General features: G+C 52.3%; 42 protein-coding genes, 1 tRNA gene, 1 pseudogene and 1 riboswitch. Of the genes and pseudogenes, 8 read left to right on the top strand and 36 right to left on the bottom strand.

Translation table 11 applies throughout. From position 1 onward, the window contains the following. Positions 1–315: 315 nt before the first annotated feature. Positions 316–443, bottom strand: a riboswitch (cobalamin riboswitch). A gap of 74 nt (positions 444–517) precedes the next feature. Both OCV63_RS08655 and OCV63_RS08650 read right to left on the bottom strand, forming a co-directional pair. Beyond that, a complete protein-coding gene (locus OCV63_RS08655; protein ID WP_158363438.1) occupies positions 518–1,402 on the bottom strand; it encodes a 4Fe-4S dicluster domain-containing protein in 885 nt (294 codons plus the stop codon). Between the two features lie 110 nt (positions 1,403–1,512). Beyond that, a complete protein-coding gene (locus tag OCV63_RS08650; RefSeq protein ID WP_158363437.1) occupies positions 1,513–2,049 on the bottom strand; it encodes a hypothetical protein in 537 nt (178 codons plus the stop codon). Positions 2,050–2,407: 358 nt separating this feature from the next. Between OCV63_RS08650 and OCV63_RS08645 the strand changes: the two genes are divergently transcribed. Continuing rightward, a tRNA-Trp gene (locus OCV63_RS08645) sits at positions 2,408–2,478 on the top strand. A 101-nt stretch (positions 2,479–2,579) separates the two neighbouring features. On the opposite strand, the gene OCV63_RS08640 is transcribed toward OCV63_RS08645, so the two are convergent. The 3 genes from OCV63_RS08640 to OCV63_RS08630 form a co-directional block, all read right to left on the bottom strand. After that, complete coding sequence (locus OCV63_RS08640; protein ID WP_317245825.1) at positions 2,580–3,314, bottom strand: translation initiation factor 2; 735 nt, start codon at positions 3,312–3,314, stop codon at positions 2,580–2,582. A 254-nt stretch (positions 3,315–3,568) separates the two neighbouring features. Beyond that, a complete protein-coding gene (locus tag OCV63_RS08635) occupies positions 3,569–4,006 on the bottom strand; it encodes a DUF4869 domain-containing protein (protein WP_158363445.1) in 438 nt (145 codons plus the stop codon). 181 nt (positions 4,007–4,187) lie between these two features. Then, complete coding sequence (locus OCV63_RS08630) at positions 4,188–4,442, bottom strand: ADP-ribosylglycohydrolase family protein (RefSeq protein WP_158363444.1); 255 nt, start codon at positions 4,440–4,442, stop codon at positions 4,188–4,190. Between the two features lie 400 nt (positions 4,443–4,842). Here OCV63_RS08630 and OCV63_RS08625 point away from each other — a divergent pair, with 400 nt between their 5' ends. After that, positions 4,843–5,376, top strand: coding sequence for a WYL domain-containing protein (locus tag OCV63_RS08625; RefSeq protein WP_470365367.1), 534 nt, complete (start codon positions 4,843–4,845; stop codon positions 5,374–5,376). Positions 5,377–5,450: 74 nt separating this feature from the next. Here OCV63_RS08625 and OCV63_RS08620 read toward each other — a convergent pair whose 3' ends face one another. The 19 genes from OCV63_RS08620 to OCV63_RS08530 all read right to left on the bottom strand — a co-directional run bounded on the left by OCV63_RS08620 (position 5,451) and on the right by OCV63_RS08530 (position 25,223). Beyond that, positions 5,451–6,065 (bottom strand): DUF4230 domain-containing protein, encoded by a 615-nt coding sequence (locus tag OCV63_RS08620; RefSeq protein WP_158363434.1) that lies wholly within the window; start codon positions 6,063–6,065, stop codon positions 5,451–5,453. A gap of 93 nt (positions 6,066–6,158) precedes the next feature. Beyond that, the gene (locus tag OCV63_RS08615) at positions 6,159–9,515 is read right to left on the bottom strand and encodes an ATP-binding protein (protein ID WP_158363433.1); all 3,357 of its coding nucleotides are present in this window, start codon (positions 9,513–9,515) and stop codon (positions 6,159–6,161) included. Then, positions 9,490–10,119, bottom strand: coding sequence for a DUF4194 domain-containing protein (locus tag OCV63_RS08610; RefSeq protein WP_158363432.1), 630 nt, complete (start codon positions 10,117–10,119; stop codon positions 9,490–9,492). The genes OCV63_RS08615 and OCV63_RS08610 overlap by 26 nt, the downstream gene beginning before the upstream one ends. Positions 10,120–10,158: 39 nt before the next feature. Next, the gene (locus OCV63_RS08605) at positions 10,159–11,496 is read right to left on the bottom strand and encodes a Wadjet anti-phage system protein JetA family protein (RefSeq protein WP_158363431.1); all 1,338 of its coding nucleotides are present in this window, start codon (positions 11,494–11,496) and stop codon (positions 10,159–10,161) included. A gap of 31 nt (positions 11,497–11,527) precedes the next feature. Next, the gene (locus tag OCV63_RS08600) at positions 11,528–12,067 is read right to left on the bottom strand and encodes a TetR/AcrR family transcriptional regulator (protein ID WP_158363430.1); all 540 of its coding nucleotides are present in this window, start codon (positions 12,065–12,067) and stop codon (positions 11,528–11,530) included. Positions 12,068–12,197: 130 nt separating this feature from the next. After that, the gene (locus OCV63_RS08595; protein ID WP_158363429.1) at positions 12,198–13,253 is read right to left on the bottom strand and encodes an NAD(P)H-dependent flavin oxidoreductase; all 1,056 of its coding nucleotides are present in this window, start codon (positions 13,251–13,253) and stop codon (positions 12,198–12,200) included. A gap of 12 nt (positions 13,254–13,265) precedes the next feature. Continuing rightward, positions 13,266–14,984 carry an acetyl-CoA carboxylase, carboxyltransferase subunit beta gene (gene accD / locus OCV63_RS08590; protein WP_158363428.1) on the bottom strand — a complete coding sequence of 573 codons (1,719 nt, stop codon included), beginning with the start codon at positions 14,982–14,984 and terminating at the stop codon, positions 13,266–13,268. 57 nt (positions 14,985–15,041) lie between these two features. Beyond that, positions 15,042–16,388, bottom strand: coding sequence for an acetyl-CoA carboxylase biotin carboxylase subunit (locus OCV63_RS08585; protein ID WP_158363427.1), 1,347 nt, complete (start codon positions 16,386–16,388; stop codon positions 15,042–15,044). A gap of 13 nt (positions 16,389–16,401) precedes the next feature. After that, positions 16,402–16,830 carry a 3-hydroxyacyl-ACP dehydratase FabZ gene (fabZ, locus tag OCV63_RS08580; RefSeq protein ID WP_158363426.1) on the bottom strand — a complete coding sequence of 143 codons (429 nt, stop codon included), beginning with the start codon at positions 16,828–16,830 and terminating at the stop codon, positions 16,402–16,404. A gap of 1 nt (position 16,831) precedes the next feature. Continuing rightward, a complete protein-coding gene (gene accB, locus OCV63_RS08575; protein ID WP_158363425.1) occupies positions 16,832–17,281 on the bottom strand; it encodes an acetyl-CoA carboxylase biotin carboxyl carrier protein in 450 nt (149 codons plus the stop codon). Between the two features lie 14 nt (positions 17,282–17,295). Next, positions 17,296–18,534: a beta-ketoacyl-ACP synthase II gene (fabF, locus tag OCV63_RS08570; protein WP_158363424.1), complete on the bottom strand. Its 1,239-nt coding sequence runs from the start codon at positions 18,532–18,534 to the stop codon at positions 17,296–17,298. A 30-nt stretch (positions 18,535–18,564) separates the two neighbouring features. Then, positions 18,565–19,308, bottom strand: a complete 744-nt coding sequence (fabG, locus tag OCV63_RS08565) for a 3-oxoacyl-[acyl-carrier-protein] reductase (protein WP_158363423.1) — start codon at positions 19,306–19,308, stop codon at positions 18,565–18,567. 47 nt (positions 19,309–19,355) lie between these two features. Further along, entirely contained in the window at positions 19,356–20,267 is a 912-nt protein-coding gene (gene fabD / locus OCV63_RS08560; protein ID WP_158363422.1) for an ACP S-malonyltransferase, read from the bottom strand. Further along, on the bottom strand, positions 20,260–21,198 hold the full coding sequence (fabK, locus tag OCV63_RS08555; RefSeq protein WP_158363421.1) for an enoyl-[acyl-carrier-protein] reductase FabK: 939 nt from the start codon (positions 21,196–21,198) through the stop codon (positions 20,260–20,262). Before fabK ends, fabD begins: the two co-directional genes overlap by 8 nt. Positions 21,199–21,230: 32 nt before the next feature. Next, positions 21,231–21,455, bottom strand: coding sequence for an acyl carrier protein (gene acpP / locus OCV63_RS08550; protein ID WP_158363420.1), 225 nt, complete (start codon positions 21,453–21,455; stop codon positions 21,231–21,233). Between the two features lie 37 nt (positions 21,456–21,492). Beyond that, the gene (locus tag OCV63_RS08545; RefSeq protein WP_158363419.1) at positions 21,493–22,479 is read right to left on the bottom strand and encodes a beta-ketoacyl-ACP synthase III; all 987 of its coding nucleotides are present in this window, start codon (positions 22,477–22,479) and stop codon (positions 21,493–21,495) included. Between the two features lie 182 nt (positions 22,480–22,661). After that, positions 22,662–24,485 (bottom strand): diguanylate cyclase, encoded by a 1,824-nt coding sequence (locus OCV63_RS08540; RefSeq protein WP_262670734.1) that lies wholly within the window; start codon positions 24,483–24,485, stop codon positions 22,662–22,664. A 235-nt stretch (positions 24,486–24,720) separates the two neighbouring features. Further along, a complete protein-coding gene (locus OCV63_RS08535; protein WP_158363418.1) occupies positions 24,721–24,921 on the bottom strand; it encodes a hypothetical protein in 201 nt (66 codons plus the stop codon). An 83-nt stretch (positions 24,922–25,004) separates the two neighbouring features. Further along, positions 25,005–25,223: a hypothetical protein gene (locus OCV63_RS08530; RefSeq protein ID WP_158363417.1), complete on the bottom strand. Its 219-nt coding sequence runs from the start codon at positions 25,221–25,223 to the stop codon at positions 25,005–25,007. Between the two features lie 214 nt (positions 25,224–25,437). Between OCV63_RS08530 and OCV63_RS08525 the strand changes: the two are divergent. Together OCV63_RS08525 and OCV63_RS08520 are read left to right on the top strand one after the other, a co-directional pair. Then, positions 25,438–25,830, top strand: a pseudogene (locus OCV63_RS08525) (ATPase, T2SS/T4P/T4SS family); the annotation flags it as partial. 81 nt (positions 25,831–25,911) lie between these two features. Beyond that, positions 25,912–26,262 (top strand): Hpt domain-containing protein, encoded by a 351-nt coding sequence (locus OCV63_RS08520; protein WP_158363416.1) that lies wholly within the window; start codon positions 25,912–25,914, stop codon positions 26,260–26,262. Positions 26,263–26,448: 186 nt separating this feature from the next. Here the strand turns inward: OCV63_RS08520 and OCV63_RS08515 are convergent, their stop codons facing one another. The 5 genes from OCV63_RS08515 to OCV63_RS08495 all read right to left on the bottom strand — a co-directional run bounded on the left by OCV63_RS08515 (position 26,449) and on the right by OCV63_RS08495 (position 32,760). Continuing rightward, a complete protein-coding gene (locus OCV63_RS08515; protein WP_158363415.1) occupies positions 26,449–27,438 on the bottom strand; it encodes a nucleotidyltransferase family protein in 990 nt (329 codons plus the stop codon). Positions 27,439–27,769: 331 nt separating this feature from the next. Further along, positions 27,770–28,762 (bottom strand): ABC transporter permease, encoded by a 993-nt coding sequence (locus tag OCV63_RS08510; protein WP_158363413.1) that lies wholly within the window; start codon positions 28,760–28,762, stop codon positions 27,770–27,772. A 2-nt stretch (positions 28,763–28,764) separates the two neighbouring features. Continuing rightward, entirely contained in the window at positions 28,765–29,862 is a 1,098-nt protein-coding gene (locus OCV63_RS08505; protein WP_158363412.1) for an ABC transporter permease, read from the bottom strand. Further along, on the bottom strand, positions 29,855–31,387 hold the full coding sequence (locus OCV63_RS08500) for an ABC transporter ATP-binding protein (RefSeq protein WP_158363411.1): 1,533 nt from the start codon (positions 31,385–31,387) through the stop codon (positions 29,855–29,857). Before OCV63_RS08500 ends, OCV63_RS08505 begins: the two co-directional genes overlap by 8 nt. Before the next feature lie 119 nt (positions 31,388–31,506). Further along, on the bottom strand, positions 31,507–32,760 hold the full coding sequence (locus tag OCV63_RS08495; protein ID WP_158363410.1) for a BMP family ABC transporter substrate-binding protein: 1,254 nt from the start codon (positions 32,758–32,760) through the stop codon (positions 31,507–31,509). A 270-nt stretch (positions 32,761–33,030) separates the two neighbouring features. Here OCV63_RS08495 and OCV63_RS08490 point away from each other — a divergent pair, with 270 nt between their 5' ends. Beyond that, on the top strand, positions 33,031–34,002 hold the full coding sequence (locus OCV63_RS08490) for a calcium/sodium antiporter (protein WP_158363409.1): 972 nt from the start codon (positions 33,031–33,033) through the stop codon (positions 34,000–34,002). Between the two features lie 117 nt (positions 34,003–34,119). Here OCV63_RS08490 and OCV63_RS08485 read toward each other — a convergent pair whose 3' ends face one another. Together OCV63_RS08485 and OCV63_RS08480 are read right to left on the bottom strand one after the other, a co-directional pair. Continuing rightward, a complete protein-coding gene (locus tag OCV63_RS08485; protein WP_158363408.1) occupies positions 34,120–35,148 on the bottom strand; it encodes a hypothetical protein in 1,029 nt (342 codons plus the stop codon). Positions 35,149–35,366: 218 nt separating this feature from the next. Continuing rightward, entirely contained in the window at positions 35,367–35,957 is a 591-nt protein-coding gene (locus OCV63_RS08480; protein ID WP_158363407.1) for a hypothetical protein, read from the bottom strand. Between the two features lie 191 nt (positions 35,958–36,148). Between OCV63_RS08480 and OCV63_RS08475 the strand changes: the two genes are divergently transcribed. Continuing rightward, positions 36,149–37,417: a sensor histidine kinase gene (locus OCV63_RS08475; protein ID WP_158363406.1), complete on the top strand. Its 1,269-nt coding sequence runs from the start codon at positions 36,149–36,151 to the stop codon at positions 37,415–37,417. A 12-nt stretch (positions 37,418–37,429) separates the two neighbouring features. Then, positions 37,430–38,146: a LytR/AlgR family response regulator transcription factor gene (locus OCV63_RS08470; RefSeq protein ID WP_158363405.1), complete on the top strand. Its 717-nt coding sequence runs from the start codon at positions 37,430–37,432 to the stop codon at positions 38,144–38,146. Here OCV63_RS08470 and OCV63_RS08465 read toward each other — a convergent pair. The 4 genes from OCV63_RS08465 to OCV63_RS08450 form a co-directional block, all read right to left on the bottom strand. Next, positions 38,143–39,582: a glycoside hydrolase family 1 protein gene (locus OCV63_RS08465; protein ID WP_158363404.1), complete on the bottom strand. Its 1,440-nt coding sequence runs from the start codon at positions 39,580–39,582 to the stop codon at positions 38,143–38,145. The genes OCV63_RS08470 and OCV63_RS08465 overlap by 4 nt on opposite strands. A gap of 12 nt (positions 39,583–39,594) precedes the next feature. After that, positions 39,595–40,494, bottom strand: a complete 900-nt coding sequence (locus tag OCV63_RS08460) for a MurR/RpiR family transcriptional regulator (protein WP_262670732.1) — start codon at positions 40,492–40,494, stop codon at positions 39,595–39,597. Positions 40,495–40,579: 85 nt separating this feature from the next. Beyond that, positions 40,580–41,965: a PTS transporter subunit EIIC gene (locus OCV63_RS08455; protein ID WP_158363402.1), complete on the bottom strand. Its 1,386-nt coding sequence runs from the start codon at positions 41,963–41,965 to the stop codon at positions 40,580–40,582. Between the two features lie 30 nt (positions 41,966–41,995). Further along, the gene (locus OCV63_RS08450; protein ID WP_262670730.1) at positions 41,996–43,885 is read right to left on the bottom strand and encodes an oxidoreductase; all 1,890 of its coding nucleotides are present in this window, start codon (positions 43,883–43,885) and stop codon (positions 41,996–41,998) included. A gap of 383 nt (positions 43,886–44,268) precedes the next feature. Here OCV63_RS08450 and OCV63_RS08445 point away from each other — a divergent pair, with 383 nt between their 5' ends. Further along, positions 44,269–44,592 carry a GHKL domain-containing protein gene (locus OCV63_RS08445; protein ID WP_158363401.1) on the top strand — a complete coding sequence of 108 codons (324 nt, stop codon included), beginning with the start codon at positions 44,269–44,271 and terminating at the stop codon, positions 44,590–44,592. Here OCV63_RS08445 and OCV63_RS08440 read toward each other — a convergent pair. Beyond that, positions 44,570–44,758: a hypothetical protein gene (locus OCV63_RS08440; RefSeq protein ID WP_158363400.1), complete on the bottom strand. Its 189-nt coding sequence runs from the start codon at positions 44,756–44,758 to the stop codon at positions 44,570–44,572. The two genes, OCV63_RS08445 and OCV63_RS08440, sit on opposite strands and share 23 nt — an antisense overlap. Between the last annotated feature and the right edge of the window lie 98 nt (positions 44,759–44,856).

The raw sequence follows: 44,856 nt of genomic DNA, 5'->3' as shown, positions 1-44,856 counted from the left end.
TCTAATTTCACAACCGTCCCGTTTTCATGCCCGCCTCCGCGCGGGCCTTTTTCGTTCAAGAGAGCGCCGGAGGCGGTCTTTCCTATAAAGCAAGAATAGAATCCTGCAACGCAGGATTCTCCGCCTGCGGCGGGTCGCGTAAGCGACATACTGCCCCTCCGCCGCAGTACGATCCCCCGGAGCACTTTTTTTGTGTCATAGGACGAAGTTCCCTATGACACAAAAAAAGATCTGCTTTGACAGATCTCTCCCTTGTTCGTTACCTGATATCAACTGTGTGTCATATCTATCCGGAACCGCTTTCCACGGAAGCCTGTCCATGTTCCACAGAGACCAGGTATCCTGGCTTACAGCTACGCTGCTTACAGTGACCGGATCGCTCAGGCATCTCACCTGATTCCCCTGTTTTATGCGGATCGCATACTCTCTGCTTTATACCTTTGTCAGTGTAGCATACAGACGGGCTTTCGTCAATAAAATATACCCTATGGGGTTTCCCTTTTTATAAATAGGGAGCTTATCCCAGCAATGCTTTTTCCACGTTCTCGAAGCCCAGGCGCTCGATGGTCTCGGCGAAGCGCTCGCCGGGCAGACCATTATCCCTGAAGAACAGGATGGCGCGCTCGATGACGTCCATGGCTTCCTCTTTGGATGTGAACACTTTACCGAGTGCCCGGCCATGAGAAATCTTCTTTCCCCAGCGGCCTCCGATATAGATCTTGAAGCCATAGGTGCTTTCCTTCATGGCGTCAAAATGGCATTTGCCGCGGCAGCGGCCGCAGTGAATGCAGACCTCCGGGTCGATGTGGAGCTTCTTATCCACGACCTTAGCCGCGCCCATGGGACAGACAGCCTCGATGGCGCATTTTTTACAGCCCTTGCAGACAGACTCATCGAAATTCGGGACGCTCTGGCCGATGATACCCAGATCGTTCAGGTTCGGCTTTACACAGTTGTTCGGACAACCGCCCACCGCGATCTTGAACTTATGGGGCAGCTTCACATCGTGATAGCCCTTGTAGAACCGCTCATGAATCTCCTCGGAAATGGCGAAGGAATCCAGAAGGCCGTACTGGCAGGTGGTTCCCTTGCAGGATACCACCGGGCGCACCTTCGGGCCGGTTCCGCCGGTCTCCAGTCCTTCCTTTGCGATATAAGCCCGGAACGCCTCAATCTTCTCATAGGGGATGCCCTGTACCTCTACAGTCTGTCGGGTAGTAAAGGTCAGATTCCCGTTGCCGAACTGCTCCGCCGCCTCCGCCAGGCACCGCTGCTGGGCCGCAGTCACCTTGCCGTTCACTGTGAGAACCCGGGCGGAAAAGTTATCCGTGCCCTTATTATTCAGGAAGCCCTGGCCTTTCAGGCGTTTTTCCTCGTCTGCGCTGATGGTTAATGCTGACATCGTTTTTCTCCTTTGTGTTCGTAATTTTTCTCAATCACATTTACTATAGCACTTATTTTGCGATTTGAAAAATGATATGATTTTATAGAATTAACAGGCTTTACCTGTCACTATTCCCTGATAAGCATATCCGACAATTCTTCTGCCGTCTTATCCGGGTATTTCACTACCAAATCGTACAGCGGCCGGATGCTTTCTACGTCTTCTTCCACTTCGTCCGCTATCTGAGCGAGAGCTTTTCCCTTGGCATATTTCTTTTTGAGCTGGGATAACAATTTCTGAGCAGCCCCTTCTGCCAGGCCTTCTGCACGGCCTTCTGCTCGGCCTTCTGCTCTCTGATATTCCCGTTCTTCCTGTTCGTCATACTCTGTCAGTATCATCCTGCACACCTCCATTCCATGTTTTGTCAGGATATCTGCCAATATTCCCCTGTCAATGCACCGCTTGATGCTAATCTCCGTTGCCTCTTCCAGGGACCAGCCTTCATCCATCTTCCAGCGAATCTGCGCGATGAACTCCGCATAATCTGATAATCTACGGCATTTCCGCATCATGTCATTATTCCGGCCTGCATTGATATTCAATACGGTCGCTTTACACTCCAGACAAGGTTCTCCTTCTTCCCGATCCGGTTCTCTCCTTTTCATTATACGTTTTCCTTCTCCTTCCTGCAAGGGAATAGAATAGCTTTTTTCTGTTACATTTTTGCATACTTCGCCCTTCGGGCGTACTTTGGGTGTGTTGATTTCGAACTGAAATCCAGACCTTTATCTTTCGTGAACAGCCGCGGAAGACACCGCGCTGCATATCGTGTAAAAAACAAACCATGCCGACAGAACACCCGTCATTCCGACTTTACATATTCTTTATCGACATTGCTATTTTACCAATTTATAATAATTTTGACAAGAGCTTCCTTTATTTTTTTCAAATTTCATTTATTTCAAAAATAACACTTGACATTCCACCCCTTTTCATGGTATAAATATTAAGCACATTTGATACAGGGGATTGGTCAAATGGCATGACAGGGGTCTCCAAAACCCTTAGTGGGAGTTCGATTCTCTCATCCCCTGCTAAGAAGCCTGAAAGCGGAATGCTTTCGGGCTTTTCTTTTTTACCTACCCTGATATACCAAAAGGACCTATAAGGCCTGATACCTTATAAGTCCTCTCCCTTAGTCTAACTCTATCCGTTCTATTACGTCCAAAATTCTTTCCCTTATTTTTTCATTCAAATACGATGAATTCAATTCTTTTTTTGCGTAACGCAGATAGCTGTCTCTTGTCTTCTGTATCAAAAATGCAGTAAAAAATCTCTCCCAGCTAAAATACTTTTCACTTTCAATATAATCTTCCGGTGCATTCAGAACCAATGAAATTTCCTTATCTTCTATCAGATTTGCTTTCAAAATCAGCCATTCAAAGGATTCCGGCAGATACAGTACAATCTCCTGGTGCCCTCGAATCAAATTTGTAATCTTCTCCATTTCTGAGCCAAATGCAGCTCCGTCGGCAATAATCACCAATGATTGTGCTTGCTCCTGTTTCATATATTCCGATGCTACCGCAAATATATTAGACTTTCCCTCTGCACTCTTACATTCTATTCCTTTTCTGCCTGAAACTGTCTTAAAAAACTGATAGCCTGAATTCGAATCCTCCGTAAGAATCTGGTATGGTTTTATGTTTTTACGATAATCTTCCACATTATACAGGTGATAAAACTCCTGATATGTCTGCTTCAGTTCCCCATATTTACCCGAATTACGTATTCCGTAAATCTCATTCACACTGTAAGGAAGCGAAGGAATTCCCTCCCGGGTCGCTATCACATAGTAATTGTCGGTTTTCTGAATACAGGCTGCAAACTCATTTGTAAAAATGAATTCGTTTCCCTCGTCTATGAACACGATACTGTTGCGTATCTCCTGTAATTCTATTTCCCATCTTTTTCCGGACAGAGTTGTACAGGCTTTGTCACATTGCAAAGTGACGCCACTGGCTTCCCCGTTTTCATCAAATTCCCGCACCATATCGATCAGAGTGGTTTTCCCCGTCGCGCTGTCCCCACGGATAACGGTGAGATTTCTCTTAAGTACAAAATCATATTGTATACGCTTATTTCGTATTACAATTCTGTGCTGTCCTTTCATCTCTTCTCCTCTCAGACATATAAACCCGCAATCGGCACCAGTTCCTTCATGCTGCGAACCACCTGGTTGGTATTTAAAATCCGAATAGTAAAAGCTCCATCGCCAAAATTCATCAAATGACGCAGATTAATGGTAAGCTCCTGCTTCTCCGCCATTTTCAAAATCCATTTGGCACAATTATCGCCGCAGGTAGACGCATTAAATATTTTATCCGGCTCGTTCTTAAGCAGGAGCAAGGTTTTTACACCACCAGACAAGCTGACAGGCGCTATTTTCCCGAGAACCGGGCTGTCTATCACGCCTCCTCCCAACACCTCAGATTTATCCACATCCCTTATCATCTCTTTTGCGAAGGGATCTGTAATCCAACTATCCTCATACCTGTTTTTAAAATAAATCGCCGTATTGAAAATAGCTTCCTTCATTGGGCCGTAGTAAACATTCAGCATTGGGCATCTCTCCTTTTGATACATAGGAATTCTGGAATTATCTTAGCATACTTTGCAGGAAACGTCATCCTCTTTATTCTGAATTTAATCCGCTCCAAAGTTTCACAGACCCACATTCTTTGTTTTTCAGTCATTTGAAATTCCTTCCATTTTTTATTTCATACTTTTATTTTCATTTCTATTAATTCCAATTCAATATATTTTCTATCATATCTTTTCTCTGCAATTTTTCCATCCATTCAGCAGGAATACCATCATATCCATATAAAATTCCTGCCAATCCGCCTGCAACCGCCGCTGTAGTATCAGTATTCCTCCCCAGATTAACGGCCTTTAACACACACGCTTTATAATTATCTGTCTTCACCAGACACCAGAGAGCCGCCTGCAATGTTTCCATTACATATCCACCGGAACTAGCTACTTCTTTTATCAATACCGTATTTTCCAATTATAAAACCCAGGCTTGTGCCTCTATTTCAAATTATTTACAAAAACGAAAACTGGAATTAGAACAACTTTTTTCTGGCTCTGAATTAGATGACAAAAATAAGCAAATAGCTATAGAACAGATTCTCTCTTCTGAGGAGAAAAGATTAATTGAAAAAAACACCTTTTATCTCTCTTTAAAAGGCCAAAGCAAGCTCTACCATTTTTCCAAATCTAATATCGAATATCTGCTAGATGACTGTAATGAAGAAAAATACTATAGCCGCCCCGGTCACTATATCCGTTCTGTGATAGAGGAATACTGTTCTCTGCCTTTTATTGAACGGGAACGAATTTATAAACAAGAGCTATATAACAAAATAGAAAATGCATGTCTACGAAAACAGGTGTTAAAAATCAAAGTTACTTTAGGCGATAAGCAATTATCTGACCAGGAACAGCTCTTTTATGTTTATCCTTATCGGATTCTCTCCGATCCGCTTCATACTCGTTCCTATCTGGTTTGTTATTCCAGAAAAGCCGGACAGAATGACAGTGACAAAATCATTGCTTCTTTTTCTATGGCAAGATTAAACCATCTGACAGTACTTGAGCAAACCTTTTACTTAAATAAAAAAGAAATCTCTCATATTGAAAAACAGATTACAAAGTATTCTGCCGCCTATCTTATCGGTAAGCCGGAACAAATCACGGTAAAACTGACAGATGAGGGAAAAAGAATTTATCGTTCAAAATTATCTTCCCGTCCCGAAAAAATAGAAGCTCTTTCTACCGATGATGTCTATGTATTTGACTGCTCTCTGCGTCAAGCATTCAACTATTTCTTCTCTTTCGGAGCGGACGCTGAGATTCTCAGCCCTGATGAGTTAAGGAATGAATTTATCGAGAACTATTCTTCTGCACTGACGATATATCGTTAATTTACATTTTCATACAAAAAGGTTGACACGTATGAACCTTTCGCTCTGTCCATAAGTGTCAACCCTTTTTGCGTCTACTCCGAAAACCTCACCACCAGCTCCCGCTCCCCGATAGCGCCTGCAAAGAGCCCTGTAAGCAGCTGCCTGGTCTGAGTCTTCGCTTCGGCTTTCAGGCTGTCAAAGTCGGCTTTTTCTTCTACATCTTTCTGGGCCGCGGTCATGCCGTCCAGGACGTCGGTTTTCTTGCCCCAGTTCAGGAGGGCGGCTTTCTCATCGTAGAACTGGATGGAATCAGAATCCACCACGGTGTCCAGAATCTGGACTGCCGGGAGGGTCAGCCGAACCTCCTTGTCGGTGATTTTGATGTCCGCCTGGGACAGGTCCACGCCGGCCCTCACTTCGGCCCGGTAGGTCATGGTGAAGGACTTCTGGGTCAACAGCGGTATGCTGCCGTCAGAGTAGTAGACCAGCCCGTTGTAAGTTAGCTTGGCCGTGGTCAGCTCGCTGACCATATCCAGCTTGTCGCTGATGAAGCTGCTGGTGATCTGCGTCTCGTTCTTCGGCGCAAAGCGGTTCGCCACGAACACGACGGCTGCCGCTATCACTACAATCTCGATAAAATGCAGAATTGTCTTAAAGCCTACCCGTCTCCTGGGCCGCTCTTCCCGTTCTCTCTTCTCTCTCCTCATACCTTCCCCTTTCCTTCCGGATACCCCGGCATTTGTATTCCCATATTTTCCATCGTACAGCAGGGGCTCGATTCTCCTGTCGCAGCCTGTCTCTTATTCCTCCGTCACCAGCTCGCCAAAATCCTTCTTTTCAAACTCCTGAATGGAAATGTTCTTCTTATTCAGGTTCGCGTACACGAAGGTCTTGTCCACATTTTCGATGTAGTTCTGGATCTTGTCGTTGGTGGCGCTGATGATGGCCTGGAAGCCCAGACTCCGAATCAGATCGATACAGCTTGCCACCTTCTCGGCGTCCATCTTGGAAAAGGCCTCGTCCAGCACTACCAGACGAATCGTGGGCCGTCTGGACGCCCGGGCAGACAGGTTGATGCGGTAGGCCTGGGCGAAGCTGGCCAGAAGCGCAATGTACAGCGGGTTCTGACCCTCGCCTCCGGAATTCTTCTTGATCATTTTGCTGAGGCCGATGACCAGACGCTGCTCGTCGCCCTCCACGATCTGTTCCATCTCGAAGGACAGATAAGTCCGGTAATCCGCATATTTCTCCATGTTCTTCCGGGCCTCCTCCAGCTCTGCAGCCGTAGCGTTCTCCGGTGGAATGAAGAGATCCAGAAGCTCGCTGATCATGTGTCCGTACTTATTTTCATGGCTCATGGAAAACAGGTTCATCTGATGATCTACGGACACGGACAGAGTGGACGGATCGATATCCAGATCTTCATCCATGAACATATCGTAAAATTCGCCGTCCCGGCCTTTGCTGCGGCCAATGCGGAACTGGTAGCGGTCCTTGCCGAAATCCAGATTCCGGATGATGCGGTTCAGCTCGTCCCGGCGCACATAAGCCTCCCGGATGGCGCTTCGAATCTTGTAGATAAAGTCTTCTTTAAAATGCTCCACCGCGGATTTCGCCTGGGCTCCGGCCTTTTTCTTATAGTCTTCCAGCTCGCCGCACTGAAGCTGTGAAAGCAGCTTCTGATAATCGCTGTTGTCCTCGGCAGACGCGGAGAAATCCCGCTGGGGATGATTTTTCAGGTAGGCGGTCCGCACCTCTACCAGGGCGCTCTTCTGCTTCCCACATTCCTCCGCTGCCTGCTCGATGGCCGCGGCGGTCTCCTCCAGGAGACGCGCGTAACGGGGATTCTTATATTCTCCGATGTAAATCTCAAAGGCCTCTTCGTCCTTCCGGGAACCGCGAAGGGCCCGCTCCGCCTCCACCAGCTCCTCATTTTTACCGGTGAGGCCGGCGCTTCCATTTTCGAGGGAACGTTCCTTATCCCAGATCTGGCGCTTCACCCGATCGAGCTCCTCCTTTACGGCGTTCTGCTTCTCCGTAATCTCGGTTCTCTTCGTCTTCAGCTCCTCCACGATGCCGGAGTTCAGCTCTTCCATCCGGTTCTTCAGATCCGCAAGCTCCTTCTCCTTCTGCTGCTTCTCTTTCACATCCTCCAGGAGTCTCTGGTACTCCTCCGTGGCGTCGGACAGATACTCATGGGCCAGAATCTCAGACGCCACATTTTCTGCTTTCTTGAACTTCTCGATTTTCTCATTCAGCTTTTCAAGCTGGGCGGACAGCTCCTTCTGGCGCTGCTGCTTACTCTTCTCACCGATGTAGGCAAATTTCGTATAATTATCGGGATTCAGGCGGCGCAGCTGATAATTCTGGTACAGGCGGCAATCCGCGGTCACACCGATGCGGCACTGTCTGAGTTCCTCTGTATTCTCGCATTTCTGCACATTTCCCAGCAGAAAATCCACATAAGCCTTCACGTAAGCCTCTCCCGCCTTCACCTCTTCGGCCAATGCGCCCGGCTTCACATGCTGCTCTTCCTTCATCAGGCGCTCCGTGTCTACCACGGAAACCCGCCAGTATTTTTTCGGATCCAGGGTCTCGTATACAGCCATGGCGTCCTTCACGTACTTCGGCTCCACGATCAGGGCCAGCTTGTTCCATGCCAGGAAGCCCTCGATGGCGTTGCGCCATTTTTCATCGCGAATCTCCAAAAGATCCGCCAGAATCCGCACCTGCACCCGTTTTCCGAGACTTTCGTACAGCTGGCGTTCGATTTCCGCCCGGGCATAGGTCAGCTCCTTCGGATAGGAGGTCTTACCGGAACGCAACTCCGCAAGCTCGCTCTCGATAAGCCTCGTCTCCTTCTTCAGGGTCCGCATCTCGGAAGCCGCCTCGCGCTGCTCGCCGTCGGCCTCCCCGTGTACCCCGGCCAGAGATTTTTTCAGTCTTGCAATCTCCTCCGCTGTGATTTTTCCGGTCTGAAATTTCTCGATATCATTCAAAGCCTGGTTGGACACGCTTTCCACATGCTCCCAGGACTCCAGCCTCGCGCCCAGGGCGTTCCATTTCTCCTCGCTTCGGCCCAGACGGGCATAAGCCTCCTCCAGGTTCCGCAGCTTCTCCTCCAGAAGGGCATAGCCGGTATCGGTGAGCTGGATGTTGATCTCATGGTACTGACGCTCCAGGTCATCTGACTCGCCCCCGATCTCCTGCTCCTTCTCCTTCAGAAGGGCCAGATCCGCCTGCCACAGCCCCAGCTGCTCCTGGGTTTTGCGGATCTCTTCCCGAAGCTGCAGCACTTTAAGCTTCTCCTGCCGGTAACCGAGCGCGGCCTGCTTCTCCTGCTCCGCGGCAAAGGCCTGATACTGCTCCCCGATCCGGGCCAGCTCCTGGATTTCCCGCATGGCGGCCTCGATTTTCCGGCACATGCGGCCATAGAGCTGCACGCTCTCCTGCATATCCTCGATGTGGATGTCCTGCTCCATGCAGATGTATTCTTTTACAAAATCTTCCAGCCTAATATTCATGCGGAAGGGAATCGCCCGTTTGAACAGACGCGGGAATTTCTCCATATCCAGGCCGCCCAGGTAGACGTCGTAGAGGTTCCGGCGGAAGCGCTCGTTATTGGATGTATAAAAGTACTCCTCTTTGGGAAAATGCTTCTGCAGATATTCCCGCACCTCGCCGGTGGTCATGGTGCGCTCCCCGGTCCGGTAATCCCCCGGAATCATGCCGCCCTTATGCCAGAAGAACAGACGGCCAATTTGATTGTTGGAGGTGTCCACGTCAAAGACCACGCCAACGCACTCCTTCTCCTTCGTGGCGCTCTGCTCCATTTCCAGCACGATGGTAGAGGAAAAGTTCCGATTTCTCCGATAGGAAATCTGGTTATTTTCACCGATGTTGATCATACCCCGCAGGTACTCGATCAGGCTTCGGTCGGAGTCATCCGCCGCCGCCTTGTTAAAGAAACCCCGGCCATCGGTATTGGCGTACAGGACGATCTGCATGGCGTCGATGACCGTAGACTTGCCGCTGCCGGAATGTCCGGTGAAAAAGTTGATGCTCTCGTTGAGGCTTAAGACCTTCCGGTCGATGTAGTGCCAGTTGTTGAGCCCGATTTTCGTAAATATTTTATAAGCCTGTGTCTGCTGTTCCATCTTCCGACTCCTCTTCTGTCTCCTCAAATGTGTGTACCAGCTCTGCCGCGTCCTCCCTCAGAAGCGCCAGATTCACGCTGGGGTAAATCAGGATTCTGCAGGCCTCGCCCATCTCCTCCAGGCCGTCCAGCAGATCCACCATCTGATATTTTTTCAGGGCCGCAAAGGCGCGCTTCTGCTCGGTAATCGAGGGCAGCCCCCGCACCAAGCGGAATTCGCCCAGCTTCCCGTTCAGCTCGCCCACCGTGGTAAAGGCTTGGGTGCTGCCTGACACCGCCGCCATTTTTTCATCGTAAATCAGCTTCAGGAGCAGCAGATACAGGGTCGTCAGCTTGGTCAACCGCTCGCCCTGCTTCTCCGCGCCTTGAATGTAAATAATTCCCAGCTCGTAATTCTGGTGAATGGTGATTCCGGCCACGGCAAAGTATTCCGTTAAAAATGCCATATGGTCGGCGCAGAATTCATACTCCCGATCGGAGGCCATCCGGCCGCTCTTTTTATCGTATTTCCGGTCCAGCAGAAAGGTCTGGGATAAAAGCCTCCGGATGACCTCCTGCATGGTTTCCTGTTCTATCGTGTTCCATTCCTGGTATTGCTCCAACATATCGTGTTCCTAATCCTCTTTCTCTGCTTTTTCCTGCTGTCATTCGGTTTTTTGCATAAAAAATGCCATCTTCGGGTACCGGTAGCCTCCGTCTTCCAGCTGCTCCTCCTGCACCACCACCCGGTAGGGGCTCTTGCGCCGCACGGACAGGTCGTAGGCCAGAATCAGCTTTTCGAAATCCTCGTCATTTTTAAGACTGATGTGGTCGGTCTCCAGCACTCCGTCCTCCATATGGGCCCCGATAAAGTCCTCGATTTCCTTTCTGGTAAATCGGTGGCGGATCTGGTTCATCTCCAGAATTTCTTCCCGGGACAGCTCCTTCGGTTTCTCCTCCACGGTCAGGTCGTCCTCAAACCGCTTCTTACGCCGCTGCCGGTACAGGGGCTGTTCGTTCAGCACCGAGATGCCGGTAAGCTGCATACGCTCCGCCACCTGTGTGATCTTTTCCAGCTGCTCCTCCGGCTCCTGATCGGCTCCCAGATGATTTAAAAGCTGCACCAGCAGGCCGTGGCGCTCGGTTTCGTCACTTAAGAGATAATTCAGGCGGCTCACCGTGGCCCGGATGTATTTGCTGTGCTCCCGGTCCATATTGGCGATGCGGTGCTCGATGTCGTCGAAGCCGCGCTCGATCTGATCCACCAGTTCCAGCATCTCTCCCTCCTGCTCCGGGGCCACATCCGGATCCTCCCGAAGTTCCCGGAGACACCGCTTGATATCCGTCTTGTAAATGTAGAAATTGTCGCTGGTCTTCAGGATATGGTACTTCTGCTGTACCGCCGTCTCCACGTAGCCGTCCAGATGCTCTTTCAACAGATTCTTATAATCCTTTTGCTCCAGCAGGCGTTCAAAAAATGTATCCATGTTGTGAAGCATGTCCTGCAGAGCCTTGTTCAGCTTCTTCGTGTTGACCAGGGCCGTCTTCAGCATGGACAGGCTTTTCCGCCGGTCATTTTTATAGGAAAAGAGGGTGGCGTACACATTCTGGATGTAAATTTGCGTCTCCTCCATCTGTTCGTTGACCAGGCGGTCGAAGGCGTCGATCAGTACCGCCGCATAATCGGGGATTACGATATTGACCGTCATGGTCGTGTAATCCTCCACCCGCCGCAGCCATTTGTGGCGCAGCAGCCAGCTTAAAATCCGGCCCGGCAATGCGCTCTTCTCCTCTTCCTCGGTCTCGTCCTCCTCCCGCTCGAAATTCCAGGAGGCTTCCCGGCACATTTCCGTCAGGATCTGGGCGCAGGCCTCTTTACTCAGGAAATAATTGTTGTATTGGTATTCGTCATTGATGGCCAGCAGAGCCTCGATGTATACATCCCGGTTGCCCGAGCGGAACAGGCTCCAGAATTCTGCCGGTATCTCATATAAAAACTGCACTTCATTCTCCTTCTATAGTCGGTTTTAATTGTTATTGTGAACGCAGTGAACAATAACTCGTAATCTGATCCGCGATCATTTCCGCCGGCTCCCGCTTTCCGTTTTTCTCCCACTGAATAAACACATTCAGCAATGCTCCGCCATAGAAATAGAGTTCGTAGACCGGGATTTTATAATGGGGCATGATGCGCTTCATCATGTAATCGTTCATGGCGTCCTGGATGATGTAGTGGAGCTTCGCGTCCACCAGCTTCAGGATAAACACCGAATAGCGATCGAAATATTTAAGCGCAAAAATGATGCTGCTCCGGTCATGGAAACGTCCCACCTGCTCCTCCCTGCATTCGCGGATATAGCCCGCCACGATCTCGTGAAAGAAATCAGTCAGCGCGTCCTCCTTTGTCTCATAATAATGATAAAAGGTCACCCGGGACACGCCGGCCCGCTTTACGATGTCCGACACCTTGATTTTCTCATATTCCTTTTTATCCATCAGGGCAAAAACCGCCTCGCCGATACACATACGGGTGAAGCGGGTTCTTTTATTGTGATTTTTGGAAAATAAATTCAAAGTAATTTCTCCTTACAGATACTTCGCAACGAAAATAACACCTGTATGAGCAGAGCATTTCTGCACACACAGGTGTTATTATAACACAATTTTTACAGTTCGAAAAGTCATCAGTTACGCGATGATCCGTTTACACCAGATCGTCTATGACCTCCTGCACCGTCTCCATCCGTTCCGCTTTCCAGGCGTCTGCTCCGCAGAACAAAAGGCCGTTCTCTGTATCGCCTTTCACAGCCTGAATCAATGCTTCGGTTATGCAGTAGGGAATTTCGGCAGGCTTACAGCCCTTGATGCAGCCACGGCAGCGCTTTGGCGGAAGCTTTTCCCCGCCCATAATCCGTTCGGCAAAAGAATTGCGGATGGCGCGGCCCGGCATACCCACCGGACTTTTTATGAGCATGACGTCCTCTTCCCGGGCGCTGATATAAGCCTGCTTATAGCGCTCGTCCGCGTCACATTCTGCCGTAGTCACGAAACGGCTCGCCACCTGAATGGCGTCCGCGCCCAGCGCAAATGCCTCTTTCGCTTTTTCCCGGCTGCTGACGCCTCCGCCCAGCACCACGGGAATTTTTCTTCCAAATTTCACTTCATATTCCCGCGCCCTCGCGATGATTCGTTTTACTTCTTCCCCATAGGCCGCTGCGTCAAAAAGGTGAAGCTGCTCCTTCGTAAACCCTAAATGTCCTCCGGCCTTCGGTCCCTCGATGACCAGAAAATCCGGCACCCGTTTCCATTTTCTTGCCCAGTATTTGAGAATTACGGCAGCAGATTTCTCCGTGGAGACAATGGGGGCCAGCTTCACATCGCTTCCGGCCGCATAGCCTGGCAAATCCACAGGAAGACCCGCTCCGGATACGATAAAGTCCGCTCCGGCTTTCACAGCCTGCCTTACATAATCTGCGTAGTGCTGCATGGCCACCATGATATTAAAGCCTACCACGCCGCCCTTTGCGATTTTCCGGGCTTTTTTCAGCTCCTTCTCCATGGCCCGCAGATTGGCTTCCACTGTATGGGTATCAAAATCCGGTTCCCGAAAGCCGATCTGGGCCGCAGAGATGGCTCCCGCCCCGCCTGCCGCCGCCACTGCGCCCGCCAGGCCGCCGAGACTCACGCCGACTCCCATGCCGCCCTGGAAAATGGGTCTTTTGAGTGTCAAATCTCCGATTTTTAATTCTTTCTGTTCCATATTTTCACGTTTCTACTTTCTCTCTATGGTTCCCAGCTGACGGAATCTGTGATAGCGCTGTTCTGCCAGCTCCTGGCCGCTCATTGCTCCATATTTTTCCAGGAACTTTTCAATTGCTTTCTCAAGAGGCTCGGTTACCTGGTACAGATTTTCCCCGGTAAAATGCTCCGGCTCCTGGAATACCTGTTCCACGATGCCTGCGGCCTTCAGCTCCGCCGCCGTGAGGCGCATACATTCCGCCGCGTGCTTTGCCCGCTTGCTGTCCTTCCAGAGAATGCTGGCGAATCCCTCCGGCGAAAGAATGGAGTATACCGAATTTTCCAGCATCCACACTTCATTTCCTACGGACAGGGCCAGTGCGCCGCCGCTGCCGCCCTCACCGATGATGACGGTGAGAACCGGCACCTTCAGCGCGGACATTTCATAGATATTGCGGGCAATGGCCTCGCCCTGCCCCCGTTCCTCCGCCTCCACACCGCAGGCTGCGCCCGGAGTGTCCACGAAGCAGATAACAGGACGTCCAAATTTTTCCGCCTGCCGCATCAGCCGCAGAGCCTTGCGGTAGCCGTCCGGAGAACACATGCCAAAGTTCCGATCCTTTTCCTGGGAAATGACTGTGACCGGGCAGCCGCAGAATGTGGCAATACCGCCCAGAACTGCGGCATCGTCCGCAAAAAGGCGATCTCCGTGAAATTCATAGAAATCCTCAAACATGGCCGCGATGTAGGCATGGCCGCGGGGGCGCTTTTTGTCGCGGGAGAGCCGGACGCGATCCCAGGCTGTGATCTCTGCATCTCTCTGTACTGCCGCATTTTTCTTCGCCTGCTGCCCTGGGCATCCGGAAGCTGTCCGGGGCTCCCGTGATTCTGCCGTCCTCTGTTCCGGCATCCGGTGCAGCCGTAATAAGTCTCCCAATGTCTTTTTCAGTTCGCTCCGCTCCACAACCCGGTCTATGAACCCATGCTCCAGCAAAAACTCTGCCCGCTGAAAGCCCTTCGGCAGCTTCTGCCCTGTGGTCTGCTCAATGACCCGGGGACCGGCGAAGCCGATGAGCGCTCCCGGCTCTGCCAGGATGATATCCCCCTCCATGGCAAAGCTGGCGGTGACGCCGCCGGTAGTGGGGTCGGTCAGAACCGTAACGTAGAGAAGTCCGGCGTCCGAATGACGTTTCAATGCAGCGCTGGTCTTTGCCATCTGCATCAGTGAAAAGATACCCTCCTGCATTCTGGCTCCGCCGGAGCAGGTAAAGAGAATCAGCGGCAGGCGTTCCTTTGTGGCCCGCTCGGCTGCCCGGGTGATTTTCTCGCCCACAGCCTCGCCCATGCTGGCCATGAGAAAGCGTCCGTCCATGACGCCAAGTACAGTCTCCTGTCCGTCGATCCGGCATTTTCCAGTGACGACGGCTTCCTCAAGACCGGTTTTCAGACGGGTGGCCGCCAGCTTTTCCTCATAGCCCGGGTAATCCAGCGGATTACCGCCTGTCAGATCCCGATCCCACTCCTCGAAGCTTCCCTCGTCTGCCACCCTGTGGATGCGCTCCCGGGCATGGACGCGGAAATACCCCTTACATCTGGGACATATATAATAATTTTTCTTCACATCCTCAGTCACGATAGCGCCGCCGCACATATTGCATTTGGACAGCAGGCCCTCGGGAACCTCGGGGCGGCGGTCAGCGCCTCCTCTGAAAATTCTTTTATTTGTCTTTTTAAATACATGATCCAGATTCATACTGCGTATCCTCTATATCCATAACTTCTCTGTAATACTGTTCATCATTTTCTGCATTTATATCCGGTTTTCCCGGTCCTGAATAAATTCAATATCCACATTTCCCTTCTGGAAATCCGGATCCTCCAGGATTCCGTACTGGTAATTCACATTGGTGTCCACGCCTTCGATGATAACCTCGCCCAGGGCGCTCTCCATCTTCCGGATAGCCTCGTTTCTGGTTCTGGCCCAGACACTGATTTTCGCAATCATGGAATCGTAATAAGGCGGTATGGTATATCCGCTGTAAATAGCGGAATCGATGCGGATGCCCTTGCCGCCCGGCAGGTGAAGTCCTGTCACCGTACCCGGACAGGGCCGGAAATTCTCCTCCGGCTTCTCCGCGTTGATACGGACCTCGATGGCATGACCGTTTACCCGTACCTGTTCCTGGGTAAGCCCCAGCTTTTTCCCGGACGCGATACGGATCTGCTCTTTGATCAGGTCAATGCCTGTAATCCACTCCGTTACCGGATGCTCCACCTGAATCCGGGTATTCATTTCCATGAAATAGTATTTTCCATTCTTTTCCAGCAAAAATTCGATGGTTCCGGCGTTCACATAGCCTGCTGCCTTTGCAGCCCGCACGGCAGTCTCACCCATTTCCCGGCGCAATTCTTCGGAAAGGGCTATGCTTGGAGCCTCCTCAATCATCTTCTGGTGGTTCCGCTGGATAGAGCAGTCCCGTTCGCCCAGGTGAATCACATGGCCGAAGCTGTCCGCCAGGATCTGAAATTCGATATGCCGCGGATGCGTGATAAAATGCTCGATGTACATGGAATCGTCGCCAAAGGCCTGTCTGGCTTCGGTCTGGGCCAGCAGGAAATTCTGCTCGAATTCCTCTGCGGTTTCCGCCACACGCATGCCTTTGCCGCCGCCCCCAAGGGCCGCCTTGATCATGACCGGGTAGCCGATGCGGGCCGCTTCCTCCGCGCCTTTTTCCGGGTCATAAATGGCTTCTTCCGTGCCCGGAATCACCGGCACGCCGGCCGCCACCATGGTGTTGCGGGCCTCCTGCTTGTTCCCGAGCTTCGCAATCACATCGGAACCGGGGCCGATGAAAATGATGCCGCATTTCTCGCAAAGCTCTGCGAACTTACTGTTCTCCGACAGCAGCCCGAAGCCCGGATGAATGGCGTCGGCGCCGGAGATAATCGTGGCGCTGATAATTTTCTCCATGGAAAGATAGCTGTCGCTTAAGACCGCCGGACCGATGCAGATAGCTTCGTCCGCCAGTTTGGCGTGCAGGGCTTCCCGGTCAGCCTCCGAATAGACGGCCACAGTCTCGATTCCCATTTCCCGGCAAGCCCGGATAATGCGCACCGCGATCTCGCCGCGGTTGGCTACCAGAACTTTTCTAATCATAAAAAACTCCTATTTACCCAATCATAAAGGTCAGCTCCGCGCGCACGACTACCTTTCCATCCACACTGGCAATGGCCTCGCCCACGCCCACCGGCCCTTTCCGTTTGATAATTCTTGTCTCCAGCCGCAGCTTGTCGCCGGGCACTACTTTTCCTTTGAATTTACATTTGTCGATAGCCCCGAAGTAAGCAGTCTTTCCCTGATTTTCCGGCAGGGAGAGAATCGCCACCGCGCCCACCTGGGCCAGGGCCTCCACGGTCAGCACGCCCGGCATCACCGGCTCCTGGGGAAAATGACCTGCAAAAAAGTCCTCCCGGTAGCTGACACATTTATAACCCACGGCAAATTCGCCGGGCTCGTAATCCTCGATGGAATCCACCAGCAGAAATGGGTGACGGTGGGGAATGATTTCCTTTATCTGATTGATATCCAGATGCTTCATACTACGCCTCCTCAATCACAAACAACGGCTGGCCGTACTCCACAGCCTCCGCATTTTCCACGCAGACCTCCCGGACAACGCCGTCGCAGTCGCTGGTAATCTCATTCATCAGCTTCATCGCTTCCACGATGCCCACAACCTGGCCTTTTTTCACCGGATCGCCGACCTTTACGAAGGGATCCGCGTCCTCGGACGGGGCGGCATAGAAGACGCCCACCAGAGGGGATGTGATTGTTTTTCCGGACTTCTGTGTGCCGGTATCTGTGTCTGTCACTGCTTCCTTTGCGCAGATGGCTGCACTTTCCATTGCCAGATCCGGGGTTCCGTTGAGCTGAATCTTCTGCTTCTTCTTTTCCAGCCTGATCTTCGTCCCGTTCTGCTCATAGACAAAGCTGTCCAGTTTAGAGGCGGATACACTGTCGATTAATTTTAAGATATTTTCAAATTCCATGTTCCCTATCCCTCCTACGCTTCATACTTCTTCAGGAGCAGGCTGGCGTTGTGTCCTCCGAAGCCCAGGGAATTGGTAAGCGCATAGCGTACCTCTTTTTCCACCGGCGCGCCGATGGCATAATTCAAATCGCACTCTCCGTCCGTCTCCCGGGTTCCCACAGTCTGGTGAATATAATTTTCCTCCACCGCTTTCGCACAGACTACAAACTCCACGCCGCCTGCCGCGCCCAGCAGATGACCAATCATGGACTTGGTGGAATTGATGACCACATTCTCTGCCGCTTCGCCGAAGGCCGCCTTGATGGCCCTGGTCTCGTAAAGATCATTGTGATGGGTGGCCGTTCCGTGGGCGTTGATATAATCCACTTCTGACGGCCGGACGCCGCCCTCTTTCATGGCCAGCTCCATGGCTTTGGCCGCGCCGCTTCCGTCCTCGCTGGGGGAAGTGATATGGAAGGCGTCTCCGGTGGCTCCATAACCCACCAGCTCCGCATAGATACGAGCGCCACGCGCAAGCGCATGCTGAAGCTCCTCCAGAACCACCACGCCTGCGCCCTCGCCAAGCACAAAACCGCTGCGATCCTTGTCAAAGGGAATGGACGCCCGGGCCGGGTCTGTCTCTGTGGTCAGGGCAGTCAGCGCCTGGAAGCCTGCCACGCCCGTGGGGCAGATACAGCTCTCCGCGCCGCCTGCCAGCATAATATCCGCGTCATCGTACTGGATAGCCCGGAATGCGTCGCCGATACAGTGGGTTCCGGAAGCGCAGGCCGTCACCACATTGGTGCATTTTCCACGCAGTCCCAGCTGAATGGAGATATTGCCTGCGGCCATATTGGAAATCATTTTGGGCACCATAAGAGGCGCCACCCGCTTTACATTGCCTTTCAGGATCTTCGCGTACTCGCTCTCCACCGTCTCCAGAGAGCCGATGCCGGATCCTACGATGACGCCTGCCCGGAAGGGATCCTCCTCTTCCAGATGCAGATCCGCATCCGCAAAGGCTTCTCTGGCCGCTGCCACCGCATACTGGGAAAACCGCTCCATGCGTTTCGCCGCCTTGGGATCCATACGCTCTGCCGCGTCGAAATCTTTCACCTCCGCCGCCAGCTTCACCTTAAAGCTTTCTATATCAAAACGGGTAATCTCTCCGATTCCTACCCGGCCCTCCCGGATTCCCTGCCAGAATTCCGGTACGGTATTGCCGATGGGGGTCACAACGCCCAGTCCCGTTACAACTACTCGTCTTTTCATTTATTTCTAAGCTCCTCTAATTTGCCTGTGTTACATTACCATGCCGCCGTCTACGTTCAGTACCTGTCCGGTGATATACGACGCGTCGTCGGAAGCCAGAAAGGCCGCCGCCTTCGCCACATACTCCGGTTTGCCAAAACGTCCCAGCGGAATCTGGGCATTCATCTGCTCTCTGATTTTCTCACTGAGCTTGTCCGTCATATCTGTCTCGATAAAGCCCGGCGCAATGGCGTTGACCGTAATACCGCGGGCAGCCAGTTCCTTCGCCGCCGTCTTTGTCATGCCGATAACCCCTGCCTTGGAAGCCGCGTAATTGGTCTGGCCCGCGTTGCCGACGATGCCGACCACCGAAGCCAGGTTGATGATGCGGCCCGAACGCTGCTTCAGCATCTGTCGGGATACGAAGCGCATGGTATGAAAGGTTCCTTTCAGGTTCGTGTCGATCACTGCGTCGAATTCAGCCTCCGACATTTTCATCAGCAGATTATCCCGGGTAATGCCCGCGTTATTGACCAGAATGTCGATGTGCTTATATTTTTCCAGTACGCCGTTTATCATCTGCTCACAGGCTCCGTAATCGGCCACATTACACTGCCAGGCCTCCGCCTGGCCGCCCGCTGTCTCGATGGCCCGGACTGTCTCAGCTGCCGCCGATTCTGAGCCGTTATAATTGACGATGACAAAGGCTCCCCCTGCCGAAAGCTCCATGGCGATGGCGCGGCCAATGCCTCGGGATGCGCCTGTCACCAGAGCGATTTTTCCTTCTAAATTCATGCTGTTATCTCTTTCTTAAACTTCCGTCTGTTTTCGTTTTCCTGTTTCTACTGGGGCAGATTTTCCATATCTTCCCATGTAGCTACGTTATATACGTTTACGTCCGGATTGATTTTTTTCAAAAATCCGGCCAATGTCCGCCCCGGACCGATTTCCACAAAGGTATCCGCGCCGTCCGCAATCATAGCCTCCACACTCTGCTGCCAGTATACAGGAGACGATACGCCTTTCGCCAGAAGGGGCGCGATTTCTGCCGGATCCGTCACCTTCGCCGCGGTCACATTTGCATAGTAAGGCGCTTCTAACCCGTGAAATTCCACGGACGCCAGCTCCCGGGCCAGTTCCTCCCCTGCGCTCTCTAAGAGCGGGGAATGAAAGGGGCCGCTGACCTTCAAGGGAACCACCCGTCTGGCTCCGGCTGCCTTCAGCTTCTCCGCCGCCGTCTGTACTGCAGCCGTTCTTCCGGTAATTACTATCTGTCCCGGACAGTTATAATTGGCTACCGTAACACCCTCCATGTCTGCAATCACGTCTTCAATGACCGCCGTCTCCATACCCAGCACCGCGCACATGGAACCAACTCCCGCCGGAACCGTGTTCTGCATCAGAAGTCCGCGTCTGCGCACCAGCCGTATGGCGTCCAGCGCGCCCATGCCGCCTGCAGCCGCGATGGCCGCGTATTCGCCGAGACTTAAGCCCGCCGTCATATCCGGCTTCCGGCCGCGCGCGCGAAGCTCCTGCGCGATGGCCAGACAGGCCGTCACCAGACAGGGCTGGGTATATTCTGTCTGATGGATTTTCTCATTTTCCTCAAAGCAGATGGCCTTCAGATCGAAATCCAGCGCCGCGTCCGCCTCGTCAAAAAGCTGTCCCGCAAGCGCGCTGTTCTCGTAGAAATCCTTCGCCATCCCTGCTTTCTGGGCTCCCTGTCCCGGGAACATCCACACGGTTTTACTCATACTGTGCCGCTCCCTTTAACGCTTTCCCGGTCTCTGCCATAATATTTTCAATGACCTCTTTACAGGGAAGCTCGTCCTTTACAAGGCCTGCGATCTGGCCGGACATGACGCTGCCGTTCTTCACATCGCCCTCCACGACGGCTTTTCGAAGGCCGCCCAGGGTCAGATATTCCAATTCCTCTGCTGTGGCTCCCGCCGCTTCCATTTCCAGGTATTTCTTCGTCATCTCATTGCGCAGCGCCCGGACCGGATGACCGGTGGTCCGGCCTGTGACGCGGGTGTCGATGTCCCGGGCCTTCAGCACCTTCTCCTTATAATTCGGATGCACCTGGCACTCGGTGGTGGCCACAAAACGGGTGCCCATCTGCACGCCCTCCGCGCCCAGCATCAGAGCCGCCGCCACGCCTCTGCCGTCGGCGATACCGCCTGCGGCGATGACCGGAATCTCTACCGCATCCACCACCTGGGGAACCAGCGCCATGGTCGTGCTCTCGCCCACATGGCCGCCGGACTCGCAGCCTTCGGCCACCACGGCGTCCGCGCCGCAGCGCTCCATGCGCTTCGCCAGGGCCACGGAAGCCACCACGGGAACGACTTTGATGCCCTTTGATTTCCACAGCTCCATGTATTTCTCCGGGTTGCCCGCGCCGGTGGTCACGACTGCCACGCCCTCCTCAGCGATGACCTGTGCCACCTGATCCGCGTAGGGGCTCATCAGCATCACGTTGACTCCGAAGGGCTTATCGGTGCGCTTCTTGGTCTCCCGGATCTGTTCCCGCACCCATTCCGCCGGGGCGTTGGCCGCGCCGATGATACCAAGGCCCCCCGCCTCGGACACGGCTGCCGCCAGATGATACTCCGCCACCCAGGCCATGCCGCCCTGGATAATCGGGTATCGAATTCCCAGTAAATCCGTGATTCTTGTATGCATATGCTCTACCTTTCTTTCCTGAAACAACTTTTTTACTTATGGTTCTCGATGTAGTTTACGACGTCCTGCACAGTCTCCAGCTGCTCCAGATCCTCGGAGGGAATTTCCATATCGAACTCCTCTTCCAGCGCCATGACCATTTCAAACAGATCCAGGGAATCGGCTTTCAGATCTTCCTTGAAGGATGACTCCAGAGTAATTGCATCCTCTTCCACATTCAGGTTTTCCGCTACAATTTTCTTAATCTGCTCTAACATTTTTAATTTCTCCTTTTGTTTTAAAAATTTAGTTTTCTTACGCCTTTCGCCACTCGGTCACTGCCGCGCCCCAGGTCAGACCGCCGCCGAACCCGGCCAGTACCAGCTTTTCGCCGGACTTCAGGGCTCCGCCCCGGTTCAGTTCATCCAGCAGGATGGGGATGGAGGCCGAGGATGTGTTGCCGTAGCGCTGCAGGTTCATGGGGAATTTCTCCATGGGCTCGCCCAGCCTTCTGGCCACTGCCTCCACGATGCGCTGATTGGCCTGGTGCAGTACATAATGGGAAATGGCTTCGCGGCCCAGTCTGTTTTTCTCCAGCACCTCTTCGATGACCTGCGGAACCTTACGGACCGCAAATTTGAATACAGCCTGTCCGTCCATTTCCATGAAATAGCTTCCTTCCGGCTTCGCAGCTTCTCCGGTTGCCTGAAACGGGCTGCCGTCCTGTCGGTTTCGCAGGGTCAGCGCCCCGCCTGCCGCGCCGTCGGAACAGGCTGCCGGAAGATAAGGGCTTCCTTCTTCCGCGCTTACCACCACGGCTCCGGCCCCGTCTCCGAAGAGGATACAGGTGCTCCGGTCCGTCCAGTCCGTCACCTTCGACAGACATTCACTTCCGACGATCAAGGCCTTTTTTACGAAGCCTGCCGCCATATAGGCATTCACCGTATGCCAGGCCGCCACGAAGCCGCTGCAGGCCGCGTTCAGGTCGAAGCACTGTGCCGCCCCGGCCCCGATGGCCGCCTGCACCTCGCAGGCCGTACAGGGCATGACGCGGGTCGGCGACATGGTGGATACCACAATCAGCTCCAACTCCGCTGCGTCCATTCCGGCGTCCTGAAGTGCCCACCTGGCCGCCTCCGCCGCCAGGGACGCACAGGTCTCCGTCGTGACGACCCGCCGCTCTTCTATCCCGGTCCGCTCCCGAATCCACCCGTCGCTGGTCTCCACCAGCCCGGCAATCCCGTCGTTGGTCAGAACCCTTTCCGGCACACAGGAGCCGGTTCCTCTGATCACTCCAATCATGGTGTCTTACGTTCCTTTTACTTTCTTGTTTTGCTGTTTTGTGATGTAACAAATGGGATTGTAGCAGATAGAATGAAGGTGTGAACTTTACAAAATTGAAGAAAATGTAAGAATTAGGTACCCGCCCACAGCGCCATAAGGCTGCTGCAGACGGGTACCCCATCCTGTAATCTCTGTCTCTGTCATGTCTGTATCTGAGCGGTCAGCTTCCTGACCTGTGTACTGGTCAGCTCCGTCTCCTCGGACTCCATGCGTTCCATGAAATCCTCCTCGCTTCCCGCTTCAATTTCCCGTTTGATCCTGTCCTGTACCTCCTCCAGACACTGGAGCAGAACCGGGTTGAACGCGCCGCATTCCCCGTTCAGAATCATCTGTATGGCCTCCTCATGCGTATAGGCCTTCTTGTAGACGCGCTCGCTGGTCAGGGCGTCATAGACGTCGGCCAGAGCCACCACCTGAGCGGAAATGGGAATCTCGTCGCCCCTGAGACCATCCGGATAGCCCTTGCCATCGTAGCGTTCATGATGCCAGCGGCAGATATCGTGGGCAATCTGGACCATCGCCTCATCCTGATACACCTTCATACGCTCCAGCATGGAAGCTCCGATGAGGGTATGGGTCTTCATAATCTCAAATTCTTCTTTCGTCAGGCTGCCCGGCTTGTTCAGAATCTTTTCGTCGATGCCGATCTTGCCGATATCGTGAAGGGCTGAAGCTGTCACCACCAGCTGCTGCTCGGCCCAGGACATATAGTACCTGTCGGATCGGCTCATCAGATGTTCCAGAAGCAATTCCGTCACAACATTGATGTGGATCACGTGAAGGCCGCTCTCGCCGTTTCGGAATTCTACGATCTGGCTGAGGATGGCGAGCATGATCCGGTTGCTCCGCTCCTTCTCATATACCTGGGCAGTCACCAGATTCAGCAGACGCCGCTGCTTCGCGTACAGCTTGATGGTATTGAAGACACGCTGGTATACTACCCTGGCGTCGAAGGGACGGGCAATGTAGTCGGACGCGCCATACTCGTAGGCTTTCTGGATAAACTGACTGGAATCCTCACTGGAAATCATGATGACCGGGATATCTTCGATCCACTGCCTCCGGTTCATCACTGACAGCACCTCAAAGCCGTCCATCTTCAGCATCACCAGATCCAGCAGTACCAGCGAAATGTCGGTGCCGTACTGCTCCAGAATCCGGATACATTCTTCGCCGTTCTCCGCCTCCAGAATCCGGTAATCCTTCCTCAATATCTCAGCCAGAATAGCGCGGTTCATCTCCGAGTCATCCACGATCAGAATCTGCTGCCGCGTATCCCGGATGACGCCTTCATCTGCCTTCCTGGCGTCCCACTCGGTCACGACCATATTTTTCTGTACTTTGGCCTGGTACATGAGCGTATCCGCCCGGGACAGGGCCTCACTGATATCGCCGCCGTCGAACATGACTCCGCCGATGCTGACCGAGATCTGAAGGTGATGGTATCCCGGCACGGAGGCCGCATGGATCCGCTCCTGAATCAGCTGCAGCTTGGACGAAAACGCGTCGGGCCGGATTCCCGGCAGAATCAGCAGAAATTCATCACCGCCGTAGCGAATCAGCATATCGGACTTCCGGATAAAATTCCGGATGATATCCGCCACCGTCTCCAGCACCATATCGCCCGCATGATGGCCATAGGTATCGTTGTAGAGCTTGAAGTCGTCCAGATCGATTACCGCCACACCGGCCCGCTCCTTCATACCCCTGACCTCATCCTCGTAAAAGCGTCGGTTATAAGCGCCGGTCAGTGCATCCCTGTACAGCTTCTCATTGTAGATGGTCAATCTGCCCATGAGCTTCTCACAGTCGTCAGAATCCAGCAGGGTATCTTCGTTCAGCTGCTTCATCATTTCCATAATATAGGGCCCGCCGTCTATCTCCGCATATCGGGCGAACATCTCTTTCAGCAGTTCCATCCTTTTTTCTGCCTGTTCTCCCGTCATCCTATTCTGTGCGCACATTCCCGTTCCTCCCGTTCTGCCTCTCTGATCTCTGCTTTTCCGCTTCCCGTCTCTATTTTTTCTGCCAGCCGTACTTTTTTCCGTCAAATCTTCTTGTCCCTGTCCTTCCCATCGGTACGTTTCTCCATTTTACGCATATAGATTTATTATACTCCCCTTTTCTTCTAAATCCAAGCAAAGAGGCAGAAAATGTCAAAAAAAGAGAAGCCACAGGACTTCTCTTTTTTGTATCCGCTCAGATATGCTGTTCGCTCTCCACCGTATCCTTTGCGTAGAGATCGGAAAGCTGTTCTTCAAATTCCTTTTCGCGTTTTTTCTGCCTGTGTCCGTGGACCAGACCAACGGCTACCATCGCGACCGCCAGAAGCAGCGCGGGCAGCGTCCAGAAGCACAGATGCAGAACATTGTGATCAAATACATACAGATTATACAGCATTTTCTTACTTCCTTTCCTCACCGGCATCCTCTGTGTCTGTCAGGCCCCGTCTCTTTTTCTCCAGTTCCAGCTCCTCCCGAAGTTCAAATATTTTTTTCTGATGTATCCTCGTCCGGTACCTCCAGCTCCTGCACCACGGTTTCCGGGCCGTTCTCTGCACTTGAAAGCTCCGTCTCCTGATAGACGTTGTTCTCCTCATTTGCCTTCAGGGAACGATCCGACGCCGCGTACAGGCCGCCGGACACCACCAGGGCCACAGCCAGGCACAACGCGCATCCTCTTTTGAAATAGCTCTTTCTCATGTCGCTTTTCCTTTCCATTTTCTTACTGTTTTATCTATTTTTTTCTTTCCTTCGTCTTCTTTTTTGACGCACTATCTTTATAAGAGTGGCGTCGAACGCAAAATAGCTCACATTTTTAACAAAATTTTATGATTTTTTTGCAGGAAAAATATGCTATAATGTCGTATGACATTACGCCGAAAAAGAAAGAGGTTCTTTTATATGAAAAAACACGGAGACCGGCCACCTGATTTTCTCCACCCTGCATACCATCGGCGCGGCCAACACCATCGACCGTATCATCGACGTCTTTCCGGCCAATCAGCAGCGGCAGATCGCGGTGCAGCTCTCTCTGGTTCTGACCGCCGTGGTATCGCAGCAGCTGGTTCCCTCTGTGGACGGCTATATGATTCCTGCCTTCGAGGTCATGACTGTGACACCCGCCATCCGCAATATGATTCGGGATGGGAAAATTCCCCAGATCGACGGCGTCATTCATTCCTCCACCGGTCAGGCCATGTATTCCATGGATTCCAGTCTGCTGACCCTCTACCGGGAGCAGGAGATCACTAAGGAGACGGCCCTCACCTATGCTTCCAATCCGGAAATGCTGGGGCGCAAGCTCTGAATTTTCTGCGGGACAGCGTATGATAAAAAATGAGACCCTTACAGATGTTTTAAATAAAATTGATACAGGAGTGAACAAAAGATGACACTTGAACAGTTTTATGACACTATCGGCGGTGATTATAAGAAGACGATTTCCAGACTGTCCAGCGAGACTCTGGTGAAGAAATTTGTGCTGAAATATGCGGACGACAGAACCTGCCTGGAATTGGCTGACGCCATCGAAAGCCAGGACTGGAGCGCCGCGTTCCGCGCTGCCCACACGCTGAAGGGCATTGCGCTGAACCTGGGTTTTGACTCTCTCTACACGGTCAGCTCCGAACTGACCGAGGCCCTGCGCGGCGGCAGGCCGCTGACCGATATGAGCCTCTGGACTGCGGTGGATGAGAAGCATAAGCAAATTGTGGACGCTATCGCGCAGATTGACGTGTAACTACATATTTTAAAACCAGACGAGAGGAAGGGCCGCGAGAATTTCTTCTAAGCGTGTGTCCGGCTTTTCACGGATTGGTGTCTGACTGAAGCGGACTTTCTAAGTCCGATCCAGACAGATGCCTGTCCGTGAAACGTCCGAACACTCCAGAAGAAAATCTCGCGGCCCTTCCTCTTGGCGTCCGTTCTAATCAATCTGATCGCTCTGGAACCTGGACAGATGCTCGTAAGGCAGGATCTGCCTGCCGCGGAAGAGACCGCAGCCGTCGTTGATGAGACTGTTGTTGGCGGCGCCGAACATATTCACGTCCACCTTGGACAGGTCCAGCTGCTGGAGCAGCATGCCCCGCTCGTAGGCCTCGTCGAACCAGACGCACTGGCCCTCGGGAATCTTATGCCTGCGGGCACGCTCCCGCTCCTGGCGCTTCTCGTAGGCCATGTGGTTGGCGATGCCGATCTCTGCTGTGTCGTCCATTTCCTTGGTACGAATCTGTACCTCCATATAGCAGTTGGCGCTGCTGTCAAAAAAAGTGATGTGCAGAGACTCATACTCCGACCAGTTCTTATTGGAGATATAGTCACGGTAATAATCCTTATTCTGCTCATCGAGTAAAGGGGAATTACTCCTTTTCACGCCGCCGGTCATCTGGGCCGTGAAGCCCCGCTCTTCCAGGAACCCCGGCAGGACATTGGCGATCTCGTAGAGGCATTTCAGTTCCTCCCCGGCCTTATCTCTGCCTGGCTCCACATGACACCGGGGCATAGAAATCACGATGCGGTAGGCAATCAGATCCCGGAACTTGACCAAGCGCTTCCTGAGCTCCTCTACCGGAGGAAATTCGCCGTGCTCCATATAATACTTATAGCTGTCCTTGACGATATAGCCATTGAATTTCTCCTCGGCCCGGATCAGGGATTTGATGCGGCCCTTGAAGGTGAAGGCCAGCCAGGGGTACTCCCTGGCCATATACATGTAGAATTCCCGGATTTTCTGGGACTGAGCGGTCAGGAACTCGTTGTGCTCCAGCAGGTCGATGATGCTCTGCAGAAAATCGCAGTGAATCACGTCGATCTCATTGCCGCTTATCGCCGCGTCCCTTCCCAGATCCCGTTTGTATTTTTTCAGTATCCGCATCACCGTGTCGCCGGAATACAGATAGTCGTTTAATGTAATCATGTGTTTCTCCGCTTTTCTGAAATTGTGTTTTTACGCAATTCAATCTAGTATTATACTGGATCTTCTGTATAAAAGCAAGTACAATCCACGGGATTCCATAGGAATTTCCTATTGCATAAGAAAGAATCCTGCGAAGCAGGATTCTCCGCCTGCGGCGGGTCGCGTAAGCGACATACTACCTTTCCGCCGCAGTGCGATCCCCCGGAGGGGCTTTTTGCTCTATAGGAATCATAGCTTTCGCACTTTAATGTAACACGGTATTTCCTGTAGAGCAAAAAAACCGCGCAGTCTGCGAAAAACTGCGCGGTTTTTATTTCCCATATTTTTACTTTTACCGTTCTTCCCGGAAATACGGAACTCCCAGACTGGCAGGCGGCTGATTTTCCCGCTTGCTTCGGACGCTGGTGACCACCAGTACCACCAGGGTTACCACATAGGGAATCATCTTGTAAAGCTCCTGATATTCCATATGATCCATGCCGGTGGGGATGTACAGATACAGGATGTACAGGCCGCCGAACAGGAAGGAGGCCAGGATGCTTAAGTTCGGTCTCCAGATGGTGAAGATTACCAGGGCGATGGCAAGCCACCCTCTGTCGCCAAAGGCGTCGTTGGACCAGACGCCGCAGGCGTAGTCCATGACGTAGTAGAGTCCGCCGAGACCCGCAATCATACAACCCACGCAGGTGGCGACATATTTATATTTGGATACGTTGATACCCACGGCGTCCGCGGTATTCGGGTTTTCTCCCACCGCCCGCAGATGCAGACCTTTCCGGGTATGATTCAGGAAATAGGACGCTGCCAGCGCGATGATAACTGCCAGGTAAGCCAGGAAGCCGTAGGATAAGAACAGCTTGCCAAACCATCCCATTTTCGATGCAAAGGGCAGGGATTTGCTGAAGTAACTGCTGGTGGCGCTTAAGGCAATGGAAGGCACATCGGCGTCTACCAGCTTGATTAAGGAACCGCCGAAGAAGTTGCCGAAGCCCACGCCAAAGGTGGTCATGGCCAGACCGGTTACGTTCTGATTGGCCCGTAGGGTTACGGTCAGGAAGCAGTACAGTAGCCCCATCAGCAGAGACCCTAAGAGACAGCACAGCATGGGAATCAGAATGGCAAGCGCCGGATTCAGATTCGCTGTGGAACTCTCGTAAAGGAAGGAACCGATGACGCCGCTGATGGCGCCCACGTACATGACGCCTGGGATTCCCAGATTCAGGTTACCGGATTTCTGGGTAATGATTTCGCCGGTGCTTCCGTAGAGAAGGGGGACGCCCTGTACGACGGCTCTCGGAATAAACGCAAGTAAGAAATTCCACATGATTACTGTACCTCCTTTTCTGCTTTTTTACGGAACTGCAGTCTGTAGCTGATGAAGAATTCGCAGCCGATGATGAAGAACAGAATGATTCCGGTCAGGATATCGGCGTAGGAATGATTCAGGCCGAAGGCAGTGGAAATCTCGCCTGCGCCGCGGTCCATAAAGATAATCAGGAAGCTGGAGAATACCATGGTCAGCGGATTGAACTTGGACATCCAGGACACCAGAACGCCCGTAAAGCCCTGGCCGCCCGCGATGGTGGTGGTGATGGTATGATTGATACCGCCCACCAGCAGAAGGCCCACAAGGCCGCATACAGCGCCCGAGAGAAGCATCGTACGGACGATGACCTTCTCCACCTTGATGCCGACGTATTTCGCAGTGTTCTCACTCTCTCCCACGACAGAGATCTCGTAGCCCTGCTTGCTGTAATTCAGGTAGATGTACATAAGCAAGGTCACAACGATGGCAACGACGATGCTTAAGAGGTACTTGGAGCCGAAGATCTGAGGAAGCCACCCTGCATTGCTGTTCTGGTTGATAATACCGATCTTACCGGATCCCTTCGGAACCTCCCAGACGATGGTGTAGAAGGCTACAAGCTGAGTGGCGATGTAGTTCATCATCAGGGTGGACAGGGTCTCGTTGGTGTTCCATTTCGCCTTGAAAAAGGCCGGAACGAAGCCCCAGAACGCGCCTGCCGCAATGCTGGCCAGCACCATGACCAGAATCAGCACGCCGTTTGGCAGCTTATCTCCCAGACAGATCATGCAGGCGCCTGCAGCCAGGCCGCCGATGAGCACCTGTCCCTCGCCGCCGATGTTCCAGAACTTCATCTTGAAGGCCGGAGTCAGGGCCAGGGCGATCAGAAGCAAAATGGAAAGATTCTGCAGGGTAATCCAGGTCTTCCGCTCGGTACCGAAAGCGCCCGTGAAGATGGACTTATATACCTCGATGGGGTCAATACCCGTGGTAATAGTGGTCAGGATGCCGCAGAGCACCAGGGCCAGGACGATGGCCACTGCCCGGATTCCTACTGCCTGGTACCAGGGAAGGGCGTCCCTTTTTACGATATGAAAAAACGGCTCTTTCTTATTCATGGCTCTCGTCCCCTCCTACTCTGGTCATCATCAGGCCGACCTCATTTTTATCGGTTTTCCGGGCGTCCACGATGCCGCTGACCTCGCCGCCGCAGAGCACCATGATCTTGTCGCAGAGCTCTACCATCACGTCCAGATCCTCGCCGACAAAAATGACGGCTACGCCCTTCTTTTTCTGTTCATTGAGCAAATCGTAAATGGTATAAGAGGAGTTGATATCCAGTCCCCTTACCGCGTAAGCAGTCAGAAGCACGGTGGGGGCGGAAGCAATCTCACGGCCTACCAGCACCTTCTGTACATTACCGCCGGACAGACGGCGAACCGGGGTGGCGATACCCGGGGTCACGACCTCCAGCTCCTTCACTACAGACTCTGCCAGCTTCCTGGATGGTCTGCGGTTGGTGAAGGGGGTTCTGCCCTTTCGGAAGGAACGAAGCATCATATTATCGGCCAGGTCCATATTCGCCACCAGGCCCATGCCCAGACGATCCTCCGGCACGAAGGAGAGAGACACGCCCATTTCAGCGATTTTCAGGGGATCTTTGCCAAGCAGAGGCTCCTCGTGGCCGTCGTCCTCCACATACTCGATGATTCCAGTCTCCACAGGCTGTAACCCTGCGATGGCCTCCAGAAGCTCCTTCTGTCCACAGCCGGAGATACCTGCGATACCCAGAATCTCGCCGCTCTTTGCCGTAAAGGACACATTTTTTAACTTCTGAATACCATCCTCGCTGCGGACGGACAGATCCTTCACCACGATACGCGGCTTCGGATTCACCGGATCCGGGCGGTCAATATTCAGGGTCACCGCATGACCTACCATCATGTTGGTCATCTCGGTGACGGTCGTGTCTTTGGTCGCCATGCTGCCGATGTACCTGCCGTCCCGGAGGACTGCCACACGGTCAGACAGGGACTCTACTTCGTGCATCTTATGGGTGATGATGATAATGGCCTTGCCGTCGTCCCGCATTTTCCGAAGGACACGGAACAGCTTTTCGGTCTCCTGGGGCGTCAGCACGGCGGTGGGCTCGTCCAATATCAAAATATCCGCACCGCGGTACAATACCTTTACGATCTCCACGGTCTGCTTCTGGGATACCGACATATCGTAGATCTTCTGCTTCGGGTCTACCTCGAAGCCATATTTCTCACAGATCGCCTCGATTTTCTTCGAAGCCTCTTTGATATTCAGCTTTCCCTCCAGACCCAGGATAATGTTCTCTGTGGCGGTAAGCACGTCGATCAGCTTGAAATGCTGATGCACCATGCCGATACCAAGATTCAGGGCGTCCTTCGGGGTCTTGATGACCTCTTCCTTTCCATTGATAAAGATCTGGCCCTCATCCGGATAATAGATACCGGCCAGCATATTCATCAACGTGGTTTTTCCGCTTCCGTTTTCGCCCAGAAGCGCCAGGATTTCGCCCTTGTAGATATCCAGATCTACCTTTTCATTGGCAACTACAGAGCCAAAGGTCTTTGTAACGTTTTTCATTGAAACTGCGGCTACTTTGGTTTCCATCTTTTGTTTCCTTCCCTCGTTTATGACGGATCCGCAAAACGGATCAAAAGGACGGCGCGGCATATTCGCTGCTGCGCCGCCCTGTGCTTTTTACTTAAGCGTAAGCGTTCAGGCCCGTATTAGAATGCGGTATCCAGAAGATTGATGCCGTCGATATTTACATTGAAGTACGGAGCAGAACGGTACTCAGACTCATGGAAGTATCCGTCGCTTACGACCTCATGATCCGGTGTGTACTCTGCATCGGTATCTACGTCTGCCTCGTAGCTGGTCAGCTCCTGGCCCTCTACGGTGAAGGTAGAAGTATCAAATACATGCAGGTCGCCGGACTCGATCTTAGCCTTTGCCTCGTCGATGGCTTCCTGTGTTCCCTCTGCGACTGCGCTTCCCAGAGCACTCAGCTCTACAGAACCGGTTGCCAGGGTTCCTGTCCAGTCAGCGTCGATGGCCTCTCCATTTGCTACGCAGTTGATTGCGTACTCAAAGTACGGCTCCCAGTTTACTCTGGAGGATACCAAGAAGGTGTTCGGGCATGCGCTCTCGGTGCTTCCGTTGTAGGATACGTTCGGTACGCCTGCGGTCTCACATGCGGTCGGAGCTCCCATGGAGTCTGCATGCTGGCTGATCAGAACACAGCCGTCCTGGATCAGCTTGTTTGCTCCCTCTTTCTCTGCTGTCTCATCGTACCAGGAACCTGTGAAGGTTACTTCCATGGTAGCGGTCGGGCATACGGAACGCGCGCCCAGGAAGAAGGAGGTGTAACCGGAGATAACCTCTGCGTAGGTAAATGCTCCGACGTAACCAATCTTAGCCTGCTCTGCGGTAATATCGCCATTGTCAATCATCTCATTCAGCTTCATGCCTGCGGCGATACCTGCCAGGTAACGTCCGTCATAGATGGAAGCGAATGCGTTGTGGAAATTGTCCAGATTCTCTGTATGCGCCTTGGTTCCGGTTGCGTGGCTGAACTGTACCTCCGGATACTCCTTGGCTGCCTCGATCATGTAATCCTCATGTCCAAAGCTGTCTGCAAAGATGAAGTTGCAGCCTGCGTCTGCCAGCTCGCATGCAGCCTCGTAGCACTCCTGACCCTCCGGAATATTGGTCTTGGTCATGTACTCGACGCCCAGCTTCTCGCAAGCCTCTTTTGCGGCGTTCATGAAGTTCAGGTCATATGTGGAATTCTCATCGTGCAGGAAGATAAAACCTACCTTGACGTCTGCCAGGGAAGCCTCTCCCTCTGTTGTGGTGGACTCTGCGTCTGTCTCTGTCTTGGTGTCCGCAGAAGCCTTATCAGCAGATCCGCCGCAGCCTGCCAGCATGCCGACGGTCATAGCCAGTACAGTAATGAGACTAAGTACTCTCTTTTTCATAACGTTCCTCCTATGTGTTTTTCCATTATTTGGATGTTGAGTTTGCCGTTATCTGTCAATTCCCAACATGCTAAAGTATAAGCGTCTGACTTGTACTTTGTCAATATATTCATTAATTTTTGTTAAAATTTTTGTTTATTTATAAGTATTTCTTATATATTTCATGATAACACCTTATAATAGAACGGAAACTGGGGACTATTGACATTTTTTTCTCCCTCTGCTACCATGTATCCCATATAAAAAGCATTCCATAAGGGAGTATTTATCATGAACACAATGTTACAGAGCGTACCCTTCGCTGTGGTACTTTTACTGATTGGTTTTGTATTTCTGGTCAAAGGCGCCGACGCCTTTGTGGAAGGCAGCAGCAGCATTGCCAAGCATTTCCACGTACCGTCCCTGATCATCGGTATGACCATCGTAGCCATGGGAACCAGCCTGCCGGAGACAGCGGTCAGCGTCACTGCCTCCATCGCGGGCAGCAATGCCCTGGCAGTCAGCAACGCCGTAGGCTCCAACATCTTCAACCTGATGGTGGTCATCGGCGTCTGTGCCGTGCTGACGCCCGTAGCTGTTCAGAAGGGCACCCTGAAAATTGATATCCCATTTTCCGTAGTCTGTGCCCTGCTGCTCCTGGTGCTGGGCCACGACCAGATGATGCTGACCCGGGTCAACGGCCTGATTCTCATCGTGCTGTTCGTCTTTTTTATTCTGTATATGATCAGGTCAGCGCAGCGCTCTATGAACAATGAGGACACTGAATTTGCCGCCGAAGCTACGGAAATGAAAGTCATGTCCGTACCGAAAAGTCTTATTTTCATCGTCATCGGTATCGCAGGCATCACCCTTGGCAGCGACTGGGTGGTGGATGGCGCCAAAACCATCGCTTCCGCTTTCGGTATCAGTGAAAATCTCATCGGTCTGACCATCGTGGCCTTCGGTACCAGCCTGCCGGAGCTGATGACATCTATCGTGGCAGCCCGCAAAAATGAGGTGGATATGGCTCTCGGCAACGCCGTCGGCTCCAATATCTTCAACATCCTGATGGTTCTCGGCATCGCCTCCGCCTTAAGCCCCATCTCCTTCATCCGGGAAAATATTATCGACATCATCATCCTGGTAGGCTTCAGCTTCATCGTGTGGCTCATGGCCTGGACCAAACACCGTCTCGACAAACTCGAAGGCCTGACCATGATCCTGCTGTATGCGGGATACGTGGTTTACATTTGTATAAGATAAAGAAGGGCCGGAGATCCATTTTAACCAATGATCTCCGGCCTTTCTTTTACCCTGCTATGTAACTATAATTTCATCTGTTTCCGTAATTTTAATATAGGTAGTTATGTCAATCCTCTTTTACTGTCTTTTCTTTCTCCGGATCGCCGCTACGATGATACCTGTCGCTGCCACGGCCAGGATCATCCAGGCCAGCGGCTGGTTCCGGTCGCCGGTGTTGGCGGAGGTTACCGGGGCTTTGGATGATCCGCCAGAGCTGCCCTTGCTGTCATTTTTCCTGTCATTCAGTTTCGTCTCAATCCTGGTGTCCTTGCAGACAATCGCGTAATCGGAGAACTTGTCGGTCTCGAAGGTGTATTCCCTCGTATCCTTGTCGAAGCTTCCATTCAGGACGGTCAGCTCCCCATCATGCATCCGAAGAATAAAGTATTCACGGGAAATGGTGCTGTCCGTGTTCACAAGCTCGTCCGGAATACGGATAATCAGGCGAATCTTCGCGCCCGGCTCTGAAATACGTTCCACGCTCTCGCCTATCTGACGAAACAGCTCCGCACTGAAGTATACAAGCCTTGTGTTTTCTCCGGCCGTCTTCTTCGCTTCCTGTTCAAAGGCAGCCTTCTCTTCCTCTGCCAGATCGGTCTTCGTGATTTCCACCCAGACCTTCGCCTCTTTTCCTTCCGCTATGGCTGCCTTCTCTGCCTCGCTAAAGATTCCCGGCGCGTCCAGCAGCTCCTTCTTTGTATTATAGATGCCACCGGAAGCAATCGGCGCGTCCTGTGTAATCTCCAGATCCACGCGCAGATCGCCCTGACCGGTTCCATCCTCATCCGGAGACTGTCCCGTCGCCGGAATCACCTCGTACATATTGTTGTTATTTTTAGGATTTACATATCCATAACAGAGGCTCTGCGCGCCCTCCGCGTTATAAGCTTTATCGGTGACCATGATGGACAGCTTATCCTCTGCCTTTCCCTTATAGGTACAGGAGATCTGATACTGCCTGAGGCCGGTACCCGCTTTGGTTTCTGCACAAGTCAGCGTCGCATCTTTCACACTTTTATCTGCGTCCAGCAGGGTTAGCTTCCAATTGTCTTCCTCATAGAGCTCATCGCTAATCGCATGAAGCTTAGGATCTGAACTATATTTCATGGAACCTGCTTTTGATACCATCAGGATTTTGGATGGATCCAGGTACATGGCAGATCCTTCCGGAATACAAACGTGGTATAGAGATAACCGTTTATTTCCTTCGCCCTGGCAATCGCTTCTGATTCCTGACTCGTCAAGTCTGCCGTATTATCGAAACCATATCCCCACCAGTTTTTCGTCTCATACTTCTTAACACTGTTCAGCAGCAGCCCGCCATTTTACGCATCTGTGCTGAATACATTCGTCGAAGACAGAATCCGATACTGCATCGGGGTTCCGTCTTTCTCCTTGCCAAACCAGAGCAGATTGCCGTTGTCGCTGCTCCACCTTCCGTCTCCACCCGGTCTTAACACCGTCGGATCCAGATAAGCCAGCTTCCCGCTTTCTGCCTGTGTACTTCCGTAGATAGCAATATCCGCCTCCCGGGTCTCCAATTCATCCTTCTGCTCCCCGGAAGTCTCGTCCGTTCCTTCCGGGTCTGCCGATGTCTCGCCCGTTCCTTCCGGATCTGCCGGTGTCTCGTTACCCTCCGGAGCGTCCGTATTCTGCTTCGGAGCAGAGCCTGGCTTTGTATTTTCATTCCCGCCCGGCTGCTCTCCATCGTTCTCCGGTTCGTCCTGTCCTTCGGTCTCTCCGGACACAGCCGCCCGGCCTTCTGTATCCTCCGGCTCCACGGCTGTCTGCTCCGCCGCGTTCTGTCCTGCCGCCGACGCCAGCGCTGTCACGTCTACGCTTCCAAGCGTCAGTGCCACCGCCGCCAGAATCGCCAGAAAGCGCATTCCGCTGTTTCCTCGTAAGTATTTTCTCATATCCCCGCTCCTTTGTGTGATTTTAAAATTGCATTACCCATATTTTAACATAAAATAATTTTTAATATTACATTTTGGCGCGAATTGCACATATACGGCGTGAACAGTAATTTCTGCATTTGCTTTACTTCCGAAAATCCCATATAATAGAAATAATATGATTTTTATCCATACACAGGAGGATTTCCATCATGCTGCTTCAGGCTCTGACACTTACGCATCACATTACCACCATGCTGTTCGGCATCCTTTTGTCGGCCTTTTTCCTGGGCGTAAAACAGGAGCGGAAAAATGTCCTGCTGCTCCTGTCTGTAGGACTGATTTGCCTGCTGCTCTATATCCCCTGCACTCTTCTACTGGGTGAGACTTACACAGATCCCATTTACCCGCTGCTGGTACATCTCCCTCTGCTGCTGGTGCTGGTTTTCCACTATAAGTTCCGCTGGCTGCCTGCGCTCATATCTATTCTGACTGCCTATCTGTGCTGTCAGTTCAGCAACTGGATCGGTATCCTGTTTCTGTCCCTGTCCGGTTCGGAAGTGCTCTACTACCTGAGCCGGATTCTGGTGACGCTGAGCGTATTCTTCTTCCTGAGCCGGAACCTCTGTCAGACCACGGCGCTTCTTTTTTCCAAGTCCAACCGGGAGTTGTGTATTCTGGGCGCTATGCCGCTGGTCTACTACCTTTTCGATTACGCCACAACGAAATTTTCCACACTGCTGTATTCCGGCAGTAAGGTAATCGTGGAATTTCTGGCATTTTCCATGTGCCTCTCCTATGTGGTATTTCTTCTGGTGTACTTCCGGGAATATGAAATGAAACACCGCGCGGAACAATACGGAGAACTAATGGATATGCAGCTTAACAGCCTGCGTACCGAGATTGACCAGACACGCGTCAGCGAACACCGCCTGGCGATTCTCCGGCACGATATGCGCCATCATCTGGCAGCTATTGAGACCTTCATCCGGCAGCAGAAGACAGATCGTGCCCTGGAATATATCCAGGAAATCAACCGTCACTATGACGATACGGTCATCCGCTCCTTTTGCAAAAATGAGTTGCTGAACTCGGTGCTCTCTATCTACAGCACCCGATTTTCGGAAAAGGGCATTTCCTTCGACTCACAGATTCAGGTGTCGGAAAGCCTGCCCTGCCCGGAGCTGACCTGCTGCGCCATTCTCTCAAATATCCTGGAAAATGCCATGTACGCAGTCGAAAAGCTGCCGGAGGAAAGACGTCAGATCAGTCTGAATATTTTCGAAAAATCCGGTCATCTGCTGATGCTGGGAAAAAATCCCACCGATGTACCGCCGGTTTTCTCCGATGATGTTCCGGTTACGAAAAAAAGCGACCACGGTATCGGCGTGCAGAGTATCATTTACTATGTAGAAAAAGAACAGGGTCAGTACCAGTTTTATATGGAAGGCCGGGACTTTGTCGTCCGTATCATTCTGTAAGGGGAGTTTTATATGATTAAGATTGCCATCTGCGATGATGAAACTGCATTTCTCACGGAACTATGTGCGATGCTTCGCTCCTGGGCCGCGTCCCGGGAGCTTGTGCTGCAGCTTTTTCCCTTTACCAATGGAGATAAGCTGATTGCCGCCTGCGAAGAAAGCCCGGCGGATCTGGTGATTCTCGATATTATGATGCCGTTTCCCGGCGGAATGGATACGGCAAAGGCGCTGCGGCAGAAGGAATCTCATGTGCCGCTCATCTTTCTGACCTCCTCCCCGGAATTTGCCCTGGAATCCTACGAGGTCCGGGCTTTCTGGTATCTTCTGAAACCTGTTTCGGAAGAACGGCTTTTCTCTGTGCTGGATCAATGGCTCACCTCCATGCAGGCGTCTCTTCGCCATTTCGCAGCCCGGACAATCTCAGGCTATCAGAATATCTACCTCCGGGATGTGGAATATCTGGAGGCCCGCAATAAACTGGTTGCCGTCGTGTTCCGAGACGGCTCTGTCCTGGAAATCAAAGAGCCCTTCCACCGGTGCGAAGAATTTTTCACACCGAAAAAGGGCTTCTACAAATGCCACCGCAGCTATCTGGTGGCTTTAAACTGCGTCGAGACCTTCTCCAAGGCCGAGCTGCGCACCAAATCCGGCGCACGGATTCCCATTTCCCGGGATAATGGAGTGGCCTTTAAGGACGCTTACTTTGCTTATATGTTTCCGGAGCGTTAGTCGGTTAAATCTTCTCCGTTGGTACGGATTACTTTCTGATACCAGTCAAAGGAATCCTTCTTTTCCCGGGACAGGTCGCCGGTTCCGTTGTCGAATTTATTTACATAGATGAAGCCGTAGCGCTTGGCCATCTCGCCGGTGGATGCGGACACCAGATCGATGCAGCCCCAGGGAGTATAGCCCATCAGGTCTACGCCGTCCTCTGCGGCCTCCCGCATGGCTTCGATGTGCTTACGCAGGTAATCGATCCGGTAGCTGTCATGGACATGTCCGTCCGCGCCCTTCTCGTCTCTGGCTCCCAGACCATTTTCCACCACCATAATCGGCAGCTGATAGCGCTCATAGATCTCATTCAGCGTATAACGCAGGCCATCCGGGTCTATCTGCCAGCCCCACTCCGAAGCGGTCAGATACGGATTTTTCGCGCCGCCCGCCAGGTTGCCTGCCACCTCTTCCGAATTCTCGTGGGTCGTGATACAGGTGGACATGTAGTAGGAACAAGTGTAGAAGTCTACGGTTCCCTTTTTCAGAATCTCTTTTTCTTCCTCTGTGATCTGCAAATCGATCCCATTTTCCCGGAAATACCGATCCATATAGGACGGATACGCGCCGCGGATCTGCACGTCGGAACAGAACCAGTTCAGCACATTGTTATGCTGCTGGGTCGCCAGGATATCCTTCGGATCACAGGTCAGCGGGTAGGCGGTCAGGAACACGTTCATATCGCCTAACTGAAACTGGGGATAATGCGCATGGGCGTAAGCCACCACCTTTGCGGAAGCCACCAGCTGATGATGCAGGGCGGTATAGCGAAGTTGCGGCGTGATCTGGATGCCGTTTACCGGGCCGCTATAGCCTTTCACAGTTCCCAGTGACAGGGTCGTGCCAAGCTGGGTGGTGCCGCCGTTGATCTCATTGAAGGTCAGCCAGTACTTCACCAGATGCTGATACCGCTCAAAGACTACGTGGCAGTAGCGCTCGAAATGGCCGATAACCTCTTCCCCCGCCCAGCCGTTGTAAGCCTCCACGAGACCGTAGGGCAGCTCGTAATGGCTTAAGGTCACCAGAGGCTCGATGCCGTATTTCTGACACTCTTTGAATACATTTTCATAGAACTGAAGACCCGCCTCGTTGGGCTTCTCCTCTATGCCGGTGGGGAAGATTCGGGTCCAGTTGATAGACGTACGGAAGACCTTGAAACCCATTTCCGCAAATAAGGCGATATCCTCTTTGTAATGATGATAGAAATCAATGGCCTCGTGGCTGGGATACAGCCGTCCCGGCTCTACCTTTGTGGTAATGCTTTTCGGACAGTCTTTGGTGCCGTTGGTACAGAGATCCGGCACGGACACGCCCTTGCCGTCCACATCCCAGGCTCCCTCAAACTGATTGGCGGCGCAGGCGCCTCCCCATAAAAAGTCTTTTCTAAATGACATGATTCTGCTCCTTTATCGCTTTTCACTGCTTATGAAATCGGGATTTTTCTTGATCAGTTTTTCGTTCTCTTCATAGATAATCGACGCCTTTTCCCGGGTCAGCTTCTCATTTTCCTCGTAATCCATCTTGTACAGGAATGAAAACAGGCAGTCCAATACGAAATGAAAGGCGCTGTACACCGCGAAGGTATCGATCTTGGCCGTGTAAGAGCGTTCTTCCTCCAGTTCCACCAGGATTACCTCCTGGCACATCCGGGCCACCGTGCTGTCCGGCGTGGCTGTGATACCCACGCAGTAGGCCTTCCGCTTCTTCAGAAGCCGGAGACTTTCCACCACGTCCCGATTCTCCCCGGACTGGGAAATCACCAGATTGACCGTGCGTTCCGTTCCGGCCAAAGCGTAGCCCGGCAGAAAGCAGGAGCTCAGGCTCAGATTTACGATATGGCCGAACCGCAACATTTTTTGCTGGAAATCCATGGCCACCGTGGCGGAAGTTCCCACACTGAAGATATTGACCATATCGGACTGGCTGATGCGCCGTACAATCCGGCGGAACTGATTGTAATCGAAGCCGGAAATGGTTTTACTGATGGTATCCGAGTTAAGTTTCGCTAACTTTCTGGCTATCTGCTCAAAGGAATCATTTCCGGAAAACGGATAATTGGCGTCCACAGCGCTTTCCGTGGCGAACGCGTCGTACTCGGAATTGAACAAAATCTGGAACTTTTTATAGCCGTCCAGATCCAGTTTTCTGCAAAATCGGGTAATGGTGGCCGGTGAAGAATAGGTCCTCTTCGCCAGATCTGAAATAGACATATTTTTTACTTCATAACCGTTCTGCAGCAGATAATCCGCGATACTCTTCTCCACATCGGTGAAATCCGTCTGTCTCATAAGTTTTTCTATGATCATAAGTTCTCCCCCATCCTTTTGATCTATTTTAGCAAAAATCATTTTCCATGGAAAGGGGAGAATCTTATCTTATGGGTTTCTATATTTAGTTATACTCGTTTACCTTACCGCTCTTCAGCAGTACCGCAGTCAGAATGAAACCAAGGGCGATGGCTGCCACGATGCCTACGCAGTACATGGGGAAGTTTACGCATCCAAACCAGCCGCTGAAGGCCAGAAGTCCGGAGAAGGAGAAGTTGGTCGCCGCCACGCCGCCGATTCCGAGAATCAGGCCTGCTGCCGCGCCGGATACAATCATGGTGCCCAGGAGCCATTTACTTCTCAGGATGATACCGTAGAGACCCGGCTCTGTGATACCGCAGAGGGCGTTGGTGAAGGCTGCGGATCCTGCTGTGGCCTTATCGCCTGCGTTTTTCGCGAAGACTGCCACGGCCAGGCAGATACCCAGAGCCGCGTAGTTGCCCATACCGCCGGCTGCCAGCGCCGGCTCAAAGCCCTGCTCTGCCATGATACCAAGCAGAATCGGGGTAACTGCCCAGTGCATACCAAGCAGGATAACCAGGGAGAAGAAGCCGCCGAATACGATGCCTACCAGAATCTTGCTTGCTCCTACCAGGCCGTATACCGCGTTGATGGCGTTTGCAACCAGGCCGCCAATGGGTCCGAATACCAGGATAGTCAGCGGTACAAACACGATCAGGCACAGAAACGGAACCAGAATAAACTGGGTCATCTGGGGAAGAACCTTCTTCAGCCATTTTTCGAAATAGCTCATACAGAATACTGCCAGCAGAATCGGAATAAAGGAACCGCTGAAATTGTACGCTGTGAAGTTGATACCGACAAGGGACGCCTTTTCACCGGTTACCAGGAGATCTGCCACGCCCGGATACATGATGGCCGCGCCCAGTGTCACTGCTACGTACGGGTTACATTTGAAATGCTTTCCTGCTGTAAACGCCAGCAGAATCGGGAAGAAGTAAATCAGCGCATAGAAAATCGCGTAAAAGGTCTGGTAGGTCAGGCTCGCGCTGTCTACTACGCCCATATTGGCCAGAAGTCCGATAACGCCGGACGCGATACCGCCGGTAGCCAGAATCGGGATGTACGGCGCGTACACGTCGGACATCATCTTGGTGAAGCGGTCCAGAAGGCCGGTCTTCTTATCCCCTGCTGTAGCCGGATCGTCGATGGCGTCGCTGGCCTTCAGACCCTTTGCCTTCATCTCCGGCGCGTTCATCAGCTCCGCGTAAACGTCGCCTACGTGGGTTCCGATGAGTACCTGGCAGTAGCCGGAGCTTACCAGGGTTCCCAGTACGCCGTCTACCGCTTTCAGGGCTGTCTGGTCGAACTTGGACCCGTCCTTCAGGGAGAAACGAAGTCTCGTTGCGCAGTGGATACAGTCGTTGATGTTGTCAGCCCCGCCGACTCCGGCGATGACGGACTGAACCAGTTTCTTGTAGTCTTTCATTTGTCTATCTCCTTTTTATTTTTATCACATTCAGATATTCAAGGCGTTTACGAAACCTTCAAAGTTCGCGTTCATGATGCTGGACGGGCGGATGCAGTCGCCGATGGCTATGGTGTCCCGGCAGATGCCGTAGAAGCTCTCAGTCAGGGCTATCTGGGGAACCAGGCCGGTGGAAAGAATCAGATTGTCATAGGCAATGACTTTTTCCTGGCCGTCCGCGTCTTTATAATGAATCTCCTCATCGTCAATGCGGGTGCAGCCGCATCTGGTAAGGCTGTGAATGTTGTCGTGAAGCAGGAATTTCTGCCGCAGCGCCTCCCGATACAGGGAATTAGCGTTGGCTGCCAGTGTGTCTGTAACCTCGATAACCGTAGCCTCTTTTCCCTGCTCGGCCAGTCCCAGGGCAATCTCACAGCCGATGCTGCCGCCGCCCAGGATAGCTACCTTTTCGCCCAGCTTCTCCGGATGGGTGATGGCATCCGTAGCCAGAAGCACCTTCGGATTGTCGATGCCTGGAATCGGAAGCACGCGCTCCACTGCGCCTAGGGCAATGAGGATGCTGTCCGGCTTCATTTCCCGTACCATGTCCGGGGTGGCCTCGGTGTTCAGAAGCACCTTTATCTCACGCTTCGCGATCTGGGTTTTGTACCAGGTCAGCAGGCGTTGTACTTCTTCTTTGTGCTCTTCTCTGACAATGACCTTCAGCATACCGCCCAGTTCTGCGCTCTTTTCAATTAGCGTAACCTTGTGGCCTCTGTCGCTGGCGGTGATGGCCGCCTTCATGCCTGCGGGGCCGCCGCCGAGGATGACTACCTGTTTGCTTTTTTCTGCTTTTTCAAGCTCTCGCTCAGATGGAACGAAGGCTTCGTTATGATAACGGGGATTTACGGAGCAGCCCACGTTCCAGTGATCAGTGGAAATGTGATAACAGTTGGAGCAGCGCAGGCAGGGTACGATATCCTCGGGACATCCCTCCTGGGCTTTTTTCGGCCAGTAGGGATCCGCCAGCAGGCTGCGGCCAAAGGCTACCAGATCCACATATCCCTTCGCCAGAATCTCTTCCGCCATCTGCGGCGTAGTGATGGCGCTGACCAGGGAAATCGGTACGTGAAGCTGTTTTCTGGCTTCCTTTGCCCATTTCAGGTTCGGCATGGTTTCTTCCATGTTCGTGGTGATGCAGTGGATGTTGGCCTCGAAAATCTTATCGATACCGGATGAAATCTGTATGGTGTCCACATAGGGCTCCGCCGCTTTCAGGAAGTACATAACGTCCTCAAAGCTGATGGAATCCTCGATCCACTCGTAGGCGCTGACACGAATATCGATGGGATAATTTTTTCCCACTGCCTTTCTGACGGTCTCCAGGATTCGAAGCGGGAACCGACAGCGGTTCTCGATGCTTCCGCCGTATTCATCAGTACGATGATTGTAATGGGGGGACAAAAACTGGGCCGGAAGCCAGCCGTGTCCAAAATGCAGGAAGATGGAATCAAAACCGATTTTCCGACAGCCTGCGGCTGTCTCGGCGTACCAGTGCAGGGTCTCCTGCATCATGGCCTCGTCCATTTCTTTTACCTCGACGCCGTCCGGGCGGATGAAGCCTGACGGGCCTTTGGCATAGTCTACAGTTCTGGCGTCCTGGCCTGCGTGGAATACCTCGATGGATGCTTTCGCGCCGCCCCGATGAATCTTCAGAACTTTTTCCCGCGTCTTTTCTCTCTCATATTTCGCAAATGGCCAGGGTTCTGCACCGCTTGCGAAGCTGGAACGTCCGGGCTCCACGATGCAGTGTCCCGCCACGACCAGACCCGCGCCGCCCATGGCTTTTTCCTCGAAGTCGTCTCCGGTTGGCGTGGCGACGATTCGGTTTTTCAGAATCATACCATTGATGGTAATCGGCTGAAATAAATGCTCAAACACGTTTCTTCCTCTCTTTCTTTCGTAAACTCGGTTTGCTTTATGGCTATCTTACCCTGCCCCGCGCTCACGCACAAGCCCGCCCGGCGAAGCTGAAAATTATTTTCAGGATTCGTCCGGGCGGGCTTTGGTTTCGTGAAATTTATTAAATTTTCATAAAATGGAGTGCGCTGTTTCAAACTGCCCATTGTCACTGAGTTCATCATATTTTTTCCAGTAATCTAACTTCGGAAGCATTTCTTGCCATACTCTATTCTCCAGCCTCTTTTGAAGTTACTCTTGATAAAAGAATGCGCTGAAGTTCTCGCTGACTTCATCCCAGATCAATAGGACATGGCCGTATTTATCTACCCGCATCAGTTCTATATTGGTCTCCTTCTCTGTCCATGTTCGAAAAACTGCCCTGTTCGGAAATGACCTTCTGCGCCATTCTTTCCAATGTTCTGGAAAATGCCATGCATGCCGTCCAGAAGCAGTCCGGCCAAGACCGCCGTGTTTACCTGTCTATCTTTGAACGCTCCGGGCATCTGTTGATGCTGGAAAAAAATCCCACCGATACGCCTCCCGTCTTTTCCGACGGTATTCCGGTCACTGCCCGGGAAGGGCATGGGATTGGCGTGCAGAGCGTCATTTACTATGTAGAACAGGAACACGGCCAATACCAGTTTTACCTGGACGGCCGTGATTTCACTGTTCGTATTCTTTTATAGTACGCTTCCAGATATACAGCAGGATTACATGGAAGGCTGTCATCGTAATAGAAGAAATCTGCAGACCTCTTACTACTAGCATATGTTCGATTTTTTCACTGTATCCGGTGTCAAATACCGCCTCCATCAAATCCGGTATCTTCGGTTTATCACTTGTGTTGCTCATTTTATCTTTGTCCTTTCTCCTTGATGCATCTTTCTGCATTATCACATATTTTCTGAAACGTCTGCTTACACAGGGCGATTTCTTCCTCCGTCAGTCCC

This window comes from Laedolimicola ammoniilytica (genome assembly GCF_025567165.1).
Taxonomy (GTDB): Bacteria; Bacillota; Clostridia; order Lachnospirales; family Lachnospiraceae; genus Laedolimicola; species Laedolimicola ammoniilytica.
The sequence above is the reverse complement of the archived record's forward strand: the minus strand, read 5'-3'. Positions and strand labels throughout refer to the sequence as shown.

Coding starts and splice junctions, on each gene's coding strand:
- fabD (WP_158363422.1), bottom strand. CDS start 20,267: ATGAGTAAAACCGTGTGGATGTTCCCGGGACAGGGAGCCCAGAAAGCA.
- OCV63_RS08500 (WP_158363411.1), bottom strand. CDS start 31,387: ATGGAAACCAAAGTAGCCGCAGTTTCAATGAAAAACGTTACAAAGACC.
- OCV63_RS08655 (WP_158363438.1), bottom strand. CDS start 1,402: ATGTCAGCATTAACCATCAGCGCAGACGAGGAAAAACGCCTGAAAGGC.
- OCV63_RS08635 (WP_158363445.1), bottom strand. CDS start 4,006: ATGCTGAATGTTTACTACGGCCCAATGAAGGAAGCTATTTTCAATACG.
- OCV63_RS08495 (WP_158363410.1), bottom strand. CDS start 32,760: ATGAAAAAGAGAGTACTTAGTCTCATTACTGTACTGGCTATGACCGTC.
- OCV63_RS08530 (WP_158363417.1), bottom strand. CDS start 25,223: ATGAGAAAGAGCTATTTCAAAAGAGGATGCGCGTTGTGCCTGGCTGTG.
- fabG (WP_158363423.1), bottom strand. CDS start 19,308: ATGAATTTAGAAGGAAAAATCGCTCTGGTGACAGGCGCATCCCGAGGC.
- OCV63_RS08615 (WP_158363433.1), bottom strand. CDS start 9,515: ATGGAACAGCAGACACAGGCTTATAAAATATTTACGAAAATCGGGCTC.
- OCV63_RS08455 (WP_158363402.1), bottom strand. CDS start 41,965: ATGAAAGACTACAAGAAACTGGTTCAGTCCGTCATCGCCGGAGTCGGC.
- OCV63_RS08595 (WP_158363429.1), bottom strand. CDS start 13,253: ATGGAACAGAAAGAATTAAAAATCGGAGATTTGACACTCAAAAGACCC.
- OCV63_RS08485 (WP_158363408.1), bottom strand. CDS start 35,148: ATGAAATATAGTTCAGATCCTAAGCTTCATGCGATTAGCGATGAGCTC.
- OCV63_RS08585 (WP_158363427.1), bottom strand. CDS start 16,388: ATGATTAGAAAAGTTCTGGTAGCCAACCGCGGCGAGATCGCGGTGCGC.
- accB (WP_158363425.1), bottom strand. CDS start 17,281: ATGGAATTTGAAAATATCTTAAAATTAATCGACAGTGTATCCGCCTCT.
- fabF (WP_158363424.1), bottom strand. CDS start 18,534: ATGAAAAGACGAGTAGTTGTAACGGGACTGGGCGTTGTGACCCCCATC.
- OCV63_RS08480 (WP_158363407.1), bottom strand. CDS start 35,957: ATGAGAAAATACTTACGAGGAAACAGCGGAATGCGCTTTCTGGCGATT.
- OCV63_RS08505 (WP_158363412.1), bottom strand. CDS start 29,862: ATGAATAAGAAAGAGCCGTTTTTTCATATCGTAAAAAGGGACGCCCTT.
- OCV63_RS08510 (WP_158363413.1), bottom strand. CDS start 28,762: ATGTGGAATTTCTTACTTGCGTTTATTCCGAGAGCCGTCGTACAGGGC.
- OCV63_RS08465 (WP_158363404.1), bottom strand. CDS start 39,582: ATGTCATTTAGAAAAGACTTTTTATGGGGAGGCGCCTGCGCCGCCAAT.
- fabZ (WP_158363426.1), bottom strand. CDS start 16,830: ATGAAGCATCTGGATATCAATCAGATAAAGGAAATCATTCCCCACCGT.
- OCV63_RS08540 (WP_262670734.1), bottom strand. CDS start 24,485: ATGTGCGCACAGAATAGGATGACGGGAGAACAGGCAGAAAAAAGGATG.
- OCV63_RS08490 (WP_158363409.1), top strand. CDS start 33,031: ATGAACACAATGTTACAGAGCGTACCCTTCGCTGTGGTACTTTTACTG.
- OCV63_RS08470 (WP_158363405.1), top strand. CDS start 37,430: ATGATTAAGATTGCCATCTGCGATGATGAAACTGCATTTCTCACGGAA.
- acpP (WP_158363420.1), bottom strand. CDS start 21,455: ATGTTAGAGCAGATTAAGAAAATTGTAGCGGAAAACCTGAATGTGGAA.
- OCV63_RS08610 (WP_158363432.1), bottom strand. CDS start 10,119: ATGTTGGAGCAATACCAGGAATGGAACACGATAGAACAGGAAACCATG.
- OCV63_RS08515 (WP_158363415.1), bottom strand. CDS start 27,438: ATGATTACATTAAACGACTATCTGTATTCCGGCGACACGGTGATGCGG.
- OCV63_RS08445 (WP_158363401.1), top strand. CDS start 44,269: ATGTTCGAAAAACTGCCCTGTTCGGAAATGACCTTCTGCGCCATTCTT.
- accD (WP_158363428.1), bottom strand. CDS start 14,984: ATGAATCTGGATCATGTATTTAAAAAGACAAATAAAAGAATTTTCAGA.
- fabK (WP_158363421.1), bottom strand. CDS start 21,198: ATGCATACAAGAATCACGGATTTACTGGGAATTCGATACCCGATTATC.
- OCV63_RS08620 (WP_158363434.1), bottom strand. CDS start 6,065: ATGAGGAGAGAGAAGAGAGAACGGGAAGAGCGGCCCAGGAGACGGGTA.
- OCV63_RS08520 (WP_158363416.1), top strand. CDS start 25,912: ATGACACTTGAACAGTTTTATGACACTATCGGCGGTGATTATAAGAAG.
- OCV63_RS08535 (WP_158363418.1), bottom strand. CDS start 24,921: ATGCTGTATAATCTGTATGTATTTGATCACAATGTTCTGCATCTGTGC.
- OCV63_RS08650 (WP_158363437.1), bottom strand. CDS start 2,049: ATGAAAAGGAGAGAACCGGATCGGGAAGAAGGAGAACCTTGTCTGGAG.
- OCV63_RS08475 (WP_158363406.1), top strand. CDS start 36,149: ATGCTGCTTCAGGCTCTGACACTTACGCATCACATTACCACCATGCTG.
- OCV63_RS08440 (WP_158363400.1), bottom strand. CDS start 44,758: ATGAGCAACACAAGTGATAAACCGAAGATACCGGATTTGATGGAGGCG.
- OCV63_RS08545 (WP_158363419.1), bottom strand. CDS start 22,479: ATGATTGGAGTGATCAGAGGAACCGGCTCCTGTGTGCCGGAAAGGGTT.
- OCV63_RS08460 (WP_262670732.1), bottom strand. CDS start 40,494: ATGATCATAGAAAAACTTATGAGACAGACGGATTTCACCGATGTGGAG.